This window comes from Nocardia alni (genome assembly GCF_019038435.1).
Lineage (GTDB): Bacteria > Actinomycetota > Actinomycetes > Mycobacteriales > Mycobacteriaceae > Nocardia > Nocardia alni.
The window spans coordinates 55,999-101,620 of sequence record NZ_JAGPOX010000011.1; the positions used below are offsets into that span (position 1 = coordinate 55,999).

General features: G+C 67.4%; 37 protein-coding genes (1 of these 37 cut by a window edge). 10 read left to right on the forward strand and 27 right to left on the reverse strand.

Annotated elements, in window-relative coordinates; translation table 11 throughout:
- Together rlmN and JZ791_RS06950 are read right to left on the reverse strand one after the other, a co-directional pair.
- On the reverse strand, nt 1-866 hold the 5' portion of the coding sequence (gene rlmN, locus JZ791_RS06945; RefSeq protein ID WP_216893343.1) for a dual-specificity RNA methyltransferase RlmN. 244 nt of this gene lie to the left of the window's left edge; the window shows 866 of its 1,110 coding nt (coding positions 1-866); its start codon is at nt 864-866; its stop codon lies off the left edge, out of view.
- A gap of 156 nt (nt 867-1,022) precedes the next feature.
- A complete protein-coding gene (locus JZ791_RS06950; protein WP_254205315.1) occupies nt 1,023-2,267 on the reverse strand; it encodes an ROK family transcriptional regulator in 1,245 nt (414 codons plus the stop codon).
- A gap of 115 nt (nt 2,268-2,382) precedes the next feature.
- Here JZ791_RS06950 and JZ791_RS06955 point away from each other — a divergent pair, with 115 nt between their 5' ends.
- From JZ791_RS06955 to JZ791_RS06975, 5 genes are all read left to right on the forward strand, one after another.
- Nucleotides 2,383-3,432: a substrate-binding domain-containing protein gene (locus tag JZ791_RS06955; RefSeq protein ID WP_216893344.1), complete on the forward strand. Its 1,050-nt coding sequence runs from the start codon at nt 2,383-2,385 to the stop codon at nt 3,430-3,432.
- Nucleotides 3,423-4,970: a sugar ABC transporter ATP-binding protein gene (locus JZ791_RS06960; RefSeq protein WP_308162812.1), complete on the forward strand. Its 1,548-nt coding sequence runs from the start codon at nt 3,423-3,425 to the stop codon at nt 4,968-4,970. Before JZ791_RS06955 ends, JZ791_RS06960 begins: the two co-directional genes overlap by 10 nt.
- Complete coding sequence (locus tag JZ791_RS06965; protein ID WP_216893345.1) at nt 4,967-6,025, forward strand: ABC transporter permease; 1,059 nt, start codon at nt 4,967-4,969, stop codon at nt 6,023-6,025. Before JZ791_RS06960 ends, JZ791_RS06965 begins: the two co-directional genes overlap by 4 nt.
- 81 nt (nt 6,026-6,106) lie before the next feature.
- Nucleotides 6,107-6,859, forward strand: coding sequence for an SDR family NAD(P)-dependent oxidoreductase (locus JZ791_RS06970; RefSeq protein WP_216893346.1), 753 nt, complete (start codon nt 6,107-6,109; stop codon nt 6,857-6,859).
- A 40-nt stretch (nt 6,860-6,899) separates the two neighbouring features.
- Nucleotides 6,900-7,223 carry a LapA family protein gene (locus JZ791_RS06975; protein ID WP_216893347.1) on the forward strand — a complete coding sequence of 108 codons (324 nt, stop codon included), beginning with the start codon at nt 6,900-6,902 and terminating at the stop codon, nt 7,221-7,223.
- Here the strand turns inward: JZ791_RS06975 and JZ791_RS06980 are convergent.
- From JZ791_RS06980 to pyrH, 4 genes are all read right to left on the reverse strand, one after another.
- The gene (locus tag JZ791_RS06980; RefSeq protein WP_216893348.1) at nt 7,197-8,900 is read right to left on the reverse strand and encodes a metallophosphoesterase; all 1,704 of its coding nucleotides are present in this window, start codon (nt 8,898-8,900) and stop codon (nt 7,197-7,199) included. The genes JZ791_RS06975 and JZ791_RS06980 overlap by 27 nt on opposite strands.
- Nucleotides 8,901-9,022: 122 nt before the next feature.
- Nucleotides 9,023-9,904, reverse strand: coding sequence for a phosphatidate cytidylyltransferase (locus JZ791_RS06985; RefSeq protein ID WP_308162815.1), 882 nt, complete (start codon nt 9,902-9,904; stop codon nt 9,023-9,025).
- A gap of 203 nt (nt 9,905-10,107) precedes the next feature.
- The gene (gene frr, locus JZ791_RS06990) at nt 10,108-10,665 is read right to left on the reverse strand and encodes a ribosome recycling factor (RefSeq protein WP_216893349.1); all 558 of its coding nucleotides are present in this window, start codon (nt 10,663-10,665) and stop codon (nt 10,108-10,110) included.
- A gap of 84 nt (nt 10,666-10,749) precedes the next feature.
- Nucleotides 10,750-11,478 carry a UMP kinase gene (gene pyrH / locus JZ791_RS06995; protein ID WP_216893350.1) on the reverse strand — a complete coding sequence of 243 codons (729 nt, stop codon included), beginning with the start codon at nt 11,476-11,478 and terminating at the stop codon, nt 10,750-10,752.
- 201 nt (nt 11,479-11,679) lie between these two features.
- On the opposite strand from pyrH, the gene JZ791_RS07000 reads away from it, so the two are divergent.
- Entirely contained in the window at nt 11,680-13,737 is a 2,058-nt protein-coding gene (locus JZ791_RS07000; RefSeq protein ID WP_438804488.1) for an ArnT family glycosyltransferase, read from the forward strand.
- Between the two features lie 62 nt (nt 13,738-13,799).
- On the opposite strand, the gene tsf is transcribed toward JZ791_RS07000, so the two are convergent.
- Both tsf and rpsB read right to left on the reverse strand, forming a co-directional pair.
- Nucleotides 13,800-14,624, reverse strand: coding sequence for a translation elongation factor Ts (gene tsf / locus JZ791_RS07005; protein WP_216893351.1), 825 nt, complete (start codon nt 14,622-14,624; stop codon nt 13,800-13,802).
- Between the two features lie 134 nt (nt 14,625-14,758).
- Nucleotides 14,759-15,673 carry a 30S ribosomal protein S2 gene (rpsB, locus tag JZ791_RS07010; RefSeq protein WP_216893352.1) on the reverse strand — a complete coding sequence of 305 codons (915 nt, stop codon included), beginning with the start codon at nt 15,671-15,673 and terminating at the stop codon, nt 14,759-14,761.
- Between the two features lie 1,404 nt (nt 15,674-17,077).
- On the opposite strand from rpsB, the gene JZ791_RS44750 reads away from it, so the two are divergent.
- Both JZ791_RS44750 and JZ791_RS44755 read left to right on the forward strand, forming a co-directional pair.
- Nucleotides 17,078-17,323 carry a hypothetical protein gene (locus JZ791_RS44750; protein ID WP_254205317.1) on the forward strand — a complete coding sequence of 82 codons (246 nt, stop codon included), beginning with the start codon at nt 17,078-17,080 and terminating at the stop codon, nt 17,321-17,323.
- Between the two features lie 14 nt (nt 17,324-17,337).
- Nucleotides 17,338-17,811, forward strand: coding sequence for a M23 family metallopeptidase (locus JZ791_RS44755; protein WP_308162814.1), 474 nt, complete (start codon nt 17,338-17,340; stop codon nt 17,809-17,811).
- A 161-nt stretch (nt 17,812-17,972) separates the two neighbouring features.
- Here the strand turns inward: JZ791_RS44755 and JZ791_RS07020 are convergent, their stop codons facing one another.
- Nucleotides 17,973-18,740 (reverse strand): siderophore-interacting protein, encoded by a 768-nt coding sequence (locus tag JZ791_RS07020; protein ID WP_216893354.1) that lies wholly within the window; start codon nt 18,738-18,740, stop codon nt 17,973-17,975.
- 121 nt (nt 18,741-18,861) lie between these two features.
- Between JZ791_RS07020 and JZ791_RS07025 the strand changes: the two genes are divergently transcribed.
- Nucleotides 18,862-19,380 carry a DUF1990 domain-containing protein gene (locus JZ791_RS07025; RefSeq protein WP_216893355.1) on the forward strand — a complete coding sequence of 173 codons (519 nt, stop codon included), beginning with the start codon at nt 18,862-18,864 and terminating at the stop codon, nt 19,378-19,380.
- 164 nt (nt 19,381-19,544) lie between these two features.
- Here JZ791_RS07025 and JZ791_RS07030 read toward each other — a convergent pair whose 3' ends face one another.
- From JZ791_RS07030 to JZ791_RS07115, 18 genes are all read right to left on the reverse strand, one after another.
- Entirely contained in the window at nt 19,545-19,919 is a 375-nt protein-coding gene (locus JZ791_RS07030) for a GatB/YqeY domain-containing protein (RefSeq protein ID WP_216893356.1), read from the reverse strand.
- A gap of 49 nt (nt 19,920-19,968) precedes the next feature.
- Nucleotides 19,969-20,892 (reverse strand): tyrosine recombinase XerC, encoded by a 924-nt coding sequence (locus JZ791_RS07035; protein ID WP_216893357.1) that lies wholly within the window; start codon nt 20,890-20,892, stop codon nt 19,969-19,971.
- 60 nt (nt 20,893-20,952) lie between these two features.
- Nucleotides 20,953-21,801 (reverse strand): class I SAM-dependent methyltransferase, encoded by an 849-nt coding sequence (locus JZ791_RS07040; RefSeq protein WP_216893358.1) that lies wholly within the window; start codon nt 21,799-21,801, stop codon nt 20,953-20,955.
- Between the two features lie 135 nt (nt 21,802-21,936).
- Complete coding sequence (dprA, locus tag JZ791_RS07045; RefSeq protein WP_216893381.1) at nt 21,937-23,109, reverse strand: DNA-processing protein DprA; 1,173 nt, start codon at nt 23,107-23,109, stop codon at nt 21,937-21,939.
- A gap of 818 nt (nt 23,110-23,927) precedes the next feature.
- A complete protein-coding gene (locus tag JZ791_RS07050) occupies nt 23,928-25,439 on the reverse strand; it encodes a YifB family Mg chelatase-like AAA ATPase (RefSeq protein WP_216893359.1) in 1,512 nt (503 codons plus the stop codon).
- Nucleotides 25,439-25,795 carry a YraN family protein gene (locus JZ791_RS07055; protein WP_216893360.1) on the reverse strand — a complete coding sequence of 119 codons (357 nt, stop codon included), beginning with the start codon at nt 25,793-25,795 and terminating at the stop codon, nt 25,439-25,441. Before JZ791_RS07055 ends, JZ791_RS07050 begins: the two co-directional genes overlap by 1 nt.
- A gap of 338 nt (nt 25,796-26,133) precedes the next feature.
- Nucleotides 26,134-26,439 (reverse strand): DUF2469 domain-containing protein, encoded by a 306-nt coding sequence (locus tag JZ791_RS07060; protein WP_011210678.1) that lies wholly within the window; start codon nt 26,437-26,439, stop codon nt 26,134-26,136.
- A gap of 69 nt (nt 26,440-26,508) precedes the next feature.
- Nucleotides 26,509-27,231 carry a ribonuclease HII gene (locus JZ791_RS07065; RefSeq protein ID WP_216893382.1) on the reverse strand — a complete coding sequence of 241 codons (723 nt, stop codon included), beginning with the start codon at nt 27,229-27,231 and terminating at the stop codon, nt 26,509-26,511.
- 27 nt (nt 27,232-27,258) lie between these two features.
- The gene (gene lepB / locus JZ791_RS07070; protein ID WP_216893361.1) at nt 27,259-28,113 is read right to left on the reverse strand and encodes a signal peptidase I; all 855 of its coding nucleotides are present in this window, start codon (nt 28,111-28,113) and stop codon (nt 27,259-27,261) included.
- Nucleotides 28,114-28,162: 49 nt separating this feature from the next.
- Entirely contained in the window at nt 28,163-28,993 is an 831-nt protein-coding gene (lepB, locus tag JZ791_RS07075) for a signal peptidase I (protein WP_216893362.1), read from the reverse strand.
- Nucleotides 28,994-29,151: 158 nt separating this feature from the next.
- Nucleotides 29,152-29,493 (reverse strand): 50S ribosomal protein L19, encoded by a 342-nt coding sequence (rplS, locus tag JZ791_RS07080; RefSeq protein WP_216893363.1) that lies wholly within the window; start codon nt 29,491-29,493, stop codon nt 29,152-29,154.
- 146 nt (nt 29,494-29,639) lie between these two features.
- Entirely contained in the window at nt 29,640-30,539 is a 900-nt protein-coding gene (locus JZ791_RS07085; protein WP_438804489.1) for a hypothetical protein, read from the reverse strand.
- Between the two features lie 240 nt (nt 30,540-30,779).
- Nucleotides 30,780-33,119, reverse strand: coding sequence for a Tex family protein (locus JZ791_RS07090; protein ID WP_216893383.1), 2,340 nt, complete (start codon nt 33,117-33,119; stop codon nt 30,780-30,782).
- A 443-nt stretch (nt 33,120-33,562) separates the two neighbouring features.
- Complete coding sequence (gene trmD, locus JZ791_RS07095) at nt 33,563-34,285, reverse strand: tRNA (guanosine(37)-N1)-methyltransferase TrmD (protein WP_216893364.1); 723 nt, start codon at nt 34,283-34,285, stop codon at nt 33,563-33,565.
- A 3-nt stretch (nt 34,286-34,288) separates the two neighbouring features.
- Nucleotides 34,289-34,840, reverse strand: a complete 552-nt coding sequence (gene rimM / locus JZ791_RS07100; protein ID WP_216893365.1) for a ribosome maturation factor RimM — start codon at nt 34,838-34,840, stop codon at nt 34,289-34,291.
- A 52-nt stretch (nt 34,841-34,892) separates the two neighbouring features.
- Nucleotides 34,893-35,135, reverse strand: a complete 243-nt coding sequence (locus tag JZ791_RS07105) for an RNA-binding protein (protein ID WP_216893366.1) — start codon at nt 35,133-35,135, stop codon at nt 34,893-34,895.
- The gene (gene rpsP, locus JZ791_RS07110) at nt 35,135-35,563 is read right to left on the reverse strand and encodes a 30S ribosomal protein S16 (RefSeq protein ID WP_216893367.1); all 429 of its coding nucleotides are present in this window, start codon (nt 35,561-35,563) and stop codon (nt 35,135-35,137) included. The genes JZ791_RS07105 and rpsP overlap by 1 nt, the downstream gene beginning before the upstream one ends.
- Nucleotides 35,564-35,847: 284 nt before the next feature.
- Nucleotides 35,848-36,948: an amidohydrolase family protein gene (locus JZ791_RS07115; protein ID WP_216893368.1), complete on the reverse strand. Its 1,101-nt coding sequence runs from the start codon at nt 36,946-36,948 to the stop codon at nt 35,848-35,850.
- 399 nt (nt 36,949-37,347) lie between these two features.
- Here JZ791_RS07115 and JZ791_RS07120 point away from each other — a divergent pair.
- The coding region (locus JZ791_RS07120; protein ID WP_216893369.1) for a WXG100-like domain-containing protein at nt 37,348-45,622 on the forward strand (8,275 nt) is incomplete at its 3' end.

A 45,622-nucleotide genomic window follows, 5' to 3' on the forward strand; every position in this document is an offset into this window, starting at 1 on the left:
ATGTCGCGGATCAACGCGTACTCGATCGACACCCGACGGCCCGACATGTCCGCGTAATACCTTGCGGCATCCAACACCTCGGACACCGACCACCGATTATTGACCGGCACCAACGTATCCCGCAGTTCATCATCCGGAGTATGCAGCGACACGGCCAAAGTCACCGACATACCCTCGTCCGCGAACTTTCGAATAGCAGGCGCCAGACCAACAGTGGAAACCACGACATTGCGCTGCGAGATCCCGAAACCGTCCGGCGACGGCGACGTGATCTTCCGGACCGCCGAAATCACCCGCTTGTAGTTCGCCAGCGGCTCACCCATGCCCATGAAGACGATGTTGGACAGGCGGCCGGGGCCGCCGGCTACCTCGCCGTCGCGGAGGGACGCGGCGGCGGCGCGGACCTGGTCGACGATTTCGGCGGTGGACAGGTTGCGGTTGAGGCCGCCCTGGCCGGTGGCGCAGAAGGGGCAGGCCATGCCGCAACCTGCTTGGCTGGAGATGCACAGGGTGTTGCGGTCAGGGTAGCGCATGAGGACCGACTCGAGCAGGGTGCCGTCGCCCGCGCGCCAGAGGGATTTGCGGGTGGTGCCGTCGTCGCAGGCTATGTGGCGGACCTCGGTGAGCAGGGGCGGGAACAGGGCCTCGGCGATCTTGGCGCGGACCGGGGCGGGGAGGTCGGTCATCTGTTCCGGGTCGGCCTGCAGGCGGACGTAGTACTGGCGGGCGATCTGGTCGGCCCGGAATTTGGGCAGGCCCAGCTCCTGGACGGCCGCGCGCCGCTCGTCCGCGTCGAGGTCGGCGAGGTGCCGGGGCGGCATACCACGGCGGGGGGCGTCGAAAACCAGGGGCAGGGAGGTAGACATAACCCATCCAGTATGGCGGACCGGTTCATGTCACCGTCCGCGACGTCCTCTGATCGCGTACGACCCCGGTTCGCCGCGGCCGAGTCGCGGTCCGCTCCATACGCCCGTCCGCCCTCGCGACCGGGCGATGAACGCTGATCGGCGCTGGAATCGACGCTACGTCGTGGTCCGTGACGCGCGCCGTGCGGCGACCGAACCGAATCGCTCGCGGTCGGCCAAGAAGCCTTCCAGTGCCAAGGTCGCCGCGCCGAGGCTCGCAGGATTGTGCGGCAAGGTGCTCAGCTGGAGGGTTACCGCATCGAAGGGGGCGGCCATGGCGTGTTCGGCAGCAACCCGACGAGTAGCGGTCAGCAACGGGTCACCGAGTAAATTCGCCACGAGGTCGCCGAACACCATAGTTCGTGGATTGAAGAGGTTTACCAGATTCGCCACGGCGACACCGAGGTAGCGGCCCGTCGTTTCGATGACGGTGCGCGCCACGACATCTCCGCGGGTGGCGGCCTCGGCGATCGCGGTAAGGGTGGTGGCGTCATCGGGGTCGAGCAGCGCGGAATGCGGGTCACGTTCGCGCAGGGTTGCGACGATACCGGGCGTGCTCACGTAAGCCTCGACGCAACCCTTTCGCCCGCAACGGCATTCACGGCCGTCCAGAACCACGGTGGTATGCCCCCACTCCCCCGCGCTGTTGGTGACGCCGCGGTACAGCACTCCGTCCACGACCACGCCGATACCCACCCCGGCTCGCAACGTGAGCACGATCAGATCGTCCACATCGCGCCCCGCCCCGAACCACAACTCGGCCACCGTACTGGTCTTGAGCGGATTATCCAGGTACAGCGGATGCGTAAGGTGCTGTTGCAGCAGGCTTTTCAGCGGGATGTCGTGCCAGTCCCAGTACGGCGAGAACACCGAGACGCCACCCTCCGGCTCGACCGGACCGGGGACGCTGAGGCCGACGCCGAGCACCTCTGCCGCGTCGTCACCGGTCAGTTCGTGGATCCCGCGCACGATCAGGGGGACGACGTCTTGGGGGCGGCAGGCATTCGGGGCAACCGGGATCTCCACCGAGCGCAGCACCGACATGGTCAGGTCGAACAGGTCGAAATGGATTGCCGTCTCGGCGAGGTCGATGCCGACGAGCATCCCGCGCGCTGGGTTGACGGCCAGGCGGGCGCGCGGGCGGCCCACGCTTGCCGCGTCGTAGCCAAGCTCGGCGAGCACCCCTACATCCAGCAGTTCGGCGATCATGTTGCCGACCGTCGCGAAGGACAAGCCGGTCGCCTCAGCGATCTCCTGGCGACTGATATGCCCCGCCGCGGCGTAAACCGCTTGCAGTACAGCGAATCTGTTCCGGCGCCTGATGTCGCGAGCGGTCAGCTGGTACACGGCACTTCCCTTCATCGCACGACCGCGGAAGCACTTCCGCCAATGGTATTTACAACAGTTACCAGAAGTCTTAGTGTGACCGCCATCACCGATTGATGCCGATTGTGCGGCACATCACCGAGGAGTGCTCATGTCCTGGTTGCACCAACGACGTTGGACCAGCGCCGCAATAGCCGTCATAGCGCTGGCAGTGGCCACAACCGCCTGCTCCTCCGGACAGGAGTCGAGCTCGACGGCCACCGGCCCACAGCACCTGACGGGCAAGATCAGCCTCGTCTACGCCCAGAAGCAGGGCGACCAGGAATATTTCATCGATGAGGCCGCAGGCGCGAAGGCCAAGGCCTCCCAGCTCGGCGTCGACCTGAAGGTGGTCGACCTGGGCAACGACGCCAACAAGGCGGTCAGCGAGACCCAGAACGCGGTCAGCCAGAAGGCCAACGGCATGATCATCGTGCCGCCCGACCCGGCGGTCGGCCCGCAGGTCGTGCAGCTGACCAAGGCCGGTAACGTGGCGCTGCTCAGCTCCGACGACCAGGTCTGCACCAACGGACCCGACCCGTCGAAATGCGCCGCGGCGAATCTGCTTCCGCGCGTGGGCTTCAGCGGCACGCAGATGGGCACCGAGGTCGGCACCACAGCGGGCCAGGACTTCAAGAAGGCGGGCTGGAATCCCGCCGACACCGCGATCGTGGATGCCTGGCAGCAAGACGTGACGGTCTGCACCGACCGGGTCAAGGCCAATGAGAAGGCGTTCCAGCAGGCTTCGGGCGCGAACGTGCGAGTGATCGAGGTCGGCACCGACAACACCCCCTCCGACGCGCAGAACAAGATCTCCGCGACGGTCGCGGGCAACCGCGCGGTGAAGCACTGGATCGTCATGGGCTGCAACGACGAGAACGTCAGCGGCGGCGTCTCGGCCATCCAGAACGCCGGATACTCCGCCGACGACCTCATCGGCGTCGGCCTGGGCGCCTACCTGGCGTGCAAGGAATGGCAGAGCGGTAAGCCCACCGGCTTCAAGGCCGCGTTGTTCATCAACGGCACCGACGTCGGCGCGCTGGCCGTGCAGACCATGTACGACTACCTGAAGAACGGCAAGGCGATGCCGGCCGAGGCGTTCGCACCGACCAAGATGGTCGACGCGAGCAACTGGCAGCAGGCAGGCGTGCAGTGCAGCTGAGCGAATCGGCCGCACAGGCAGGCGATTCGGCCGAGCGGGGCGGGTTGCGCGCGAGCGAGATCTCCAAGAGTTTCGCCGGCGTGCCCGCCCTGAGCGCGGTGAGCGTGGAGTTCCCGGCGGGCCGTGTGACCGCCCTGATCGGCGAGAACGGCGCCGGAAAGTCCACGCTCATCAGGATTCTCGGCGGCGACCACCAACCCGACAGCGGGCGAATGGAATTGGACGGTGCGGCGTTCGCCCCGGCCTCGCCCGCCGCGGCCCGCACGGCCGGAATCCGGGTGATCGCGCAGGAACCCGAGATCGTCCCGCACGTCTCGGTCGCCGAGAACGTGTATCTCGGCGCCCTGCCCCGGCGCGCGGGGCGGCTGGTCGACCGGGCGGCCCTGCGCGCGCGGATGCGCCGGGACCTGGACCGGCTCGGCTTCGGCCGCGACCTCGACCCGGACACCCCCGGTTCGAAACTCACCGCGGCACAGCGTCAATTGGTCGAAATCATGCGGGCGCTGACCACCGACGCACGGGTGATCGCCTTCGACGAACCGACCTCCTCGCTCTCGGAGCACGAGACCGAATCGCTGTTCGAACTGATCGGGCGGCTGCGCGAGCAGGGTCTGGCGGTCATCTACGTCTCGCACCGCATGCGCGAGATCTTCCAGATCGCCGATCGGGTGGTGGTGCTGCGCGACGGCGCGGTCGTGGGCGAGCGGGCGATCGCGGACACCACCGATCGTGAGGTCGTCTCGATGATGGTCGGGCGCGATCTGTCGACGGTGTTCGCGCGCAAGCAGAACGAGCCGGGCCGGGTGGTGCTGGAGGTGGACGCGGTCACCACCGACGACGTGCGCGATATCAGCCTGAACGTGCGCGCCGGCGAGGTGGTCGCGCTGGCCGGACTGGTCGGCGCCGGACGGTCCGAGCTGGCCGGCGCACTCGTCGGGGATCTGCCGATCCACTCCGGCGAGGTCCGGGTGGACGGCAAGCGCCTGCGGCTGCGGCAGCCGCGCGACGCGGTGCGGGCGGGAATGGGCTACGCGCCCGAGGAACGCAAGGCACAGGCGCTGCTGCTGCATCGCGGTGTGCGGGACAACATCTCGCTGGCCGTGCTGGATCGGCTGCGGCGCTTTCGATTCATCCGCCGGGATGCCGAGAATCGGCTCGCCCGAGAGTATGTGGACTCGCTGCGGGTGCGCACGCCCTCGCTCGAACAAGAGGTCCGCAAGCTCTCCGGCGGAAACCAGCAGAAGGTGGTGCTGGCCCGCTGGCTGGCCCGCAAGCCCACCGTGCTGATCCTGGACGAGCCCACCCGCGGCGTCGACGTCGGCGCGAAGATCGAGATCTACCACGTCATCGAGAATCTCGCGGAATCCGGTGTGGCCGTGCTGGTCATCTCCTCGGAGCTACCCGAGGTGCTCGGCCTAGCCGACCGCATCGTGGTCATGCAGCAGGGTCACGTCACCGGCGAATTGAATCGCGCCGACGCGAGCGAGGAGGCGATCCTCTCGCTGGCCATGGCCTCGGACTTGAAGGAAACCCCATGACCGATCAAAAAACCGGCCTATCGACCGACTCCGGATCAGCGACCGGGCCCTCCGCGCGCTCTCGTGGTCTGTCGGCCCTAACCCCCGGTCGTATCCTGCGCGTCATCGGCCCGGGCAACCTCAGTCTGATCGGCGCACTGATCATCCTGGTGATCATCTTCAGCTCGCTCAACAGCGGCTACCTGTCGACCGGGAACCTCGCCGGAATCGGTGACGCGGTCACCGTCTTCGGCCTCCTGTCCGTCGTGCAGACCGTCGTGATCATTTGTGGCGCAATGGATATCACGGTCGGCTCGGCGGCCGGTGTCGCCTCGGTGATCAGTGCGATGGTCTTCACCGCGACCGGGAGCAACGCACCGCTGGGCATCCTGGCGGCGATCGGCGGCGGGGTGGTGCTCGGCATCCTCAACGGCGTCATCATCGTCTACGGCCGGGTCAACCCGGTGATCGCGACGTTGGCCGGACTCGCGGCGTACAAGGGTCTGGCACAACTGATCTCGGGCGGTAAAGCGCAGGGTTTCGTACTGGACAACAACCTGTTCATCTTCCTGGCGCGCGGCAAGATCATCGGGCTGCCGGTGCCGGTGATCGTCCTGGCGATCGTCTCGATCGGCGTGCACGTACTGCTCAAATACACCGATATCGGCCGCAACATCTACGCCATCGGCGGCAACGACACCGCCGCCCGCCTCTCGGGCATCAACATCAACAAATATCTCATCGCGGTTTACGTGCTCTCCGGAATCGTCGCTGCCATCGCGGGAATCATCCTGACCGCACGCACCGGATCGGGCCAACCCACCTCGGGCAGTGAGGGTTTGGAACTCCAGTCGATCACCGCCGCGGCACTGGGCGGTAGTGCGCTCAAGGGCGGTAGAGGCACCGTGCTGGGCACCCTGCTGGCCGTGCTGCTGCTCGGCGCACTCGACAACGGGCTCAACGTGATCGGCGTGAACAGCTTCTGGCAGAACGTCGCCCAAGGCGCGCTGCTGGTCGCCGCGGTCGTCATTCAGCAGCGACGCAGCGGTGAACGCGCGGTCGGCCTGCCGACGTAGACCCGTGCGGGCTCGACTCATGTGGATGACATCGAACGCATCGCGGTACACGACGCAACAGACCGGCAGCGGGGTGACGTCGTGAACCGCCTGACGGACCGGGTCGCGGTGGTCACGGGGGCGGCGTCCGGAATCGGGGCGGCCACCGCGAAACGCCTTGCCACGGAAGGCGCCTGCGTTGTTCTCGCGGATATCGCCGAATCCGGGAACGAACTGGCCGCACGGTTGCGAGGCGAGGGCCGCCGTGCCGAATTCGTGGTCTGCGACGTCTCGCGCGAGCAAGACTGGGATGCGCTGCGCGAGCGCGTCCATGAGCTGTTCGGTTCGCTGGATGTGCTGTGCAGCAATGCATCCCGGCAGCGCGCCGCAGCCGCGCACGAGCTGTCCCGGCACGATTGGGACCAGGGCCTGGCGGTCAACCTGACCCCGTTGTTCCTCGGCGTGCGCACATTCCTGGACGATCTGCGGGCCCGCCACGGCAGCGTCATCGCGATCTCCAGCGTGCACGCCCATTTCGGCCTGCCCGGACAGCCCGGATACGCGGCGGCCAAGGGCGGACTGACCGCGCTGGTCCGCCAGCTCGCGGTGGAGTACGGCTCCGAGCACGTCCGGGTCAACGCCATCCTGCCCGGCCCCATTCTGACCCCCGTCTGGGACGATATCGATGAGGCGGACCGGCAGCGCTCGGCCGCCGCGACCGCACTACGACGCCTCGGCGATCCCGACGAGGTAGCGGCCGCCGTCGCATTTCTGGCCTCATCCGACGCCTCCTATATCACCGGCGCGGAACTCGTCGTGGACGGCGGCTGGAGCGTGCACAAGGAGTCGCGGTGAAATACGTGCAATATTCATAGCGATCGGCAATGATCGAGATATGACCAGCGACGCCGTCCCCACCCCGGACCCGGACCCGCGCGCCGGATCTACCCCGAACAAGCCCTCCCCCGGCAAACGCGCCCTGCGCACCCGCGCCGGATACACCTGGGTCAGCCTGGTAGTCGCGGCGATCATCGGCATCATCGTGCTCATCTTCATCCTGCAGAACCTGGATCAGGTGCACGTGAGCCTGTTCTTCTGGAGTTTCTCCCTGCCGCTGGGAGTCACCGTCCTGCTGTCGGTGATCGCCGGTGCGCTGGTGATGGGTCTGGTCGGCGGCTGGCGCATCCTGCAACTACGCCGTGTAGCCAGGCGGGCCTGACGGTCGAGCCACGAGACGGCGATAGGTGACGGTGTCGAATTCCCGGCCGAACTGGTCCACGGCCGTCACCTCCATTTCACTGGAGAACATCCCGGGCCGCACATCGACGCGAATGAACGAATACCGGCTGTACCGCACCCGTGACCACGGCGCGGCCTCGAACTGCTGCTTACCGTCGGCCTCCCACAAGCCACTGCGGGCCACCGCGGTATCGGGCAATTCGTGTCCGCGATAGCTCTCCCCGGAATCGAAGTCACCGTGTGCGGCGCCGCCCCCGCCGACCACGTAATAGACCGTCCCGTCCTGCTCCGGATAGACGATCGCGTGATCCTTGGCCACCCTTGTCGGCCGACCGTTCCGGATCGGATCGGTGCGCTCGAAGTTATGGTTGTGCCCCTGGAGCGCCAGATCCACCTGATACTTGTCGAACAGCTCCGCGAACGCCTGTCGCACGCCACCGTCGCTGGCGCCGCCCACGCCGGTAGCGTAGGCACATTCGTGAAAGAAACAGACGATGAAGTCGATGGCCGGATCCGCGCGATATACCGCGAGCATGCACTCGAGCCAACTCGTCTGCTCGCCACCGGAATAGCCCAGATTGGCCTGGTACTGATGGCACGCCTCGTTGGCGTCCAGGGACAGCACGGCGACATTGCCGTAGCGGAACGAATACACCGACGGACACCCCGCCGGACCGTTCTCGGGCATGTCGATACGCTTGACTAGTCCGCCGTATCCGTGCGTGCCGTAGACCGCCTCCATATCGTGATTGCCGGTGGCGAACATCCACGGCACATGGGCGGCACTGCCCTCGATCGCGTGGAAATAGTCGTCCCAGACATATGGGTTGTAGGCATCCATCCCGTCCCTGGGGGAATTCCCATCGAGCGCGAACCAATCCGGTCCGCCGCCGTGTGAGGGATCGGCATAGCTGATATCCCCGGCGAGGACATGGAAATCCGGGTTCGCCGCGATGATCTGGCGCTGAATGGCCTGCGCATTGCGCGCGCCGGGTAGATCGCCCTTGCCGTATTTGTTGCGATAGGCGCCCGGTCGCAGCCCGGCCGGTTGTTCGGGCGTCTCATCGATGCCCTGATCACCCATCATGGTGAAACGAAACGGCAGCAGCGCCGAACGCGAACTCATCATGGCCGGTGTAGCCGCCGCGATATCACTGACGAAACCGCCGGCGGTGCGCCAGCGGTAGAAGTGCGGGATCCGGCCGGTCAGATTGTCCACCGGGGCATGGACATAGAACTGTTCGGCGGTGAGCACGCCGGCGCCCACGCGCGGCAGCTGGGTGATCAGCTCACGAACCTCGGCCTCGGTGGTCGCGCCGAGCAGGGGCGTCGGACCGTGGTCGAGAAAGACCTTGGCATTGCCCGGATTCCGGGACAGCTGTGCGGCGAACCGCAGCTGGCTGGCCGCGTCCGGCCCGTAGCTGACATGCCTGCCCGCCACCGCCAGGGGCGCGTCATCGGCGTAGGCGAGCGGGCCGAAGGCCGCCAATCCCGCCCCCATTGCCGCCACCGCACCACCGCGCAGGACCGAACGGCGACTCACCGGATGCCGACGCAGATACGACCGATGCCAGTCGTACTGCTCGTCCATTGTCATGCGCGTGGCCAGATGCGCGGGAATGCCGGTGTCGGGCGCCAGGCCCGGCGGGTTGTGCATCGCGTAAAACCTTTACCGGTCGTTCGGGACGATCTCATTCGACTCGGCAAGATTACGCACTCTCGGCGACGCGGCGCACCCACCCCTTCCAGACGGACGGGAATCTCAGGCGGCCCCGATGCTCACAGCAGCGCCGCCAGCACCAGCCACGACACGAACGCTGAGGGCAACATCGAGTCGAGCCGGTCCATCATGCCGCCGTGGCCCGGCAGCAAGGTGCCCATATCTTTGATGCCCAGCTCCCGCTTGACCTGCGATTCGATCAGGTCGCCGGAGGTGGCCACGAGCACCACCGCCACACCCAGCAGCACACCGATCATCGAATTCGCCTGCAGCAGCAGGGTCACCGTGAGCAGTCCGCCGATGACGCAGAACACCAGCGATCCGGCGAAACCCTCCCAGGACTTCTTCGGGCTGATCGCGGGGACCATCGGATGCCTGCCGAACAGCACGCCCGCCACGTAGCCGCCGACATCCGAGCAGACCACCAGGATCATGAACGTCAGCACCCGCAGGTTGCCGCGCGGCTCGGTCAGCATCACCACCGCGAACGAGGCGAGCAGCGGGATCCAGGTGAGCACGAAGACCGTGATCGCGGTGTCGCGCAGGAAGTTTCGCGGTGTCGCGGATAGTCCGTGATCGAACAGCCGCCACGCCATACAGATCAGCGCCGTCAAGCCGAACGCGCCCGCCACGCCGTGTGTCCCGTACGGCCAGGCCAGCCAGATCATCGCCTGCCCGCCGACCAGCAGCGGAATGCGCGGCACCAGCACGTCGGCCTCGCGCAGCCGCTTAGCAACCTCCCAGGTGGCGATGGCGATGGCCACCGCGACCACGCCGACCAGAATCTTCGGCGCCCACAGCAGGATCGCGATCAAGGATAGGCCCAGGCCGAAGCCGACCCCCAGCGCGGCCGGAAGATTGCGGCCCGCCCGCGAGGACTTGGCCGGTTTCGCGTCGGCCTGATCGTGGTCCGGGGACTCCGGATGAGCATCGGAAGCGATCCGGGCTTCGATGTGGCCGAGGGGGTCCACTAAACCATTCTCGGACCCGGCGGGCACGCGCCGATCCGGTGCGTCCGGCTCACCGGTTGATTCGCTCGCCGGTATGCCTTCACCGGCCGGGGCTTGTTCGGCCACGATTGTCCCGTCGCTCACGTATCCGTCCACTCCGTCCCCGCCACCCCCGGCAGGCATTGCTCGAGCCGCTAGACCTCGAGCAGTTCCGATTCCTTGTGCTTCACCAGCTCGTCGATCTGGGCGACGTACTTACCGGTGGTCTTGTCGAGTTCCTTCTCGGCGCGGCCGACCTCGTCCTCGCCGGCCTCGCCGTCCTTCTGGATGCGATTCAATTCGTCCATCGCCTTACGCCGCACGTTGCGGATGGCGATCTTGGCGTCCTCGCCCTTGCCCTTGGCCTGCTTCACCATTTCGCGGCGGCGTTCCTCGGTGAGCTGCGGAACACTCACCCGGATGATGTTGCCGTCGTTGGTCGGGTTGACGCCCAGATCCGAATTGCGGATCGCGGTCTCGATCGCGTTCAGCTGCGCCTGCTCATACGGCTTGATGATGACCATGCGCGGCTCGGGAACGCTGATGCCCGACATCTGGGTGATCGGCGTCGGCGAACCGTAGTAGTCGACGACGATGCGATTGAACATGCTCGGATTCGCTCGACCGGTGCGAATGCCTCCGAGGTCGTCCTTCGCCACCGTGACGGCCTTTTCCATCTTCTCCTCGGCGTCGAAGAGTGCTTCCTCAATCACGACCGTATCCTCCACAGCGTTCGTCGTTGTCGGTTCCGAGTCCCTGAAGGCGAGTATCCTCGCGGACCTCGCCCCCCGGCGGATTCAGGACCGAACCAGTGTGCCGATCTTCTCACCGGCCACCGCGCGGGCGATATTTCCCTTGGTTAGAAGATTGAACACCAGAATCGGCATCTGGTTGTCCATACAGAGGCTGAAGGCGGTGGCGTCGGCCACCTTGAGCCCGCGTTCGATCACCTCTTTGTGGGTGATCTCGGAGAACATGGTGGCGTCGGCCTCGAGGCGCGGGTCGGCGGTGTACACCCCGTCCACCGCCTTGGCCATCAGCACCACCTCGGCGCCGATCTCCAGCGCGCGCTGCGCGGCGGTGGTGTCGGTGGAGAAGTACGGCATGCCCATGCCCGCGCCGAAGATCACCACGCGGCCCTTCTCCAGATGCCGCTTGGCGCGCAGCGGGATGTAGGGCTCGGCGACCTGGCCCATCGTGATCGCGGTCTGCACCCGGGTGTCGACCCCCTGCTTCTGCAGAAAGTCCTGCAGCGCAAGGCTGTTCATCACGGTGCCGAGCATGCCCATATAGTCCGAGCGGGAGCGGTCCATACCGCGGTCCTCGAGTTCGGCGCCGCGGAAGAAGTTGCCGCCACCGATCACCACCGCCACCTGAACCCCGGTCGCGACCACCTCAGCGATCTGCTCGGCGACGGTCTGCACGACGTCCGGGTCGAGTCCGACGTTGCCGCCGCCGAACATCTCGCCGCCCAATTTGAGAAGCACTCGGCGGTAACCCTTGCGGGCCGTTTCCGGGTCCGACATCTGTCTCCTTCTGCTCGGTGAGGATCGGCGAGCACACACACGCGAAAAGACCATCCGGTGTCGGCTCGGGCACGGGACGGTGACAAAAGCTCCGTTCATCCTGCCCTATGCGAGGTCCATACGGTGAACCGCCCCTCGGGTCCGGGGATCACGGCAACCTCACCGGTCGCTCACAGGTTGCTCGCCGCCGAGCCAGGCCCAATAGAGCATGTGACTATAACGCTCGATGCCACCAGCACCGCGGTACCGCCTCAGCCCGCGGCCCCTCGCGCAACTCTCCTCGGTGGCCGAGCCGCCGAGAGAATCGGCCTGGCCGGTCTACTGATCGCCACGGCGGTGATGTACCTGTGGAACATCACCATCGACGGTATGGGAAACCAGTTCTACGCCGGCGCCGCCTGGGCCGGTTCGAAGAGCTGGGAGGCCCTGCTGTTCGGCTCACTGGATCCCGGCAACTTCATCACCGTCGACAAACCGCCGGTCTCGCAGTGGGTCATGGGCCTGTCGGGGAAGATCTTCGGTTTCTCCAGCGCCAGCATGCTCATCCCGCAGGCCCTGATGGCGGTGGCCGCGGTGGCGCTGCTGTACGGCGCGGTGCGGCGGGTGACCAAGAGCCACTACATGGCTCTGCTGGCCGGTGCGGCGCTCGCTCTGACACCGGTCGCCGCGCTGATGTTCCGGTTCAACAATCCGGACGCGGTGATGGTGCTGCTGATGATGGCCGCCGCCTACGCGACCGTGCGGGCCATCGAGCAGGCCTCCACACGGTGGATCCTGCTGGCCGGGGCCGCCCTGGGTTTCGCCTTCCTGGCCAAGATGCTCGAGGGCCTGATGGTGCTGCCCGCGCTCGGCCTGGCCTATCTGATCGCCGCGCCCAACCCGCTGCGCACACGTGTCGTGCAACTGTTCGGGGCGTTCGTCGCGATGTTGCTCTGCTCGGGCTGGTATGTGCTGGTCACGCTGCTGTGGCCGGCGTCGAGCCGCCCCTACCTGGCCGGTTCCACGGATAACAACTTCATGAACCTGGTGCTGGGCTACAACGGCTTCGCCCGGGTGCTCGGTCGCAACCACGGTGGTGGCGGCGGCGCTCACGGCGCGCCCGCAACCGCACAGCATGCGGCACCGGCCGTGGCCGCGGGCGCTCACGGCGCGGGCGCTCACGGCGGCGGGTTCGGCGGTCAGGTCCGCGGCGTGGAGCGGTTGTTCTCCGGCGAATTCGGCTTCGAGATCGGCTGGCTGCTGCCGGCGGCGCTGCTGGCCTTCGTGCTGGTGCTGATCTCGCGTGGCCGGGCGCCGCGCACCGACCTGGTGCGTGCGGCGGCGATCGTCTTCGGTGGCTGGGTGATCGTCGACGGCGGCGTCCTGAGCTATATGAGCGGCATGGTGCATCCGTACTACTGCCTGTCGATCGCGCCCGGCGTGGCCGGTATGTTCGCGGTCGGCATCTACGAGATGTGGTCGAAGCGAACCTCTTGGTTCGGCCGTCTGGGGATGGCCGCACTGCTGGCGACCACCGGGATCTGGAGCTTCGTGTTGCTGCACCGCAACGGCGGCTGGCTGCCCGAACTGCGCTGGGCGGTCTTGATCGTGACCCTGGTCGCGGCGCTGCTGGTGGCGATCCCCTGGAGCGTACGCACCTCGCAGCGCCTGGCCGCGGCGATGCTGACCGTTGGGCTGCTGGGCGGTATGGGCGGCGCGGCGGCCTACTCGTTCGCCACCATCGGCACCGCGCACTCCGGCGGCGGTCCCACCGTGGGCCCGGCGCAGGCGAGCGGGCACGGCGGTATGGGCGGCTTCGGCCAGACCCAGGCCAACCCGCAACTGACGACCATGCTGAAGGCGACCGACTCGACGTGGGCGGCCGCGATCAACAACTCGTCCGCGGCGGCCTCGCTGGAACTGCAGAGCGACAAGGCGGTCATGGCGATCGGCGGCTTCTCCGGCAGCGATCCGGTGCCGACGCTGGCGCAGTTCCAGGCCGACGTGAAGGCGGGCAAGGTGAGCTACTACGTCGTCGAGAGCGGTAACGGACGCGGCATGGGCGGGTCGGATGCGACCGGCGCCGGCGGCAACCATGGCGGCACGGCTCGCGAAAGCGGGAGCGCCACCGGCGGCACGACGCACGATGCCGCCGCGACAGCGGGTGGCGGCTGGGGCCGTAGCCAGCACGCCGATATCACCAACTGGGTGACGGCCAACTTCACCGCCCAGAAGGTCGGCAACGCCACGGTCTACAACCTGACCAGCTACGCAGGCTGACCACCGGGATAGGCGAAGGGCCCCTTGCGTATGTGCAAGGGGCCCTTCGGCTTACGAGCTTGTTACGACTGGCCGACCTCGAACCGGGCGAAGCGGGTCAGGGTGACACCGGCCTCGTCCAGCAGCGCCTTGACGGTCTTCTTGCTGTCGGTGACCGACGACTGCTCCAGCAGGACGACGTCCTTGTAGAAGCCGTTGACGCGGCCCTCGACGATCTTCGGCAGGGCGGCCTCCGGCTTGCCCTCCTCCTTGGCGGTGGCCTCGGCGATCTCGCGCTCCTTGGCGACGACGTCGGCGGGGACATCCTCACGGGTCAGGTACTTGGCCTTCAGGGCCGCGACCTGCATGCCGGCGGCACGAGCCGCCTCGGCCGCGCCCGCACCCTCACCGGTGTACTCGACCAGTACGCCGACGGCCGGGGGCAGGTCGGTGGCGCGCTTGTGCAGGTAGGTCGCGACCGTGCCGTCGTAGGACACCACGCGGCGCAGCTCGAGCTTCTCGCCGATCTTGGCGGCCAGCTCCTGCACGGTCTGGTCGGCGGTCTTGCCGCCCAGGTCCACGGCCTTCAGTGCGTCGAGGTCGGCCGGGCGCGCCTTGGCGGCGGCCGCGACGACGTCGGCGGCCAGCGCCTGGAACTCGGCGTTCTTGGCGACGAAGTCGGTCTCGGAGTTGATCTCGATCATCACGCCGTCCTGGGCGGTGACCAGGCCCTCGGCAGTGGAACGCTCGGCGCGCTTGCCGACATCCTTGGCGCCCTTGATGCGCAGGAACTCGACGGCCTTGTCGAAGTCGCCGTCGTTCTCCTCCAACGCCTTCTTGCAGTCCATCATGCCGGAGCCGGTGAGCTCGCGGAGCCGCTTCACATCAGCGGCGGTGTAGTTCGCCATCCTGGCGAGCCTCCTCTGGGAATGGGTGTCAGGTCTCTAGCGCCACTATGCCGACCGCTTCCCAATAGGGAAGGGCCGGCACGGTGAACATCAGGCTTGCGCGGTCGGTATCGATTCGCGCACAGGGTTACTGCTCAGAAATCCGCGGGGGTCTTGGTAGCCGGGTCCTCTGTCAGCTCGGCCTCGGCGGCCGTCTCGACGGCGGGGGCCGCGTCGGCTGCCGGAGCCGCGTCGGCGGCAGGGGCCTCGGTGGCGGCAGGGGCCTCGGTGGCCGGAGTCGCCTGCGACAGCAGCTCCTGCTCCCACTCGGCGAGCGGCTCGCCGGCGCCGGTCTCGGGCTTCACATCACCGGAGGCACGCGAGGCGCGGGCCTGCACACCCTCGGCGACGGCCGAGGCGACGACCTTCGTGAGCAGCGCGGCCGAGCGGATCGCGTCGTCGTTACCCGGGATCGGGTAGTCGACCAGGTCGGGGTCGCAGTTGGTGTCCAGGATCGCGATGACCGGGATGTTCAGCTTGCGGGCTTCGCCGACGGCGATGTGCTCCTTGTTGGTGTCGACCACCCAGATGGCCGAGGGCACCTTGGCCATATCCCGGATGCCGCCGAGGGTGCGCTCCAGCTTGTTCTTCTCACGCGTGAGCATGAGGATTTCCTTCTTGGTGCGACCCTCGAAACCGCCGGTCTGCTCCATCGACTCCAGCTCCTTCAGGCGCTGCAGCCGCTTGTGGACGGTCGAGAAGTTGGTGAGCATGCCACCGAGCCAGCGCTGGTTCACATACGGCATGCCGACGCGAGTGGCCTCGGCGGCGATGGATTCCTGCGCCTGCTTCTTGGTGCCGACGAACAGCACGGTGCCACCGTGGGCGACGGTCTCCTTGACGAATTCGTACGCCTTGTCGATGTACGTCAGGGTCTGCTGCAGGTCGATGATGTAGATGCCGTTGCGGTCGGTGAAGATGAAACGCTTCATCTTCGGGTTCCACCGGCGGGTCTGATGACCGAAGTGTGCGCCGCTGTCGAGCAGCTGCTTCATAGTTACGACAGCCATAGCTGCGTATCTCGCTTTCCTTGCTGGTTGTCGCAGAGATCGGCGACCTCTGCCCTGGCGTCCACGGCCGCCGGTACCCCACTGGGGACCAGCCGACGGCTCTGTGCGCTGGACGCGCGAAGTCGGTCCGGATGAGCGGACCGCGGCACCAGTCTACGAGCCTGTAGCAAGAACACCTAAACGGCCTGTCCAAAGCCCATTCACACGAACTTCCCGCCCCGGGCCCGGTGGACAGAACACCTTATAAATAAAGCGCTTTCTATCCACATTGAGCCGGATCGAGAAAGTTGTCCACACTCGCCGAAGAGGGCCTTTCGCGACACGATTTCGCGGTGCACGGTGAGTTCATGACCGTACTCAGCCCGGCCCACGGATGCGACCGAGCCAGCCGAGAACGCCGCCGCCCACACCTCGGTGGATATTGCCCGCGCCACGACGAGCAAGGCTCTACCCCAGGGCCCCACGATTCCCGCCACAGCGAATCCAGTGGCGGCCATAACCACGCCAACCGATGCCGAAATCGCCCGCGCCCGGATGGAGGCGGCCACGATCACTCCGGGCATCACTCCAGTCACGGCCAACGCGGCCCTATCCACGGCGAGCATCCGCCCAGTCAGGGTGAGCACGGTCACACACACGAGCACCACATCCGGCACCCCGACCGGAAGCGTCCCTCCCCCGGCGCACACTGCCCCGGCCGAACACACACCGTCCACGGCCGATGGCCCATCAAGAACCGCCCCACCGAACACAACCGCGCCGCCAACAAACGCCGACCCGGCCGGATTCGACGACACTCACGCCCGGCAGCGCGCAGCTCGACCCAAGACCGCACCTCTCCCGGCCGCAACAGCCCAGGCCACCGCGGCCCCGGCCGCACGCACACCACCCACGGCCGGTGGCCGATCCAGAATCATTCACCCTCTATCGGACGTAGCCCCGCGTACGCCGGACACCACCTCGACCATGACGGATATGGCCCGACCCGGCCCCCACTCCAACACAGGCGCCATCCGCGCCCCGACGAACGACGTTTCGGCATCATCAGCCCCAGTGGACCAGCCCGTATCAGAGACTCACGACATGGCGAAGGCGGCCGAAGGCGAGACCCACAGCGTTCACGCCCGAACAGTCTCGGCCCAAATCGAGACCGCAACCGTCCCAGCCACAACAGCCCGAACCACTGCGGCACCGGCCGCACGCACACAGGGCACGGCTGGTGGCCCATCCGTGATCGTTCACGGTCTGTCGGGCGCAGGGCTGGCCACGCCGGATGCTGCCATGGCGATGGCGCATACGATCTGGACGACATTCATGTGCGCCCACTCCCGCACGGGCACAATTCGCGCTCCGATGAACGGCACACCGCCGGGTGCGACGCTTCCCGAGTCAGGGACCGCTCGCGTGTTGACGAATGCGGGCGGAACCGAGGTCCGCGCCGGTCGTGCCCGCACAGCCTCGGTTCGGGCCGAGACCGCTCACGTCCTGCTGGGCCTGGCCCGGGACGCGGCTGTGTCGGTCATTGCCTTCGTGCCGTCATTGCCGGCGTGTTCGATCCTGGCCGAGGTTCGCGCCGACGACGTCCCATCGGAGAAGGCTCGGGGCGGGGGCGACACCGGGCGCGCTCCCGTGGCCGCCGCACACCACTGATCACCGTGATCATTGTGGGTTGGCTGTTGGTGCCGGTTCTGGTGGCTACGCCGGTTGATGCGAGTTCGGGTGGGTTCGGCTGGCCGATGCGGCCGCGGCCGCCTGTGGTGCGGCGGTTCGACAAGCCCGCGTACGACTGGCTGCCCGGGCATCGTGGGGTCGATCTCGGCGGTGTGGCCGGAGAGCCCGTTCTGGCCGCCGGGGAGGGGTATGTGGTGTTCGCCGGCGAGGTGGCCGGGAAACCGGTGGTGTCCGTGGATCATCCGGGCGGAGTGCGGACCACCTATGAACCGGTTCTGGCCTTGGTTCCGTTGGGGCGCAGGGTGGTTCGTGGTGATGTGCTGGGCACGCTGGAACCGGGGCACTCCGGCTGCGCCGCACCCTGTCTGCACTGGGGCGCCCGGCGCGGGCACGAATACCTCAACCCGTTGGGCCTGCTTCATACCGCCCCGCTGCGGCTCAAACCGATTGTCCCGCAAGGGGGATGAGGGATCCGCGCCCGCGATGCGTGGACTGCGCCCCCGGTTGGCCATGCCACACGGCAGTCCGCGGCAGCGGACCCACGCACGGCCCGGGGATATCCGCTCGCTGGATCTCGCAGACGACCGGCTGGACCGCGACCGGACGTCGGCGAGCGGTCCGTCACACCTTATCGGCGCGCGGCCGCAGGGGCCGCGCCCTCGCTTTCGGCCAGCTCGCGCTTCCACTGACGGAAGGTTTCCTCGGTGCGGCCGCGGCGCCAGTATCCGGAGATCGAGGCGCGGTTGGCGGGGACGCCGCGCTCCTTGCGGATGTACGGCCGCAGATCGTGCATGACGACCTGCGCCTCGCCGTGAATGAAGACGTGGGCCTCACCGTCGAGCCACGGCTCGGCGCGCACGGCCTCGGCCAGGGTTACGCCGGGTTCGCGGTCGCCGCGGTGGATCCAGGTGAGCTCGACGCCCTCGGGGCGGGCGAAGTCCAGTTCGTCCTCGGGACCGGTGACCTCGACGAAGACACGGCCCACCGCCGAGGCGGGTAGCGCGGCGCAGGCCGCGGAGATCGCAGGGAGCGCCGACTCGTCGCCCGCGAGCAGATGCCAGTCGGCCTCGGGACTCGGCGAGTAGGCGCCGCCCGGGCCCGTCAGGTCGAGTTGATCGCCCGGTTTCGCGGCCGCGGCCCACGGACCGGCGACACCCTCCTGACCGTGGTAGACGAAGTCGATGGCGATCTGCTCGAGTTCGGGATCGATCGAGCGGACCGTATACGTGCGTGTCGTATCACCGTCCGGGCCCGGGATCTGCAGCTTGACGTAGGCATCGGTGAAGCCGTTGGGCTGGAATGCCTCGAAGCCGGGACCGCCCAGGTGGACCCTGATCAGATGGCCGGTCAGGCGTTCGGTACGCCGGACCACGAAAGACAGACGAGTGCGAGCCAAGAGACACCTCCGTTATTAGGATTACCTAATGAAGCGTAGCATGGTGTATCGCCGATAGCTCGCGATATATCATTCAACGATAGACGCGGCCCCTACCGCACCCGTCGGCAAGGATAGGGACATGCCGATCGAACCGGATTCCACGCCTCCGTTCACCTATGCCGAAACCGGCGCGACGAACGGGGAATTCCCGTCCGGCTACCACCAGTTCCGGCTGCGCCGCCGGATCGGAACCGGCCGCACGCTGTTCGAATCGGCCGCCGCGCAGATCCTCACGTACCGGATGCAGCGCGGGACCGGCATCTTCGACTCCGCGAGTACCCCCGAGGCTGCCCCGGGCACGGCGCTGACCGTGCGCCTGGGAATCGGGCCCCTCGCCATCACCGCGCCCTGCCGCGTCGTCTACATCCTCGATGAACCGAACCGGCGCGGCTTCGCCTACGGCACCCTCCCCGGCCACCCCGAGATCGGCGAGGAACTGTTCGCTGTCGAATACGACCCCGCCGACGATTCCGTCCACGGCCACGTCGCCGCCTTCTCCCGCCCGGGCACCTGGTACACCCGGCTCGGCGGACCGGTGACCCGCCTGCTCCAGCAGTACATGGCCGGAAAGTACATCGACGCGATCCGCCCCCGCTGAACCGAATACGCCACCGACTCCGACCGAAACGAAACCGTCCGGACGCCGCCGATCCGTCCTCCGGCAGTAGTACATCGAGCCGGATTCCCATGTGACGCAACGGATCGCATGTGCCATCACTGGATACTGTGGACTATCCGGTTGTGGCGATCACGCCGAAGTACTCAGTGCGTGCCCAACTGTTCGGTCAGTGCTTGCGCCTCGGCTCGTAGATCGGCGGCACGGTCCGCGCGGCCCAGGGTTTCGTATTCCGTTGCGGCAGCGTGACGTTCGTCGATCTCGGTACGGACGATGCGCTCGATATCGGCCTCGGTCAGCTCGCGGCGACGCGCCTCGGCGACGCCGAGACCAACCGCGCTGGACTCGATCGCACCGGCCCTCACCTCGCTCGCGTCGACGGCCTCGGCGTTGTCGATCGCACCCAGCGCCGAGCGCAACGCCCCGGCGGCGCACCGATCGCGCCGCTTCATGGCAGCGGTGAGTGCGGCGCGCAGGCGGTCGCGCAGCGGGAGGCCCTCGGTTCTCGGATCGGTCGGCATGGTGCGACCGTACGGTTCCGGCGCCGGGTCGGTCGAGCTATTTACCCGCTCAGGCACGGGGATGAGCCTGGTCGTGAGCCTTTTTCAGGCGGTCGATGGAGACGTGGGTATACAGCTGGGTGGTGGCCATGCTGGCGTGGCCGAGGATCTCCTGCACGATGCGCAGGTCGGCCCCGCCCTCGAGCAGATGGGTCGCGGCGGTGTGGCGCAGGCCGTGCGGTCCCATGTCGGGTGCGCCCGGGATCGCCGCGACTACCTCGTGCACAACGGTTCTGGCCTGTCGCTGGTCGATGCGGCGGCCGCGGCGGCCGAGCAGCAGGGCGCGACCGGAGTCGGCGGTGACGAATGCCGGACGGCCCGCGGACAGCCAGCCCCGCAACGCCTGTTCCGCCGGCGGGCCGAACGGGACCGCGCGTTCCTTGTTGCCCTTGCCGAGCACCCGGACCAGGCGGCGCTCGGAGTCGATATCGTCGATATCCAACCCGCACAGCTCGCCGACTCGAATTCCCGTCGCGTACAACAGCTCCACGATCAGCCGATCCCGCAGCGCCATCGGATCATGTTGCTCCGCACCGGATTGCGCCGCATCCATCGCCGCCTTCGCCTGGTCGCGGCCGAGCACCGCGGGCAACACCCGATGCGCCCGTGCCGAACCCAGCCGCGGGCCCGGATCGACGGCCAGACGCCCGGTGCGGGTGAGCCACTCGGTGAAGGTGCGCGCCGAGGAGGCACGCCGCGCCATTGTGGTGCGCGCGGCGCCACTGCCCGACTGCTCGGCCAGCCAGGACCGCAACAGCGGCAGATCGATCTCCCCGACCCCGGAATCCGCGGCACGGGAACACAAATGGCCCAGCAGCGACCGCGCGTCGCCGACATACGCCCGCACCGTATGCGCCGACCGATTGCGCCCGAGCCGCAGATGCCGCCCGAATTCCTCCAGCAGCGCCGCCAAGTCCTCGGGCAGATCGTCCATACCCTCCACGGTTACCGAGTCTCGGCGAGGTGACAAGTCACCGCGCCGGAATCCGGCGGGTTATCGCGACACACCGCGAGTGGCGTGGACGAGGTGACCGCCCGCCGCCAGGGCGCTTTCGGATGGTGGAGCGCCGGTGTAGCGGGTGATGGCGGCGGCCAGCCCCACGTCGTCGATCTCGTCGAATCCCGCGGCGCGTAGTTCGTCGGCCATCTCCGTCTCGGTGAAGAAGCCGATCAGGGGTTCTTCCACCGCTTCCACCTCGCGCTTGGCGTGGGCAACGCGTTCGCGCAGCTCCGATGACATCTCCGTCGACGGCGGTTCGCGGTAATCGAGGATCAACTCGGCCCGCTGGCCGAGACCGCCGATGAAGCCCAGCGTCGCCCGCAGCGCGTCGCGGGTGAGGTAGTGGACGACGCCCAGCCAGGTGAAGAACGCGGGGCGGCCGCGGTCGAATCCGGCCGCCGCCAAACCCGCGGCCAGCGTTTCCTGTTCGAAGTCGACCGGCGCGAACCGCAGCGTGGGCGGGATGCCGATACCCGCTTCGGCCATACGGTGACGTTTCCATGTCTGAGTGTCGGGATGATCGACCTCGAACACCGTCACATGTTCGTACGGGTTCCGAGAGCCGAACGTATCCAATCCAGCGCCCAGCACCACCACCTGGCTCACACCCGTCGCCACCGCGTGCTCGACGGCGTCCTGAGCGAAGCGATACCGCACGATCATGAAGGGCATGAGCCGATCCGGGACGCCGGACAGGTATTCGGTCACCCACTCGTCGGGGTCTCCCGCCACCATCCGCGCGGCCAGTGGATCGTCGAAGATTCGCGGCGGATCGCTCAACTGATAGCGCGCTCGGACCTCCGCGGTCATCAGGGCCGTTCGGCTCGACCGACCAGCTTCCATGGCGAACTCCATTCCAATGCCAATAAGAGATGGATACCTCTCTTGTTGAGAATATTGCTCACAGATAAGAAAAGCAATCGTCTCTTATCTGCGGCTCATCGCCTCCATACCGGAACCGCATGCCAGCCCGAGCCCTCACCTCCCGTCGCCGCGTGATGAACCGGAGGTCCGGAACCAGCCGGAGTGATCCGAGGCGATCAGGCCGGCCAGTTCGAGTGCGGGGAGTACCGCACGCACGGCCGCCGGGGGTAGATCGCAGTGCTGTGCCAGCTCCACCGGTTGGCGTGAACCGACCGCGGGGAGCGCCGCGTAGACGAGGGCCTCGTCGCCGGTGAGAGCGTCGCCGGGCGTGTGTGCGGAATCCGAGGGCAGGGACAGCTGAAGCGGTCCGGCCTCGTCGATGATCTCCTCGGCGCGGCTGACCAGCAGCGCCTCCCCCTCGCGGATCATGCGGTGGCAGCCGACCGAGGACGCCGAGGTGATGGGTCCGGGCACCGCCAGGGCCGGACGTCCCAGGCGGCGAGCCCATTTCACGGTATTGCGCGCACCGCTGCGCAGCCCCGCCTCGACCACCAGCACACCGTCGGCCAGCGTCGCGATGAGCCGGTTGCGTGCCAGGAAATGATGCTTGCGCGCGGGCACGCCGGGCGGGTATTCACTGATCACCAGCCCGACCTCGGCGATCTGCGTCAACAGCCGCGCGTGCGCCACCGGATACGACCGGTCGACACCGCAGGCCAGTACGGCGATCGTCGGCGCACCGCAGGCGAGTGCCGCGCGATGGGCCGTGCCGTCCACCCCGAATGCCGCACCCGACACGATGGTCCACCCGCGCGCCGCGAGATCACCGGTGATCTCCGCGGTCACCTGCTCGCCATAACCGGTACTGCACCGCGCGCCCACCACGGCCAATGCCCGCTCGCTGGATGCCAGCAGCGACAGCGGCCCCCGCGCCCAGAGCACCAGTGGCGCAGCAGCCCCCGGATCTCGCGTCGCGTCGAGTTGGCTCAAACCCACCATGCGCCACGCGGGCCACTCCGGATCGTCCGGCGTCACCACCCGCCCGCCGAGCCGATCCATGAGCTCGAGATCTCTTTCGGCGCGGTCGATTCCGCGCCGCTGCTCGGTCGGCCCGCGCAGCGAATCGGGCAGCTCGCACTCCCGCACCGCCCGCGCCGCCTCCACCACCCCGACCCGCTCGACCAGCGCCGACAACGGCGCGCACGGCCCCTGCAACACCCGCGACAGATACACCCACGCCAGCAGCCGTTCCTGCTCCTGTGTTCGCACGACAGGCCCGCAGACCATCGGATCCACATCGTTCGAACCCCCACCCACTTCGAAACCCATTGCCGAACTAGCGCTATCAATCGCCCTACGCCCCATATCGAGCCCTGTCGCCTGCCTGGACGCCACCACCTCACCACCACCCGCTCCCGATTCAGCCGGTGCGCCCACCCCGGTCGACTTCGACACGTCGACCGCGGCAAAATCCGGTGTCCGCTGATCGCTCTCGTCCCAGCAATCGCCATTCAGCCCGCTCGTGGCTCCGCCGCACCCCCGCACCAGCAAAGGCTCGGCCACACCTTCCGCCCGCCCTTCACGCTCGGCCGTGTCTTCTCCCCGCCCCGCACGCTCGCTCATACCACCGCTGCGCTCCCGCTCGAGCGCAGGCTCAACCGCACCTTCCATCCACCGTCCACGCTCGGCGTCTTGTGCCCACCCACCACGTTCCGCCCACCCGCCATCCTCGCTCACGCCGCCGCACTCCCGCACCAACAATGGCTCGGCTGCACCTTCCGGCTGCCCTCCACGCACGGCCGCATCTTCCGCCCACCCACCGTGCTTGCTCATATCACCACCGCACTCCCGCACGAGCACAGGCTGAGCCGCACCGTCCACCGGCCCGCCACGCTCAGCCACGCCTTCTGCCCACCTGCCGCGCTCACTCATGCCACCACCGCACTCCCGCTCGAGCGCAGGCTCAGCCGCACCGTCCACCGGGCCGCCACGCTCAGCCACGTCTTGCGCCCGCACACCACCTTCTACCCACCCCCTGCGCTCACTCATGCCACCACCGCACTCCCGCACGAGCGTGGGCTCGGCTGCTTCCATTTTTCGCTCGCTCATGCTGCGCCCCGCTGTCGGAAGTTCAGTGCTTGCAGAATGTCCTGGGTGTTGGGGATTTCGCCGCCTCGCAGGTCGCAGATGGTCCACGCGACTCTGATCGCGCGGTCGGCGCCGCGGGCGGACATGCGGCCCTGGCGTAGTGCGTTTTCCACCGGGACCAGTGAGTCGTTCGGTAGGCGGAAGCGCTGGCGCAGTACGTGGCCCGGGACCTCGGCGTTGGTGGTCCAGCCGAATTCGCGCCAGCGGGTGGCGGCTACCGTGCGGGCCTGCTCGACGCGGGCTCGGACCACCGCGCTGGACTCGGCGTCCGAGGAGGCGAACGTACCGGAGGCCTGGCCGTGCATCTGTACCCAGATGTCGATCCTGTCCAGCAGGGGGCCGGAGAGTTTGCCCAGGTAGCGGCGCCGCGCCAGCGGGGCGCAGATGCAGTCGACGTCGCGGGCCGGGGCGCACGGGCATGGATTGGCGGCGAGGACCAGCTGGAACCGTGCCGGGTAGCGGGTGACGCCATCGCGGCGGGCGATGCGAATTTCTCCCTCCTCCAAGGGGGTTCGCAACGCCTCGAGAACCTTCGCGCCGATCTCCGCGCACTCGTCCAGGAACAGCACGCCCCGGTGCGCGCGGCTCACCGCGCCCGGGCGCGCCGTTCCGGATCCGCCGCCCACCATCGCCGTGACCGAGGTCGAATGATGCGGCGCCACGAACGGCGGGATGGTGATCAGCGGATGCTCGCCCGGCAGCGTGCCCGCCACCGAATGGATCGCGGTCACCTCGAGCGCCTCGCGTTCGGTCAGCGGCGGCAGCAATCCTGGAAGCCGTTGTGCCAGCATCGTCTTACCGATTCCCGGCGGCCCGGTGAGCAGTACGTGATGCCCACCGGCGGCGGCCACCTCGAGGGCCCAGCGGGCTTCGTCCTGACCGACCACCTCGCACAGGTCGCCGATGCCGGTGCGCTCACCGGAGGGCAGCCTGCCATCGGGGGTGCGCAACTCTCCATCGCCGCGCAGCCAGTCGATCATCTCCCGCAGGGTCGCCGCGCCGAGTACGGTGATCCCGCCGACCAGCCCGGCCTCGGTGAGCGCCGCTTCGGGAACCACCACCGTCGAACGGCCCGCCGCCCGCGCGGCCAGGACCGCGGGCAGCACTCCCCGCGAGCGCCGCACTCGGCCGTCCAGTGCGAGCTCTCCCAGCAGGACCGCGCCCGCGAGCCGAGTCGACGGGACGGCGCCCCCAGCGTCCAGGACCGCCGCGGCCAACGCCACGTCGTAGACGCTGCCGACCTTGGGCAGCGTGGCCGGGGACAACGCCAGGATCACCCGGCCGTCGGGCCATTTCTCCCCGGAATTGGTCACCGCCGCCCGCACCCGATCGCGCGACTCCTGCAACGTGGTGTCGGGCAGGCCGACCAGATGCACCGACGGCAGCCCCTGCCCGATATCCGCCTCAATCTCGACCAACTGGCCCGTCACGCCGGTCACCGCGACCGAAAAGGCCCGGCCCAGCGCCATCAGAACACCGCCTTCAGATGTTCGATGACCGGTTCCTGCTCGCGGATCAGCAGCACCGACACCACATCGAAGCGAATCCTGCGCCACGGCCCGGTCTGCTGATCGAGCCACAGCAGCGCGAGCCTGCGGATGCGCTGCTGCTTGGTGAACGTGACCGCCTCGGCGGGAATCCCGAACCCGCGGCCGGAGCGCGTCTTCACCTCGACGAAGGCGGTGACGTCCTCCTCGCGGGCGATCAGATCCAGCTCGCCGAACCGACACCGCCAGTTACGCTCGATGATCTCCATTCCGGCCGTGCGCAGGAACTGCGCCGCCAGCTCTTCCCCTTGTGCGCCGAGCGCCTGGTTATGTGCCACACGGCCAGCATCACCGGGCCGCGCAGCCCACCAGATCGTGTGACCTGCGCAAATAAAAAACCTGTGGACAGCCCTGCGGCTGTGCACAACTCGCCGAACGCGGGGTCGGTGTCCGGTCGTTCACGGGACGGGCCTACCTGCGATGACATCCATGCCGAGGCCCTTCGCCACGCAGCCGAATCCGATTCGAGTACCGCACACGTCGACACGCAACACGAAGTACTCGACCTGTGAAATCACGCTGGGCGACGGATGCAGATCCCGGGCAGGGAAATTCGCCCGCGCACGAGCGAACACCCCACCGCGATAACCGAATTGCCCGAATCCGCCGACCCGCGTTATTCGGGCAGGCGCAGGTCCGGCTTCTCCAACTCCTCGATGTTCACGTCCTTGAAGGTGATGACGCGAACATGTTTGACGAAGCGGGCCGGACGATACATGTCCCACACCCAGGCATCGGACATGCGCACTTCGAAATAGACCTCACCGTCGGCGTTCTGCGGCCGCAGTTCGACGGAATTAGCCAGGTAGAAGCGGCGTTCGGTCTCCACCACATACGAGAACTGACCGACGATATCCTTGTACTCTCGATACAGCGAGAGTTCCATCTCGGTCTCGTACTTCTCGAGGTCCTCGGCACTCATTCCCCCACCTCGCTGCGCTCGCTCATAGGGTGGAAAGTCCTCCTTCTCGCCACAATGCGTCTGTTGACATCATCGCGCATGCGCCGCGCGCGTAACCACTCGCGGTGTCACGGCGTACTCCGGCGCGTCCGATTCCGCGCCGGCCTCACCCATCGATCGCACGTTGCGCCAGCTGCGGCGATGCTCGTTGCTGGGCCCGAGGCGACTCAGCGCGGCGATGTGCTCGGGCGTGTTGTACCCCTTGTGACCTGCGAATCCGTAGCCGGGCAGGCGTCGATCCAGCTCGACCATCATCCGGTCGCGGGTGACCTTGGCCAGGATGCTGGCGGCGGCGATACAGGCCGCGCTGGCGTCGCCGCCGATCACCGGCAGCGAGGGCACCGCGATGCCGGGCACCCGGAATCCGTCGGTCAGTACATATCCGGGCTGCCGGTCCAGGCCGGCGACCGCGCGCCGCATGCCCTCGATATTGGCGACATGGATGCCGATGGCGTCGATCTCCCAGGCCGGGATCACCACCACCTGCCAGGCCAGTGCTCGCCGCTTGATAATCGGGAACAGCTGTTCGCGGACTGTCTCGGTGAGCTTCTTCGAGTCGTCCAGACCCGCCAGGGAATCGTAGGCCTTGGGCGCCAGCAGACAGGCCGCCACCACGAGCGGACCCGCGCAGCACCCCCGTCCGGCCTCGTCGACGCCCGCGACCGGCCCCAATCCACTGCGGATCAACGCCGCCTCGAGGGTGCGCAGGCCACCGGCCCTGCGCATCACCACCCGCGGCGGCCAGTCTCCGATCCGTTGCTCGTTGCGCGCCACCGCGACTCAGTTCGTCTGGGGATCCTGGGCGCGCACCGGGCCGATCCGCCCCGGCGGCCAGATCTTGAACACCGCCTTACCGCGCACATCCTTGACCGGCACGGTGCCGGAGTATTCGTCGTCGATATGGGCACGCGAGTCGGCGGATTCGTTGCGGTTGTCGCCCATCACCCACAGGTTGCCGTCGGGCACCTTGACCGGACCGAATTCCCGGCCCTGGGGGTTGATCGACAGGCCCATCGGTGTCTTCACCGCGAAGGGCAGTCCGGGCACATACGGTTCGAGGTACTGGGCGTACGGCTCGTTCAGCGGCTTGCCGTCGACCTCGACGTGGCCCTGGGCGTCACAGCACTGCACCGTCTGACCGCCGACCGCGATCACCCGCTTGACCAGGTCGTTCTCATCCGGCGGCACAAGGCCGAAGAACGAGAAGAAGTCCTGGATACCGCGCACTACGGCGTTGCTGGACCGGTTCGAGTGGTAATCCCGGTTCCACGAATCACTCGGTCCGACGAAGACCACCACATCACCGGGCTTGGGGTCGCCGAAGTCGTAGCTGAGCTTCTCGACATAGATCCGGTCGCCGGTGCAGCCGGGGCAGCCGTGCAGCGTCGGCTCCATCGACTGCGAGGGGATCACGTACGGACGCCCGATGAAGGTCACCACGAGGGCCGCGATCACCGCGGCGATCACGATGAGGATCGGCAGCTCCTGCCAGAACGGGCGCTGCTTCTTCGGCTTCTTCGCCCGCGAGCGCCGGGGACGCGGCGCAGCGTCACCCACACCGTCCTCGTCCAATCCGGCCACCCTCACCGAGTCGTATTCGTGTGCCACGCCGAACAGGTTATCCCGCTCACTCATCCGGCGTTGCCCGGGATGTCGACACGCACCACCGCGCCGTAACAAGCGATCAGTTCGTGTGCGGATTCTGTGAACGCACCGGACCGATCCGCTTCAGCGGCCAGATCTTGAACACCGCTTTACCGCGCACATTCTTGACGGGCACTGTCCCGGAATACTGATCATCGATATGGCCGCGCGAATCGAGCGAATCGTTGCGGTTGTCGCCCATCATCCACAGGTTGCCGTCGGGCACCTTGATCGGACCGAATTCGCGGCCCGCCGGATTGATCGACAGGCCCATCGGGGTCTTCACCGCGAAGGACAGGCCGGGCTGGTACGGATATTCGTAGTGCGCGTACGGCTCGTTCAGCGGCTTGCCGTCGACCTCGACGCGGCCCTGCGCGTCACAGCACTGCACCGTCTGACCACCGACCGCGATCACCCGCTTCACCAGATCGTTCTCGTTCGGGGGCGCCAAACCGAAGAATGCGAGGAAGTTCTGGAGGCCGCGAATGACGGTGTTGCTGGAGCGATTCGAGTGGTAGTCACTGTCCCAGGAACTGCTCGGCCCCTTGAACACCACCACGTCGCCGGGCTTCGGATCGCCGAAGTCGTAGCTGAGCTTCTCGACGAAAATTCGGTCGTTGCTGCAGCCGGGGCAGCCGATCAAGGTCGGCTCCATCGACTGCGAGGGGATCACGTAGGGACGCCCGATGAAGGTCACCACCAGCGCCACGATCACCGCCGCGATCACGACGAGAATAGGTAACTCCTGCCAGAGCGGGCGTTGCTTCTTCTGCTTCTTCGTCTTCCTCGCCCGCGAGCGCCGCGTGCCCCGCGAGGGCTTGCCCTCGCGGTCGTTCCCGGGTCCACTCGACGGTTCATCACCCTGCGTCACAGGGACCAACCTAGCCAAGATCGGCGGTGCGGACCGCACGCCATACCGATGTAGCGCACCGACCGGTGCGGCATCAGGGGTGTAGAAACGCGAAAACCCCCGCCGGAGCGGGGGTTTCGACTTGCACAGTGCCTATTGGCAGGGCACGGCGCCGAAGCTCAGCGCTTTTCCTTGATCTTGGCGGCCTTGCCGCGCAGATCGCGCAGGTAGTACAGCTTGGCCCGGCGCACATCGCCGCGGGTCACCACATCGATGTGGTCGATGTTCGGGCTGTGCACCGGGAAGGTGCGCTCGACACCGACACCGAAGGAGACCTTGCGGACCGTGAAGGTCTCGCGGATGCCGCCGCCCTGACGCCGGATCACGGCGCCCTTGAAGACCTGGACACGCTCCTTGTTACCTTCGATAACCTTCACGTGCACGTTGATGGTGTCGCCCGCACGGAAGTCGGGGACGTCGCTACGCAGCGACTTTTCGTCGACAAAGTCGAGGGTGTTCATTTCCGTCCTTGTATGGTTCGCGCGAACAGAGGAACCTGGCGGCACACTGGGCGCTCGACCGGTTCGTGCTCCGGATATGGGCGGTGCGCTGGGCCGAGTTCACCCAAGGCAACCAAAATATTGTGCCAGAGGGTTCGAGCCGACTGTTAATCGGCCCTGTCACGGCGACGACGGCCCGCTCGGGGCTGGGTGGTCAGCCGCGCCCGGGACGGCCCGATCGGATGCGGCGGCGCCGGTGCGGGCACCACCGTCCGGGCCAGCTCCTCCTCCGCCGCGCGGCGCATATGCGCGACCACATCGGGCTTTCCGGCGATCAGATCCTGCACGAAGATCTTGGCGCGGATCACCGGCCGCCGGTACCGGCGCTCGCGGCGGATCGCCCGCTGCATCAGCCGTGGACGGCCCGCATACCGCCACCGCGCCCACGGTGCGCCGGGGCGGCTGAGCCGCAGTGCACCGACGAACAGCAGCGGCAGGAAGAACATGCCGAACAGCCCGGTCCAGATCTTTCCCTTGGCGATCGTGATCGCGGCCAGCGCCAGGTTCACGAACGCGAACAGGCTCAGGAACGTGCGTCCCAGGGGGCTGCGATCGTGCCGGATGTCACCGACGTCGAGCAGCCACAGCGGATGGAATCCGAGCAGCAGCAGCCCGGTCACCGCGACCGCGACGAATACCGCGTCGACCGAGGTCCGCCCCTGCTCCTCCCAGTACACGTCGCGCAGGTAGTAGATCAGCGCGAACTCGTCCAGCACCAGCGCCGCACCCAGTCCGAACACCGCGGACAGCACGCTGACCGTGCCGACGCTGCTGCCGTAGAGGGTGACCAGGCCGATGCCGGACAACAGCACCAGCACCACCCCGAACACCATGTGGTGGATGTGCACATTGCCCGCGCGCAGGTTGCCGGGCCACCAGCGCACCCGCTTGCGGATCAGCCGCACGCTGATCCGGATCAACAGGAATCCGACGATGAATCCGAGCAGGAAGCACAACAGCGGCAGACGTCCGTGCGCGACCACGGAGTCGTCCAACCACCGTCGCAAGCCCGCCATCTCCAGTCTCCACGCTCTGCCGTCTCAGGGACCGCCGCGCGGTGCGGACAGCTCATCGGATGCCCGGACCGCGCGACCGCCCCTGCAGCCACATTGTGCAGGAATCGCCCGCACCTCCCAGTGAACTGGGTCCGGCCGGACAGTGCCACAGGGGCATATCCGGACACCACCCCGGCCGGCGGTTTCACCAGGCCGGGGTGCGTGTCAGGCCGATGGGACGGATCCCGTTGTCTACCGCCCGAATCCGGCCCTGCGCAGCGCGTCGGCCATCGAGCCGGTCGGCTCGGGGGCGTTGCGGCGCTGCTGGTTGTTGCGGCCCTGCTGTGCGCCCTTGTTCTGTCCGGACCGGCCCTGCGCGCCCTGGCCACCCTGGCCACCCTGCTGACGCGGGTTGCCGCCGCCGCGCTGGCCCTGCTGGCGCGGGCGCTGGTCGCCCTTCTCGGGCTTACCGGTGCCGGGCTCGTCATCCAGGCGCAGCGACAGACCGATGCGCTGCCGGGCCACGTCGACCTCCAGCACCTTGACCTTCACCACGTCACCGGACTTGACGACCTCGCGCGGGTCGCGGACGAAGGTGTGCGACATTGCCGACACGTGCACCAGGCCGTCCTGGTGGACGCCGACATCGACGAACGCGCCGAAGGCCGCCACATTGGTGACCACGCCCTCGAGCACCATGCCGGGCTTCAGGTCGGCGACCTTCTCGACGCCGGCGGCGAATTCGGCGGTCTTGAACTCCGGACGCGGGTCGCGCCCGGGCTTCTCCAACTCGGCGATGATGTCGCTGACCGTGGGCACACCGAAGCGCTCGTCGGTGAACTCGGCGGGGCGCAGCGCGCGCAGCACCGTGCTGTTGCCGATGAGTTCGGCCACGCCGCGACCGGTTGACTCGAGCATGCGGCGGACCACCGGATAGGCCTCCGGGTGCACCGCGGAGGTGTCCAGCGGATCCTCACCGCCGCGAATGCGCAGGAAGCCCGCGCACTGCTCGAATGCCTTGGGGCCGAGCCTCGGGACCTTCAGCAGAGACGTGCGGCTGCGGAAGGGGCCGTTCTGATCCCGGTGCGCCACAATGGACTCCGCGACGGACCCGGTGATCCCGGACACCCGGGACAGCAGCGGCACCGAGGCGGTGTTGACGTCGACGCCGACCGCGTTCACCGCATCCTCGACGACCGCGCCCAGCGAGCGCGCCAGCAGGGTCTCGGAGACGTCGTGCTGGTACTGGCCGACACCGATGGATTTCGGATCGATCTTCACCAGCTCGGCCAGCGGATCCTGCAGGCGGCGCGCGATGGAGACCGCGCCGCGCAGCGAGACGTCCATATCGGGCAGTTCCTGCGTGGCGTAGGCCGAGGCGGAGTACACCGAGGCGCCGGCCTCGGACACCACGATCTTGGTGGGCTTGTTCTCCGGGATGCGGGAGATCAGTTCCGTGGCCAGGGCATCGGTCTCGCGGGAGGCGGTGCCGTTGCCGATGGCGATCAGCTCCACGTTGAAGCGGGCGACGAGCGCGCCCAGCACGGCCAGGGACTTCTCGGTCTGGCCCTGCGGCTTGTGCGGGTAGATGACCTCGGTGGCGACGGCCTTGCCGGTGTCGTCGACCACGGCGACCTTCACGCCGGTGCGGTAGCCCGGGTCCAGGCCCATGGTCGTGCGGGTGCCGGCGGGGGCGGCCAGCAGCAGATCGCGCAGGTTGTTGGCGAAGACGTCGACGGCGTCCTTCTCGGCGGACTGGCGCAGCCGCATCCGGATGTCGATGCCCAGGCTCATCTGGAGTTTGGTGCGCCACGCCCAGCGCACGGTGTTCAACAGCCAGGTATCGGCCGGACGGCCCTTGTCGGCGATGCCGAACTTGATCGCGATGCGGCCCTCGTAAATGGTCCGCTCGCCCTCCTCGGGCTCCTCGGTGTCGGGCTCGAGGTGCAGGCTCAGCACCTCCTCCTTCTCCCCGCGCAGCAGCGCCAGGATCCGGTGCGAGGGCAGCTTGTCGAACGGCTCGCTGAACTCGAAGTAGTCGGCGAACTTGGCGCCCGCCTCTTCCTTGCCGGCCCGTACCTTCGAGGCGACCTGACCGCGGTTCCACATGAGTTCGCGCAGCTCGCCCACCAGGTCCGCATCCTCGGCGAAGCGTTCCACCAGAATGTCGCGGGCGCCCTCGAGCTGGTCGGAGGTGTACTGCGCGGGATCGGTGGCCGGGTCGGTGATCAACGCGTCGGCGACCGGCTCGTGCCCGGCCTCCCGGGCGATCTGTGCCTTGGTACGCCGCTTGGGCTTGTACGGCAGGTAGATGTCCTCGAGGCGGGCCTTGGTCTCGGCGAGCATGATCTGCTGCTCCAGCGCGGCATCGAGTTTGCCCTGGCCGCGAATGGATTCGAGGATCGAGACACGCCGCTCGTCCAGTTCGCGCAGGTAGTGCAGCCGCTCCTCGAGCTGACGCAACTGGGCGTCGTCCAAACCGTCCGTGACCTCCTTGCGGTATCGGGCGATGAACGGCACGGTCGACCCGCCGTCGAGCAGTTCGACCGCCGCGCGCACCTGCGCGTCACGCACGTTCAGCTCATCGGCGATACGGCGGCCGACGCTGGCTAGGTGGACCGTCGCGGGCGCTGCGGATACGGCATCTGTCTCTGGGCTGCCCGTCGCCGCGCTGCCGGACTCGTTGCTGCCGGACTCGTTGCTGACGGTTTCGGAGGCTGTCGTCACGCCCGCAGACACTACCGTCGCCTACCGACAACGATCCAGGGTGCCGCACCGCGAGCCGCCCACTCGCACCCTTTTTCGCGCCGCAAATCCGCTGGCCCAGCCCAAACACTCACGCGGCCAGAATATTTCACACACCGCCCGACGAGCAGCCCATTATTGTGCGCCTGTCTGCGACTCTTTCCACCGGTGGCACTACGCGCGGCGCGCGGATTCCCGGAGATATCCGAGCAGATCTGAACCGTCGCCCACACCGACCTCACGCAGCGTCACCGCGTCCACACCTGCCCCCGCAGGGGCGAGGCTCGAGATCAGCCGGGTGGCAACAGGTCCGGGCGGCGTTCGCGGGTGCGGGTCAGGGACTGTTCTCGGCGCCAGGCCTCGATTTTGGCGTGGTTGCCCGACAGGAGGATTTCGGGGACGTCCAAGCCGCGCCAGGTGACCGGGCGGGTGTAGCTGGGGCCCTCGAGCAGGCCGAGGGGCTCCTGGCCGCCGCCTTCCTTCCCCCCCACCCCGACCGAGAACGAATCCTGCTGGTGGGATTGCTGATTGCCGAGAACACCCGGCAGCAGGCGGACCACGGCCTCGCTCATGACCAGGACCGCGGCCTCGCCGCCGATCAGGACGTAGTCGCCGATGCTGACCTCCTCGACGCGGACACGTCGGGCGGCGTCATCGAAGACTCGCTGGTCGATGCCCTCGTAGCGGCCGCAGGCGAAGACCAGATGTTTTTCGGCGGACCAGCGGTGGGCGGTGGACTGGGTGAACGGGACGCCGGCCGGGGTGGGCACCACCAGCAGGGCGTCGTCGGGGCAGACCTCGTCGAGGGCGTCACCCCAGATGGTGGGTTTCATCACCATGCCGGGGCCGCCGCCGTAGGGGGAATCGTCCACGGCCTTGTGCACGTCGTGGGTCCAGCGGCGCAGGTCGTGCACGGCCAGCTCGACCAGGCCCTTATCGATGGCCTTGCCCAGCAACGCCGTTCGCAGCGGCTCCAGGTATTCGGGGAAGATCGTGACGACATCCAGCCGCATGTGTCACTCCTTGTCGAGCAGGCCCTCGGGCGGATCGACGACGATCACGCCCTCGGCGCGCGATACGGTGGGCACGATCGCGGTGACGAACGGGATCAGGATCTCGCGGCCCGGCGTGCCCGGATCCGTGCCGTCGAAGCCGGCCGCCGCGCGCACCGAAAGCAGTTCTCCCGCAGCCGAATGCAGCACCTCGGTGACGGTACCGACCTCCGTGCCGTCGGTCAGCCGGACCGAAAGTCCCTCGAGCTCATGGTCGTAGAACTCCTCGGGATCCTGCGAGGGCGGCAGATCCTCGGTGTCGACCAGAAAGATCATGCCGCGCAACGCATCCGCGGACTCGCGGTCGGCCACGCCCCGCACATGCACGAGCAGCCGGCCCGAGTGCTCCCGGGCCGACTCGACCGTGTACTCCTGCGACGTCTTCGCGCGTGGCATGCGGCCGGTCAGGACCGCACCCTCGGCGAAGCGCAGTTCCGGTTCGTCGGTGCGGACGTCCACGACGAGTTCGCCACGCACACCGTGCGATTTGGCGACCCGCCCGACAACCAGTTCCACCTAGCCCACCTCGTCCCCGACGCGACCCTTCAGCGGAGGCACTACGCGCCCGCTACTGGTCGGTGTCGACGACGTCAACCCGGATACCCCGGCCACCGATCCCGGACACGAGGGTGCGCAGCGCGGTCGCGGTACGACCGCCCCGCCCGATCACCTTGCCCAGATCGTCCGGATGAACGTGCACCTCGACGGTACGACCGCGCCGGCTGGTGATCAGCTCGACGCGGACGTCGTCGGGATTGGCGACGATGCCGCGCACCAGGTGCTCGACGGCGTCGGCAACAACCGCCGTCATTACTCGGCAGCCTCGGTCGCGGCCTCGGCCTCGGCCTTCTTGGCGGCCTTCTTCTTCGGGGTCACGGCCTCGGCGGCCGGCTCGTTGTCGGCGGCGGCCAGCGCGGCGTTGAACAGGTCCAGCTTCGAGGGCTTGGCGACCTTGGTCTTCAAAGTGCCCTCGGCGCCCGGCAGGCCCTTGAACTTCTGCCAGTCGCCGGTGATCTCCAGCAGACGCTGCACGGGCTCGGTGGGCTGCGCGCCGACGCCCAGCCAGTACTGCACACGCTCGGAGTTCACCTCGATCAGCGAGGGCTCCTCCTTCGGGTGGTACTTGCCGACACTCTCGATGGCGCGGCCGTCGCGACGGGTGCGCGCATCGGCGACGACGATGCGGTACTGGGGGTTGCGGATCTTGCCGAGCCGGGTGAGCTTGATCTTGACAGCCATGGAGCTATCGCCTTTCGATGGCGGCCGCCCGAGGGCAGCCGAAATGGTCACGGCGCAATTCAGCGACCCACACGGCCTGCGGGTCCGGTTTTGCGTTGAAGTGCGTGACCGCCGCGCGGCACGTAGCCGGAGACGGGCTGACACTGTCCTCGACGAGGACGGTTGTTCATTGTGCCAGAGAGGCCGGCGTCTCCAGAAATCGGCCCGCGATCAGTACAGACGCAGAGCCGATATGCCGACCGTCACCGCCGTCGTAGCTCACTTCACCATAGGCCGAGGCTCTGTCAGCGATGACCCGTGACCGGGTCGCGGCGGGGGTAGACGCGGCCGCGCAGGACCACGTAGGCCGGCGCCGCGAGGGCCTCGAGGGTGGTGCGGGGGTCGGATTCGTAGACGACGAAGTCGGCGGGTTCGCCGTGGGCTATGCCCGGGCGGCCGAGCCATTCGCGGGCCTTCCAGGAGGACGCGCCCAGGGCCTCGTGGCGGGTCAAGCCCGCGCCGGCGAGGGCGTCGATCTCCTCGGCTATGCGGCCGTGCTCGATGGAGCCGCCGGCGTCGGTGCCGGTGTAGATGCGCACGCCCGCGGCGTGGGCGGCGGCCACGGTGTCGCGGACGCGGCGGTGCAGGTCACGCATGTGGGCGGCGTACACCGGGTATTTGGTTGCGCTGTCGGCGATTTCGGGAAAGGTGGCGATGTTGACCAGGGTGGGGACCAGAGCCACGTCGTGGCGGACCATCATGTCGATGGTTTCGTCGGTGAGGCCGGTGCCGTGTTCTATGCAGTCGATGCCGGCATCGATCAGGGCCGGAAGTGCGTCCTCACCGAAGACATGGGCGGTCACGCGGGCGCCCTCGCGGTGCGCGGCGTCGATGGCCTCCTTCAGGATGGCGTCGCTCCACAGGGGGGACAGGTCACCGACCGAGCGGTCGATCCAGTCGCCGACGATCTTCACCCAGCCGTCGCCGAAGCGGGCCTGTTCGGCGACGATCTGCGGCAGGTCGCGCTCGTCGTCCAGTTCGATGCCCAGTTCGCGGATGTAGCGCTTGGGGCGGGCGATGTGGCGGCCCGCACGGATGATCTTGGGCAGATCCTCGCGCTCGTCGATGAAACGGGTGTCGATGGGTGAGCCCGCGTCGCGCAGCAGCAGCGCGCCGACGTCGCGTTCGGTCTCGGCCTGGGCGATCGCGCCCGCGCGGTCCTCGTCACCGCCGCCGTAGCGCAGGCCCACGTGGCAGTGGGCATCGACCAGCCCGGGCACGATCCAGCCGGTACCGCCCAGGGTGTCGGCGCCCGCCACCGGCTCGAAGGAGATCAGTCCATCGCGCACCCACAGGTCGCGCACGTCGTCGTCCGGGAGTACCACTCCCCGCAGATGCAATCGCATACCGCCTCCTGGTTGTGCCAAGGGTCCTGATCACAAACTACTTGTCGCCGCTCGGCCGCCGCGATCGCACCGGAACCATCCGGTTCGCGGCACGGCGATGGCCGACCCGCGCAAACGGAGCGGTTGGACCGTACGCCGCGTGGCCTTCGCCGAAAGTTTCCCTACGCGACGCTTCATGTTGCAGTGCCCTGAATCTCACGGCAACGCCGAGTGGGTTACCTCGACGGGAGGTCGTCCCAATGCTTTGACTTGGTTCCAAACTTGTTGAATAGCAGGAGAATTCAACGTTAACAACGAAGGTCTGGATAGTCGCTCGAATACGGGTGCGACGTAGCGCCACACGTCATCGCACCCAACTCCCTGACAACACAACAGATTCGGCTTCGTGAGCGGTAACCGATGAGCATCGAACTTCCCCCCGAGCTGCGGTGGCTGTCGTATCTCGCCGGTTCGTCGTGGCCGGAGGGGGACGAGGACAAACTCTTTGCGCTCAGCCAGGATTGGACCGACTCGGCCAATTCCCTGAACGGGATCATCAATCCGTTGCACGCAGCGGTGGACGCCGCACTGGCCAGCTACTCCGGGTCGGGCGCGGATCAGATGAAGTCCCAGTTCGACCAGTTCTTCTCCGGGGACAACTCGGTCGAGTCGATGGTCCAAGGGCTCGAGCAGCTCGCATCGTCGGTCTTCGACATGGGCACCCAGACCGAATACGCCAAGCTGCAGATCATCATCACCCTGGCACTGATGGCCGCCGAGATCGCCTACGCCCTCTCCACCCTGTTCGGGGCGTGGGCGGTGTCGTTGATCGAAGCCGAGGGCGCGGGCATCATGCGGCTGATCGCCAACAGGCTGATCGAGGAGCTGGCGGCGCGGGCGGTCCGGATCGCCGAGCGGCCGCTGTGGAAGCTGACCGCGATCGAGGCGCTCAAACAGGGCGGGCTCGGGTTCGGCACGGATCTGCTGGCCCAGGGCATCGAAGACGCCCAGGGCCATCGCCACGGAATCAACTGGGTGCAGGCGATCGAGTCCGGGGTGACCGGGGCCGTGTCGGCGGGAGTGGCCACCCCGATCGGCCATTTCGGTGGCAAATATCTGGGCAGCCTGGTCGGCGACAGCAAGATGACCTGGTGGAAGGCCGGGGCGATCGCGGTCGGGTCGGGTATCCCGGCCGGGCTGGCCGGCGCGGGCGCCGGAATCGTGGCCTACGGGGTGATGACCGGCAACTGGGAGTTCAACCCGGCCGCGTTGATCGGTGGTGTGGGCGGCGGTGTCGTCGGTGGCGTGCACGGCGTCCTCGGGCATGCGCAGAGTCACCTGACCGCCGCCAGGGAACACCTGACCTCGGTCGGAAGATACTCCGGCAATGACCCGGCCTACCACGACGGTTCCACCCCCTACCCCGAGAAGTCCGGCGCCTCGTCCACCCGCCCCTCGAGTTCCAGTACCTCCGGTGGGTCCTTCACCGAGAAGAACGACGACACCGCATCACCCGGCACCAACGGCAACACCCGGAACGGGACCTCGAATATCGGCGGCACCCGCACCGAGACCTCGGGCGACAGCGGAATCCGCAACACCACCTCGACCGGCGACGACTCCCGCAACGCGGCGTCCACCAACCGCAGCACCCGAAACGGAGCGTCCACCAACGACGACCTCCGCATCGGAAGCACCCGCAACGGAGCCTCGGACATCACCGACTCCCGCAACGGCACTCCCCGTGGCACCATCAGGGACACCGGAACCTCGACAACGCCGTCGAATCCCGCCCGGTCCACACCCACCCGGGGCGCGAGTGAACAACGCATCGGCTCCAGCAGCAATCCCTCGCGTACATCGTCGCCCTCGACCGGCGGGGACAACCGCACTTCCCTCGAACGCACCCCGATCGCGCAACCCACCGGCCAGACCGTCCCCGAACGCACTTCGACCCCCACCTCTGAAGCGACGCTGTCGTCCCGCCCCCAACCGTCCTCGACGATCGGCGACGGATCCACCTCTCACACCAACCCGCTGCGCACCGCCACCGACACCAGTCGGAACACCACCGTCACCGACACCACTCCACCGCGCACCGCCAGCACCCCCACCGACGACATCCCGTTCCGTAGTTTCACCCCCGGCAGGGACGCCGAGAGCGTCTACAGCGAGGGAGACCGAGACAGCGTCCTCAACGCCGAGAACAGGGACAGCGGCCTCAACGGCACCAGCAGCGACACCGACAGCACCCACGGTGACAAGGATCCGGTCGTATCCCTCACCGACACCCCCGGCGGCGACCTACGCCCGACCACCGAGATCGGAAACGACCAGGGCCAGAACGTCTCCGATCCACTCACCGCCGAGGGAGGCTCCAGCCCCATCCGAGGCACCGGCCTCAGTGGAGACATCGCCGGCAAACAGCAAAGTTCCCCATTCACCGCGGGAGAGAAGGACAGCGACCCGGTCCGACGCGGCACTGGCGCGACCAGCGGGGCAGGAAAATCCGACGATCAGCCCTCCGAGATATCCGCGAACCGGAAAACCCCGGTCAGCGAGCGCCCGCAGGTTGCCGGTCGAGCATCCGAGCCGGTCCGCTCGCAGACCAGCTCCGAGATCCGGTCCTCCCGTGCGGGGAAGTCTGATTCGGATACGGCACAGCAGCACACCGACATCCCCGCCGCCACACGCGAGCAGCGGGTCGGCGCGGCGGGCAAGAACTGGGACGAGGTCACCGAACTCGGCTCCGAACCACGGCAGCTGACCAAGACAGCGTTCAGCGAGGGTTCGCCGGATGCGCATGACGTCGTAGCACTCGGCGACGAGTCCGGCGCTCACTACATCTGGTCGAAGTCCGGCGGACTGACCCGCACCGACGGACGCGCGGTATCGAAGTCGGAGACGCTGGATACGGTCCTGGCCGATCCGACGATCACCGATATCCGGGCACCCGGCACCGCCGACCGACCACCGACGGCGGTACCGCACGACGATCCCACTGCCTCGGATCCCACCGCCAAGTCCCCACGGTCCAACGCCGCCGCGGACCGGAACACCCCCGAATACGCACTACGAGCGCGGCTGGCAGACGAGGCGTCCGCCAATGATCCGCGTGTCATCGCCACGCGCGAGAAGCTCGAGCAGGCGAACACGACCCGGAACGCCAAGCACACCGAACTCGCCGCTGCCGAGGCTCACCGCGATCAGCAGAAGTCCGGCCCGACGGCCGCCGGCCAGGCCGAGCACCCGAAAGCCGAGGCCGGACCGGCACGCACTCGAGTAGATGACGAAGTCTCGCCGGACGAGGCCGTGGCGCGGGCACAGGCAGAGGTGCACTCCGCCAACGCCGATTACGACACCGCGCGGGCCGAACACGATGCGACAGTGCAGCATGCGGTGCAGGAGCGCTACGCGGAGCTCAAGGCCGAGTCCGACGCACGGCTGGCGGCGGACGAGCAGGAGCGGGCGCAGTTCCGGGCGGACGCCGAGCAACGGCTCAACGCCGCGAAACGCACTCTGCAGCGTGAGGCGAAGGAGCTCCAGAACACCAGAAACCGCTACAAGGACGCCGCCGAGGAGCTGGCGGCGACCCGCAAGCACAACCTGGACACAGCCCTCGAAGAGGGCAGGCGGCAGGTGCAGACGGCGCGGGAAGCATTGGCGGACAAGAGTAAAGAGTTCGACGAGGCTGTCAAGGGCAACGAACCGCGTGCCGAGGAGCTGGCGCGGCTGCGCACCGAGGTCGATTCACGGACCGGCGAACTGCGGGACGCGCTGCTCGAGCACGAGGCGCGGCTGACGGCCGCGGGCAAGCAGGAACTCGCACAGGAGCTGGCGAGCGCCAAGACCGAGCGCGGCGCGATCACGACCAAGCGTGGCCCGGCCGACCTGTGGCGGCGTTGGACGGCCGATCGAGACGTCGCCAAGCGCACACAGCACTGGCGCGAAACGTTGGACGACAAGAAGTCGGAGGCCGCGGAACAATCGAAGGTGAACAAGCTCGAACACGACCTGCGACAGCAGGAGGTGGCCTTCGCCGCGGTGCGCGAGGATTTCGAGCACGAATCGCTTTCGGTCATCGACCATCTGCAGTCGGCGCTGGACACCGCGAAGAAGGCGGACCACGACGCCTACCTGGCGGGGCTGGCCGATAAAGGGCCGGCGATGCAGGAGGCGACACGCAAGGCGATGGACGCAGGGAAGGCGGTGGTGAAGGCAGCGTTCGCCTACCGGGACGAGGTGTTGCGCCCCACCGGCGAGGAGGACCCGGTGATCAAGCCCCCGACGGACAAAGAAGTGGACGACATGCTGCTCGGGGGCACCCGGGCACAGCGTACGGGAGCGATGGCGGAATGGGTCGCGCGCCACAACCCGGCTAAATACGCGCCGCGAGAGACACAGATGCTCGCCCATGTGCTCGGGGTCGCCGATATGAAGGGTGGCGAGGGCAAGACGCTGGTCATGGTCATGAACGGCTATCGCGATGCCCTCGAACACGGCGCGGCGACGAAGTTGACCGCTTCGGATCCGCTGGTGCAGGACATGATCGGCGAGGTGTTGAAGTACGTGGATTACCCCGGTTCCGGGGTGCGGGTCGTGCAGTTGAAGGAGAACGAGCCCTTCCCGGAGGATGCCTGGGCGGCCAAGGACAAGGGCGAGGCCCTGCTGGTGATCGCGACGCCGGACACCTTGAATTTCTCGGGACTGCACGAATCAAACACGATGCTCGAGGACATCGCGAACAAAGCCGGCGCGGACAAGGAAACCACCAAGCAGACCATCGCGGATCTGCGGGAGTGGTTGCGCACCGAACCGCCCATGGACGAGGTCGCGGCCCGCTTGGACAAAGCCGCGCAGGACGCCGGATCGGATCGGCGTTTCCGGCCGGTGCCGGACGCGGTGGGCGATATGGACGAGGTCGACACCGCGTTCGACGGAGAGCGCAAGGGCATCCTGTCGCCGGGCGAAACCGAGGACGCGACGCCCGAGGACGTGACGCATCTGCAGCGCGTCTACGACCAGTTGCGCATCGGCATACTGGACCACGGGCTGACGGACAAGGATTTCGGCCGGCCTGCCAACACCACCGGCCAGTGGCATGCGCACGCGACGAACGACGCTGTCCGCAAACTGGGAGAGGCCATCGGCCGGGAGCCGACCCCGGAGGAAATCAAGCACGCCACCCAGTTCGCATTGGCGCGCTGGGGCGTCGAGCGTGGCCGCGACTACAACGTCTCGCGCACGCACGACAAGATCATGCTGATGAACGCGAAGTCCAACGACAAACTGTCGTGGGACCGCGAGAAGGCGACCGAGACGCGGCTGCAGGGCCTGGGGCAGTACCTGGACATCGTCGAGGGGGTCACGGTCCGGGGTAACCACCCGGAAGATTCGCTGGTCATGTCGCTCAAACAGTGGATCGGCAGCCGTTTTTTCACCAACCCCAAGGGCGTGTCGGGCACGGCGAAAGCCGTGGAAGAGGTCATGCACGAGCAATGGGGCGGCGAGAAAGACGTCAATGGCCAGTATTTCGGGGTCACGGAGATCAACCGCTTCTACGACTCGAATCTGGATCACCAGAAGCCGAAGGAATTCGACAGCCGCCCCAAGAAGCTGTCCGGGATCGCCGAAGACGTGGTGGATGCCGCCGATATCTCGTTCACCGAGAAAGACGGCAAGATCGTCGGCATCGAACAGAAAGGCCGGGTGCAGTGGAGCGTCCACCTCGACAACAGTGAGATCCGCGGCGCCGACGAACGCGTGACCGAGCGCGTGGTGACCGACGCCGACGGCAATCGGAAGATCGAGGAGTCCAGGACCGGATTGACCGGGTACGAGGACAAAACCCCCCAGGAGCGGGGGGTCGCGGACTGGGTCGACGAGATCGTGCAGAGGCGGCTCGAAAAGTACGCGGCCGAGCACAACCTGCAGATCGCCGACGGGGTGAAACTGAAATACACCACGATCGACGCCAAGTGGTATGAGGAGCACGGCGGCGGCGACGCCGCGGAGACCGAATTCGCCCACCTGACCGAGAGTAAACTTCCACCCGGCACCATCTTCTTCGTCAACAAGTCGGGCGCGCGAGGGACCGATCCGAAACCGACGCAGGAGGCGCTCGAACTCGGCGGCGTGATAGCCAGGATCAGTGGCGGCCCCTCCTTCTCCGAACGAGTAGTGCTGCAAGCGGTCTGGCGAGCCGCACGCGGCTCATGGTTCAACAAGGAGAAGGGGATCACCGAAGGCACACCGGGCACCGCGATCGAATACCGCTCCGAGGAGGACTATCGCGGGGAGATCGCCGACGCCCGGGCCGTCGTCGAGGTCCGGCGGTTCGTGAACTCGGCGAAGGCACGTGACGACGCCGCCGCGGCACTGGAGGCCGAACCCTCCGACAGCAACCGGGACGCACTGGCCGAGGCTCAGCGTGAGGTCGAGAATGCCGAGCGGGTCCTGCAGGAACAGACCGTGCCGCGGCTGCAGCAACTCGCCGAGGACCAGATGCTGGCCCCGCATCGCCGTCAGAGCGTGGACGTCTCCGACGATTCACACCTCAGCCCATCCGAGGGTGAGTCACGGCCCAGCACATCAGCCGGTAGCTCACTGACCAGCGAGACGACGCCGCTCGCCCCCAGCGAACTGTCGAACTGGCTGTCCCAGAACAACACCCCCCGCGGAACCCGGTTGCTGTTCTTCACCGGCAAAACCCCGGGGGCGGACGAGACGCCGATCACTTCAGCCGAATTCACCGGCGACGGCAACGTCCTCGTTCGCGACACCGACGACCAGGGTGGGCATCGGGAGTACAGCGTCTCCCGGGACGGCCTGCCCGGACTGGTCCAGGACAGGCATATCGGGACGGTCACCGTCGTACCAGCACAGCAACCGCAGTTTCTCACAGCGCGTTCGGCGCGCGCGCCCGCTCCGCTCACTGCCGCACAATCCGAGCACGACACCCCGGCCGACCAGACCGCCCCACCTCCGGCACGCCCCCACAGCATCTCCGACGGCAGCACACAAGCACCCACCCAGCGGCCGACTCCGGCGACGAACGGCAGCAACGGCACCGAGGTAGGGACGCACACGCCGCAGCACACCCGCTCGCTGCCCGGGCTCGGGCCGATCGGACAGACACCCGGAGCACACCCCTCCGTGTTCCAGCCACAGCCGGACCTCTCGCCCCCGGATTCCAGCCACGGCGCCGAACACGAGATTCGCACGGGACCGCAACGTCAGAGCGACTCCACCCGCACCGACGGATCACGCCCCAAACCCGTGTCCTCGGCGGGAATCAGAATCGGCTCGACAACGAAAACCACTACGACATCGCCGGTTTCGAACGCACCGCAGGACCATTCGGCAACCGCCACTCCGCACGCTTCGAGCACCACCGAGACACCAGCACCGAAACGCACCCCCAACAAACTCACCAAAAAACGACCCACCACAGACACCACCAAGACACCGACCACCAAACCCACACCACACGACGACACCACCCGCACACCACAAACCAAACGCACCCGCCGCAAACTCACCAAAGACCGACCCGCCACCAAAACACCCACACCACACACCACACACACGACCGAAACACCAACCCCCACAACGCACGACACCGACACCACACCAACCCCCAAACGCACCCGCCGCAAACTCACCAAGCCCCAACCCGTCACCAACGAACACACCACTCAGGGCTCGGTCGCCAAGGAGCTATTGCTGCGGCTCCTCACGATCAGACTCCTGTTCCGGCAGTTCTCCGATTACCTCACCGGCGGCTCCGAGACCCGCCCCGCCGTCGTCCACGGCACCAGCGAGCAGGTCCCGGCTCGCAACACGACCACCACGCGCACCGATACTCCGCTCGCCCTGCACGCCAGCTCCGCAACCGCCCGCATGCTCGCCGAAGCCTGGCGCATCACACCGGAATTCGCCGAGCAGTTCCGCGTGGTCGGGTACAACGGCAAGCTCTACTACGCGCGCACAGGCCAACTCGTGCACACCCCCGACAACCCTGTGCAGCGGAACGGCCGGCCCCGCGGGCATCTGCTGGTCTCCGACCGCCACGGCAACACCTACGTCTCCCCCGACCTCGGCTGGGTCCACACCCACGAGGCGTTCCACGACCTCGGCGTCTACACGGCCGGAACCGCCGAGGTCCTGCACGGCGTCCTCGGGAACGTCACCGACTACTCGGGCCCCTACCTCTCCGACCGTGGCCGCCTCACCGACCTGCTGGACAACGGCCTGGCCGGTGTCCAGCGCGCCGACGGCTTCCAGCACCTCGATCACAGTGGCAAACCGGTCACCCTCGCCCGGAACACCACCTCCCAGCAGGACACCTCGAAGACGACGTCGGCCGGCGACCATATCCCGGAGTCCGAGGCCGCGAAGCAGGCCAGCATCGCCGCAGCCGACAACGAAGCCGCGCAGATCCCGACCAAAACACCTCTGGGCACCGGGCACGAAGAGCTCGAGATCATCATCGAGACCCCCCAGCAGGACGTCGACACCGCCAAACAGGTCGACGAACCCGCCAAGCAAGTCGACGAACCCGCCAAACAAGTCGACGAACCCGCCAAGCAAGTCGACGAACCCGCCAAACAAGTCGACGAACCCGCCAAACAAGTCGACGAACCCGCCAAACAAGTCGACGAACCCGCCAAACAAGTCGACGAACCCGCCAAAC

Bases quoted from the DNA above. Each gene is read 5' to 3' on its own strand.
- lepB (WP_216893361.1), bottom strand. From the start codon at position 28,113: ATGAGTGAGCGGGATAACCTGTTCGGCGTGGCACACGAATACGACTCG.
- dprA (WP_216893381.1), bottom strand. From the start codon at position 23,109: ATGGTCTGCGGGCCTGTCGTGCGAACACAGGAGCAGGAACGGCTGCTG.
- rpsB (WP_216893352.1), bottom strand. From the start codon at position 15,673: ATGGCTGTCGTAACTATGAAGCAGCTGCTCGACAGCGGCGCACACTTC.
- trmD (WP_216893364.1), bottom strand. From the start codon at position 34,285: ATGCGGCTGGATGTCGTCACGATCTTCCCCGAATACCTGGAGCCGCTG.
- JZ791_RS06965 (WP_216893345.1), top strand. From the start codon at position 4,967: ATGACCGATCAAAAAACCGGCCTATCGACCGACTCCGGATCAGCGACC.
- JZ791_RS06950 (WP_254205315.1), bottom strand. From the start codon at position 2,267: ATGAAGGGAAGTGCCGTGTACCAGCTGACCGCTCGCGACATCAGGCGC.
- pyrH (WP_216893350.1), bottom strand. From the start codon at position 11,478: ATGTCGGACCCGGAAACGGCCCGCAAGGGTTACCGCCGAGTGCTTCTC.
- JZ791_RS07030 (WP_216893356.1), bottom strand. From the start codon at position 19,919: ATGCCGACCGATCCGAGAACCGAGGGCCTCCCGCTGCGCGACCGCCTG.
- JZ791_RS07035 (WP_216893357.1), bottom strand. From the start codon at position 20,892: ATGGACGATCTGCCCGAGGACTTGGCGGCGCTGCTGGAGGAATTCGGG.
- JZ791_RS07025 (WP_216893355.1), top strand. From the start codon at position 18,862: ATGCCGATCGAACCGGATTCCACGCCTCCGTTCACCTATGCCGAAACC.
- JZ791_RS06955 (WP_216893344.1), top strand. From the start codon at position 2,383: ATGTCCTGGTTGCACCAACGACGTTGGACCAGCGCCGCAATAGCCGTC.
- rpsP (WP_216893367.1), bottom strand. From the start codon at position 35,563: ATGGCTGTCAAGATCAAGCTCACCCGGCTCGGCAAGATCCGCAACCCC.
- JZ791_RS06980 (WP_216893348.1), bottom strand. From the start codon at position 8,900: ATGCACAACCCGCCGGGCCTGGCGCCCGACACCGGCATTCCCGCGCAT.
- JZ791_RS07105 (WP_216893366.1), bottom strand. From the start codon at position 35,135: ATGACGGCGGTTGTTGCCGACGCCGTCGAGCACCTGGTGCGCGGCATC.
- rplS (WP_216893363.1), bottom strand. From the start codon at position 29,493: ATGAACACCCTCGACTTTGTCGACGAAAAGTCGCTGCGTAGCGACGTC.
- JZ791_RS06975 (WP_216893347.1), top strand. From the start codon at position 6,900: ATGACCAGCGACGCCGTCCCCACCCCGGACCCGGACCCGCGCGCCGGA.
- JZ791_RS07050 (WP_216893359.1), bottom strand. From the start codon at position 25,439: ATGGCGCTGGGCCGGGCCTTTTCGGTCGCGGTGACCGGCGTGACGGGC.
- tsf (WP_216893351.1), bottom strand. From the start codon at position 14,624: ATGGCGAACTACACCGCCGCTGATGTGAAGCGGCTCCGCGAGCTCACC.
- JZ791_RS07040 (WP_216893358.1), bottom strand. From the start codon at position 21,801: ATGGAAGCTGGTCGGTCGAGCCGAACGGCCCTGATGACCGCGGAGGTC.
- JZ791_RS07060 (WP_011210678.1), bottom strand. From the start codon at position 26,439: ATGAGTGCCGAGGACCTCGAGAAGTACGAGACCGAGATGGAACTCTCG.
- JZ791_RS07115 (WP_216893368.1), bottom strand. From the start codon at position 36,948: ATGCGATTGCATCTGCGGGGAGTGGTACTCCCGGACGACGACGTGCGC.